54 protein-coding genes, 4 tRNA genes and 1 other RNA gene (2 of these 59 only partly in view) are annotated in these 57,671 nt (G+C 51.4%); 19 read left to right on the top strand and 40 right to left on the bottom strand.

Translation table 11 applies throughout. The annotated features are described in order from the left end of the window. From tatC to udp, 8 genes are all read right to left on the bottom strand, one after another. Positions 1–191, bottom strand: partial view of a Sec-independent protein translocase subunit TatC gene (tatC, locus tag HA49_RS16845; protein ID WP_038015356.1) — the 5' end (the start) only. The gene continues 568 nt to the left of window position 1, outside the view; the window shows 191 of its 759 coding nt (coding positions 1–191); it begins with the start codon at positions 189–191; its stop codon lies beyond the left edge, outside the window. A 2-nt stretch (positions 192–193) separates the two neighbouring features. Further along, complete coding sequence (gene tatB, locus HA49_RS22090) at positions 194–796, bottom strand: Sec-independent protein translocase protein TatB (RefSeq protein WP_046791892.1); 603 nt, start codon at positions 794–796, stop codon at positions 194–196. Positions 797–799: 3 nt separating this feature from the next. Beyond that, complete coding sequence (gene tatA, locus HA49_RS16855; RefSeq protein WP_038015359.1) at positions 800–1,045, bottom strand: twin-arginine translocase TatA/TatE family subunit; 246 nt, start codon at positions 1,043–1,045, stop codon at positions 800–802. A gap of 94 nt (positions 1,046–1,139) precedes the next feature. Beyond that, positions 1,140–2,777, bottom strand: a complete 1,638-nt coding sequence (gene ubiB, locus HA49_RS16860; RefSeq protein ID WP_038015738.1) for a ubiquinone biosynthesis regulatory protein kinase UbiB — start codon at positions 2,775–2,777, stop codon at positions 1,140–1,142. Beyond that, on the bottom strand, positions 2,774–3,379 hold the full coding sequence (ubiJ, locus tag HA49_RS16865; RefSeq protein ID WP_038015740.1) for a ubiquinone biosynthesis protein UbiJ: 606 nt from the start codon (positions 3,377–3,379) through the stop codon (positions 2,774–2,776). The genes ubiB and ubiJ overlap by 4 nt, the downstream gene beginning before the upstream one ends. Before the next feature lie 11 nt (positions 3,380–3,390). Then, the gene (ubiE, locus tag HA49_RS16870; RefSeq protein ID WP_038015361.1) at positions 3,391–4,155 is read right to left on the bottom strand and encodes a bifunctional demethylmenaquinone methyltransferase/2-methoxy-6-polyprenyl-1,4-benzoquinol methylase UbiE; all 765 of its coding nucleotides are present in this window, start codon (positions 4,153–4,155) and stop codon (positions 3,391–3,393) included. A gap of 75 nt (positions 4,156–4,230) precedes the next feature. Continuing rightward, positions 4,231–5,754: a DNA recombination protein RmuC gene (gene rmuC / locus HA49_RS16875; protein WP_046791893.1), complete on the bottom strand. Its 1,524-nt coding sequence runs from the start codon at positions 5,752–5,754 to the stop codon at positions 4,231–4,233. Between the two features lie 131 nt (positions 5,755–5,885). After that, positions 5,886–6,647 (bottom strand): uridine phosphorylase, encoded by a 762-nt coding sequence (udp, locus tag HA49_RS16880; RefSeq protein WP_038015364.1) that lies wholly within the window; start codon positions 6,645–6,647, stop codon positions 5,886–5,888. Positions 6,648–6,928: 281 nt separating this feature from the next. Between udp and HA49_RS16885 the strand changes: the two genes are divergently transcribed. The 3 genes from HA49_RS16885 to rluF all read left to right on the top strand — a co-directional run bounded on the left by HA49_RS16885 (position 6,929) and on the right by rluF (position 9,459). Continuing rightward, positions 6,929–7,717, top strand: a complete 789-nt coding sequence (locus HA49_RS16885) for a dienelactone hydrolase family protein (RefSeq protein ID WP_046791894.1) — start codon at positions 6,929–6,931, stop codon at positions 7,715–7,717. A 163-nt stretch (positions 7,718–7,880) separates the two neighbouring features. Then, on the top strand, positions 7,881–8,423 hold the full coding sequence (locus tag HA49_RS16890) for a tetratricopeptide repeat protein (protein WP_038015367.1): 543 nt from the start codon (positions 7,881–7,883) through the stop codon (positions 8,421–8,423). Positions 8,424–8,589: 166 nt separating this feature from the next. Then, positions 8,590–9,459, top strand: a complete 870-nt coding sequence (rluF, locus tag HA49_RS16895; RefSeq protein WP_038015370.1) for a 23S rRNA pseudouridine(2604) synthase RluF — start codon at positions 8,590–8,592, stop codon at positions 9,457–9,459. A 72-nt stretch (positions 9,460–9,531) separates the two neighbouring features. On the opposite strand, the gene metE is transcribed toward rluF, so the two are convergent. Next, a complete protein-coding gene (metE, locus tag HA49_RS16900; RefSeq protein ID WP_038015373.1) occupies positions 9,532–11,802 on the bottom strand; it encodes a 5-methyltetrahydropteroyltriglutamate--homocysteine S-methyltransferase in 2,271 nt (756 codons plus the stop codon). Between the two features lie 212 nt (positions 11,803–12,014). Here metE and metR point away from each other — a divergent pair, with 212 nt between their 5' ends. Further along, positions 12,015–12,947, top strand: a complete 933-nt coding sequence (metR, locus tag HA49_RS16905) for an HTH-type transcriptional regulator MetR (RefSeq protein ID WP_038015376.1) — start codon at positions 12,015–12,017, stop codon at positions 12,945–12,947. Positions 12,948–13,226: 279 nt separating this feature from the next. After that, positions 13,227–14,576 (top strand): glycerol-3-phosphate transporter, encoded by a 1,350-nt coding sequence (gene glpT / locus HA49_RS16910; RefSeq protein ID WP_038015378.1) that lies wholly within the window; start codon positions 13,227–13,229, stop codon positions 14,574–14,576. 61 nt (positions 14,577–14,637) lie between these two features. On the opposite strand, the gene yigL is transcribed toward glpT, so the two are convergent. Both yigL and pldB read right to left on the bottom strand, forming a co-directional pair. Then, positions 14,638–15,435, bottom strand: coding sequence for a sugar/pyridoxal phosphate phosphatase YigL (yigL, locus tag HA49_RS16915; protein ID WP_038015381.1), 798 nt, complete (start codon positions 15,433–15,435; stop codon positions 14,638–14,640). 20 nt (positions 15,436–15,455) lie between these two features. Continuing rightward, positions 15,456–16,496 carry a lysophospholipase L2 gene (gene pldB, locus HA49_RS16920; protein WP_046791895.1) on the bottom strand — a complete coding sequence of 347 codons (1,041 nt, stop codon included), beginning with the start codon at positions 16,494–16,496 and terminating at the stop codon, positions 15,456–15,458. A 112-nt stretch (positions 16,497–16,608) separates the two neighbouring features. Between pldB and rhtB the strand changes: the two genes are divergently transcribed. Next, positions 16,609–17,232 (top strand): homoserine/homoserine lactone efflux protein, encoded by a 624-nt coding sequence (gene rhtB, locus HA49_RS16925; RefSeq protein WP_038015382.1) that lies wholly within the window; start codon positions 16,609–16,611, stop codon positions 17,230–17,232. 34 nt (positions 17,233–17,266) lie between these two features. Here rhtB and rhtC read toward each other — a convergent pair whose 3' ends face one another. Genes rhtC through pldA form a run of 3 tightly spaced genes read right to left on the bottom strand, consistent with a single transcriptional unit; the run spans position 17,267 to position 20,656 of the window. Beyond that, a complete protein-coding gene (gene rhtC / locus HA49_RS16930) occupies positions 17,267–17,896 on the bottom strand; it encodes a threonine export protein RhtC (RefSeq protein ID WP_038015385.1) in 630 nt (209 codons plus the stop codon). Between the two features lie 38 nt (positions 17,897–17,934). Further along, positions 17,935–19,758, bottom strand: coding sequence for an ATP-dependent DNA helicase RecQ (gene recQ, locus HA49_RS16935; protein WP_038015387.1), 1,824 nt, complete (start codon positions 19,756–19,758; stop codon positions 17,935–17,937). A gap of 19 nt (positions 19,759–19,777) precedes the next feature. After that, positions 19,778–20,656, bottom strand: coding sequence for a phospholipase A (gene pldA / locus HA49_RS16940; protein WP_038015390.1), 879 nt, complete (start codon positions 20,654–20,656; stop codon positions 19,778–19,780). Positions 20,657–20,818: 162 nt separating this feature from the next. Here pldA and HA49_RS16945 point away from each other — a divergent pair, with 162 nt between their 5' ends. The 7 genes from HA49_RS16945 to dsdA all read left to right on the top strand — a co-directional run bounded on the left by HA49_RS16945 (position 20,819) and on the right by dsdA (position 27,641). Beyond that, positions 20,819–21,289 (top strand): thioesterase family protein, encoded by a 471-nt coding sequence (locus HA49_RS16945; protein WP_038015393.1) that lies wholly within the window; start codon positions 20,819–20,821, stop codon positions 21,287–21,289. Positions 21,290–21,420: 131 nt separating this feature from the next. Next, positions 21,421–22,140: an acid phosphatase AphA gene (aphA, locus tag HA49_RS16950; protein WP_038015396.1), complete on the top strand. Its 720-nt coding sequence runs from the start codon at positions 21,421–21,423 to the stop codon at positions 22,138–22,140. 296 nt (positions 22,141–22,436) lie between these two features. Continuing rightward, positions 22,437–23,390 (top strand): MFS transporter, encoded by a 954-nt coding sequence (locus tag HA49_RS16955; protein ID WP_245610231.1) that lies wholly within the window; start codon positions 22,437–22,439, stop codon positions 23,388–23,390. 76 nt (positions 23,391–23,466) lie between these two features. Continuing rightward, positions 23,467–23,661, top strand: coding sequence for a hypothetical protein (locus tag HA49_RS21885; protein ID WP_245610232.1), 195 nt, complete (start codon positions 23,467–23,469; stop codon positions 23,659–23,661). A gap of 20 nt (positions 23,662–23,681) precedes the next feature. Next, complete coding sequence (locus HA49_RS16960) at positions 23,682–24,548, top strand: LysR family transcriptional regulator (RefSeq protein WP_211259082.1); 867 nt, start codon at positions 23,682–23,684, stop codon at positions 24,546–24,548. Between the two features lie 183 nt (positions 24,549–24,731). Further along, a complete protein-coding gene (locus tag HA49_RS16965) occupies positions 24,732–26,264 on the top strand; it encodes an amidase (protein WP_038015750.1) in 1,533 nt (510 codons plus the stop codon). Positions 26,265–26,285: 21 nt separating this feature from the next. Next, positions 26,286–27,641: a D-serine ammonia-lyase gene (dsdA, locus tag HA49_RS16970; protein ID WP_072055957.1), complete on the top strand. Its 1,356-nt coding sequence runs from the start codon at positions 26,286–26,288 to the stop codon at positions 27,639–27,641. 104 nt (positions 27,642–27,745) lie between these two features. Here dsdA and corA read toward each other — a convergent pair whose 3' ends face one another. From corA to lptM, 7 genes are all read right to left on the bottom strand, one after another. Then, positions 27,746–28,699 (bottom strand): magnesium/cobalt transporter CorA, encoded by a 954-nt coding sequence (corA, locus tag HA49_RS16975; protein WP_038015401.1) that lies wholly within the window; start codon positions 28,697–28,699, stop codon positions 27,746–27,748. A 319-nt stretch (positions 28,700–29,018) separates the two neighbouring features. Beyond that, positions 29,019–31,181 (bottom strand): DNA helicase II, encoded by a 2,163-nt coding sequence (gene uvrD / locus HA49_RS16980; protein ID WP_038015404.1) that lies wholly within the window; start codon positions 31,179–31,181, stop codon positions 29,019–29,021. A 45-nt stretch (positions 31,182–31,226) separates the two neighbouring features. Next, complete coding sequence (gene yigB, locus HA49_RS16985) at positions 31,227–31,943, bottom strand: 5-amino-6-(5-phospho-D-ribitylamino)uracil phosphatase YigB (RefSeq protein ID WP_038015407.1); 717 nt, start codon at positions 31,941–31,943, stop codon at positions 31,227–31,229. Continuing rightward, positions 31,943–32,845, bottom strand: a complete 903-nt coding sequence (gene xerC, locus HA49_RS16990; RefSeq protein ID WP_038015756.1) for a tyrosine recombinase XerC — start codon at positions 32,843–32,845, stop codon at positions 31,943–31,945. The genes yigB and xerC overlap by 1 nt, the downstream gene beginning before the upstream one ends. A gap of 8 nt (positions 32,846–32,853) precedes the next feature. Beyond that, positions 32,854–33,561, bottom strand: a complete 708-nt coding sequence (locus tag HA49_RS16995) for a DUF484 domain-containing protein (RefSeq protein WP_038015410.1) — start codon at positions 33,559–33,561, stop codon at positions 32,854–32,856. Further along, positions 33,558–34,382, bottom strand: a complete 825-nt coding sequence (gene dapF / locus HA49_RS17000) for a diaminopimelate epimerase (protein ID WP_038015413.1) — start codon at positions 34,380–34,382, stop codon at positions 33,558–33,560. Before dapF ends, HA49_RS16995 begins: the two co-directional genes overlap by 4 nt. Positions 34,383–34,408: 26 nt before the next feature. Continuing rightward, positions 34,409–34,591, bottom strand: coding sequence for an LPS translocon maturation chaperone LptM (lptM, locus tag HA49_RS17005; RefSeq protein ID WP_038015416.1), 183 nt, complete (start codon positions 34,589–34,591; stop codon positions 34,409–34,411). A gap of 179 nt (positions 34,592–34,770) precedes the next feature. On the opposite strand from lptM, the gene cyaY reads away from it, so the two are divergent. Further along, positions 34,771–35,088: an iron donor protein CyaY gene (gene cyaY, locus HA49_RS17010; RefSeq protein ID WP_038015418.1), complete on the top strand. Its 318-nt coding sequence runs from the start codon at positions 34,771–34,773 to the stop codon at positions 35,086–35,088. A 44-nt stretch (positions 35,089–35,132) separates the two neighbouring features. On the opposite strand, the gene HA49_RS17015 is transcribed toward cyaY, so the two are convergent. Continuing rightward, positions 35,133–37,697: a class I adenylate cyclase gene (locus tag HA49_RS17015; protein WP_046791896.1), complete on the bottom strand. Its 2,565-nt coding sequence runs from the start codon at positions 37,695–37,697 to the stop codon at positions 35,133–35,135. 308 nt (positions 37,698–38,005) lie between these two features. Here HA49_RS17015 and hemC point away from each other — a divergent pair, with 308 nt between their 5' ends. The 5 genes from hemC to HA49_RS17040 all read left to right on the top strand — a co-directional run bounded on the left by hemC (position 38,006) and on the right by HA49_RS17040 (position 43,160). Continuing rightward, on the top strand, positions 38,006–38,950 hold the full coding sequence (gene hemC / locus HA49_RS17020; RefSeq protein WP_038015421.1) for a hydroxymethylbilane synthase: 945 nt from the start codon (positions 38,006–38,008) through the stop codon (positions 38,948–38,950). Further along, positions 38,947–39,687 carry a uroporphyrinogen-III synthase gene (gene hemD, locus HA49_RS17025; RefSeq protein ID WP_038015424.1) on the top strand — a complete coding sequence of 247 codons (741 nt, stop codon included), beginning with the start codon at positions 38,947–38,949 and terminating at the stop codon, positions 39,685–39,687. The genes hemC and hemD overlap by 4 nt, the downstream gene beginning before the upstream one ends. A gap of 25 nt (positions 39,688–39,712) precedes the next feature. After that, a complete protein-coding gene (hemX, locus tag HA49_RS17030; protein ID WP_038015425.1) occupies positions 39,713–40,855 on the top strand; it encodes a uroporphyrinogen-III C-methyltransferase in 1,143 nt (380 codons plus the stop codon). Between the two features lie 2 nt (positions 40,856–40,857). Beyond that, positions 40,858–42,054 (top strand): protoheme IX biogenesis protein HemY, encoded by a 1,197-nt coding sequence (gene hemY / locus HA49_RS17035; protein WP_038015429.1) that lies wholly within the window; start codon positions 40,858–40,860, stop codon positions 42,052–42,054. A gap of 566 nt (positions 42,055–42,620) precedes the next feature. Continuing rightward, entirely contained in the window at positions 42,621–43,160 is a 540-nt protein-coding gene (locus HA49_RS17040) for an NADPH-dependent FMN reductase (RefSeq protein WP_038015432.1), read from the top strand. Here HA49_RS17040 and HA49_RS17045 read toward each other — a convergent pair. The 18 genes from HA49_RS17045 to rho form a co-directional block, all read right to left on the bottom strand. Then, positions 43,122–43,913, bottom strand: coding sequence for a nucleotidyltransferase domain-containing protein (locus tag HA49_RS17045; RefSeq protein ID WP_245610233.1), 792 nt, complete (start codon positions 43,911–43,913; stop codon positions 43,122–43,124). The genes HA49_RS17040 and HA49_RS17045 overlap by 39 nt on opposite strands. Before the next feature lie 184 nt (positions 43,914–44,097). Then, entirely contained in the window at positions 44,098–44,469 is a 372-nt protein-coding gene (locus HA49_RS17050) for a tRNA-binding protein (protein ID WP_038015435.1), read from the bottom strand. Positions 44,470–44,730: 261 nt separating this feature from the next. After that, positions 44,731–44,845: non-coding RNA, RtT sRNA (locus HA49_RS21045), on the bottom strand. Positions 44,846–44,878: 33 nt separating this feature from the next. Then, positions 44,879–44,955, bottom strand: a tRNA-Pro gene (locus HA49_RS17055). 29 nt (positions 44,956–44,984) lie between these two features. Beyond that, a tRNA-Leu gene (locus HA49_RS17060) sits at positions 44,985–45,071 on the bottom strand. A 15-nt stretch (positions 45,072–45,086) separates the two neighbouring features. Then, positions 45,087–45,162 (bottom strand) — tRNA-His (locus HA49_RS17065). An 87-nt stretch (positions 45,163–45,249) separates the two neighbouring features. After that, positions 45,250–45,326: transfer RNA gene (locus tag HA49_RS17070), tRNA-Arg, on the bottom strand. 149 nt (positions 45,327–45,475) lie between these two features. Next, a complete protein-coding gene (wecG, locus tag HA49_RS17075) occupies positions 45,476–46,216 on the bottom strand; it encodes a lipopolysaccharide N-acetylmannosaminouronosyltransferase (RefSeq protein ID WP_038015437.1) in 741 nt (246 codons plus the stop codon). Between the two features lie 20 nt (positions 46,217–46,236). Continuing rightward, positions 46,237–47,595, bottom strand: coding sequence for an ECA oligosaccharide polymerase (wzyE, locus tag HA49_RS17080; protein WP_038015439.1), 1,359 nt, complete (start codon positions 47,593–47,595; stop codon positions 46,237–46,239). After that, the gene (gene wecF / locus HA49_RS17085) at positions 47,592–48,674 is read right to left on the bottom strand and encodes a TDP-N-acetylfucosamine:lipid II N-acetylfucosaminyltransferase (RefSeq protein ID WP_038015442.1); all 1,083 of its coding nucleotides are present in this window, start codon (positions 48,672–48,674) and stop codon (positions 47,592–47,594) included. Before wecF ends, wzyE begins: the two co-directional genes overlap by 4 nt. Continuing rightward, positions 48,671–49,918, bottom strand: coding sequence for a lipid III flippase WzxE (gene wzxE, locus HA49_RS17090; RefSeq protein WP_038015445.1), 1,248 nt, complete (start codon positions 49,916–49,918; stop codon positions 48,671–48,673). Before wzxE ends, wecF begins: the two co-directional genes overlap by 4 nt. Next, on the bottom strand, positions 49,918–51,048 hold the full coding sequence (rffA, locus tag HA49_RS17095) for a dTDP-4-amino-4,6-dideoxygalactose transaminase (RefSeq protein ID WP_038015447.1): 1,131 nt from the start codon (positions 51,046–51,048) through the stop codon (positions 49,918–49,920). The genes wzxE and rffA overlap by 1 nt, the downstream gene beginning before the upstream one ends. Continuing rightward, positions 51,035–51,742, bottom strand: a complete 708-nt coding sequence (gene rffC, locus HA49_RS17100; protein ID WP_038015763.1) for a dTDP-4-amino-4,6-dideoxy-D-galactose acyltransferase — start codon at positions 51,740–51,742, stop codon at positions 51,035–51,037. Before rffC ends, rffA begins: the two co-directional genes overlap by 14 nt. A gap of 48 nt (positions 51,743–51,790) precedes the next feature. Next, on the bottom strand, positions 51,791–53,050 hold the full coding sequence (gene wecC / locus HA49_RS17105; protein ID WP_038015450.1) for a UDP-N-acetyl-D-mannosamine dehydrogenase: 1,260 nt from the start codon (positions 53,048–53,050) through the stop codon (positions 51,791–51,793). After that, entirely contained in the window at positions 53,047–54,177 is a 1,131-nt protein-coding gene (gene wecB, locus HA49_RS17110) for a non-hydrolyzing UDP-N-acetylglucosamine 2-epimerase (protein ID WP_038015766.1), read from the bottom strand. Before wecB ends, wecC begins: the two co-directional genes overlap by 4 nt. Positions 54,178–54,224: 47 nt before the next feature. Next, positions 54,225–55,115, bottom strand: coding sequence for a Wzz/FepE/Etk N-terminal domain-containing protein (locus HA49_RS17115; protein ID WP_038015453.1), 891 nt, complete (start codon positions 55,113–55,115; stop codon positions 54,225–54,227). Between the two features lie 34 nt (positions 55,116–55,149). Next, the gene (gene wecA, locus HA49_RS17120; protein WP_038015455.1) at positions 55,150–56,235 is read right to left on the bottom strand and encodes a UDP-N-acetylglucosamine--undecaprenyl-phosphate N-acetylglucosaminephosphotransferase; all 1,086 of its coding nucleotides are present in this window, start codon (positions 56,233–56,235) and stop codon (positions 55,150–55,152) included. A 260-nt stretch (positions 56,236–56,495) separates the two neighbouring features. Next, a protein-coding gene (gene rho / locus HA49_RS17125) for a transcription termination factor Rho (protein WP_038015767.1) crosses the window boundary here: on the bottom strand, positions 56,496–57,671 show its 3' portion. Its footprint extends 84 nt past the window's final position; the window shows 1,176 of its 1,260 coding nt (coding positions 85–1,260); its start codon lies beyond the right edge, outside the window — the gene reads right to left on this strand; the stop codon is at positions 56,496–56,498.

Raw genomic sequence — 57,671 nt, forward strand, 5'->3', positions numbered from 1 at the left:
ACATCCGTTGCAATCATGCTGGCACCCGTAGGCATCTGACGAATCAGCGGCGCAGCCACCAGTTGATAGATGTCATTGGAAAAATATACCAGGCAGAGAAATATCACCAGCACGGACACAATGCAATAAAGCAAGCGCTTACGTAGCTCAATCAGATGGCTGATCAGCGGTTGAGTATCTTGTACATCCATGATTATCTTTCTTCGCTTACCGGTGAGGCAGGTTTAGTATCGGACACGGGTTCCGTTTTAACACTGCTGGCTGTCTGATGATCTGCTTTCACTGATGTTTCTGCAGAAGAGTGTGTCGGGTGCTGAGGCACTTCTGCCGTAGTCCCGGTCTGTGCCGAAGCAGGCGGATTTACCGGTTCCGGAGCAGAAGTCGTTGCTGACTGCGGGCTCACCGGCTCCGGTGCAGAAGTCGTTGCTGGCTGATGAATGGTATGCGGATCACCGGAAGACGCCGTATTTGCCTTATCATCCTCGCCTTCAAGGTCTGTGGCCTCCCGGTAAGTACGTTTCATCGACTCGGCCGTTTTCCGCAGTTCATCCATTGACTCTTTCAGCTCTGGCGAAAGAGTGCCTTTACCAGCCTCTTCAACTTTTTTCAGGCTATCCTGTAACTCCTGCAGTTTTAACTCCTGAGCCAGTTCATTCTGTACATTGGCTGCCAGAGAACGCATGGCACGGATCCAGCCAACGACTGTTTTCACCGCCACAGGTAACCGTTGAGGCCCAAGCACAATCAGACCAATCACGAATATCAGTAAGAGCTCACTAAAACCTATATCGAACACGGGTTATACCTGATCGTTGTCTTTACGGGATTCTTCTTTCTTAGAAGAAGTAGGTAATTCGTCAGAGAGTGGTTTTGCGGGGAAATCCGCATCTTTACTCTTTTTATCATCTTCATCGCTCATGGCTTTTTTGAAACCTTTGATTGAAGATCCTAAATCTGAACCCAGTCCACGCAGTTTTTTGGTACCAAACAACAGCACCAGAATGACTACAATGATAAGTAACTTCCAGATACTAATGCCGCCCATTTCTTAACCTCTGAAGATCTATGATCCAACAAAACACAGCGTGTAAAAACACCTCAATCCCCTGACAGTAGCGCGTTTGGGATAAGGCTGACAATCAGTTTGTCTTACGCCAACCGATGATCCATGTTAACACACCAGCAACAATCAGTATTGCCGAAGTGACATCCCACTGCGGCCGGCCGATAGCAATCGCCGTACCACTTAACATAAATACTGCCCCCATCCCCAGCAGATAGCGGGCCTGGCTGTGCCGGACACGCTGAGCATTCATTTCAAGGGCCAGTTTATCTACACTATGTTTCAGTAATTTATGCTGTCGCATTCCGTCATAAAATAACTCCGGCAGCTCAGGTAATTTTTCAGCCCAGGAAGGCGCTTTTGATTTTACTGCCCGCCATATAGCGGGTAAGCCAACCTGATCTTTAATCCACTCTTCAAGAAAAGGTTTGGCCGTTTTCCACAGATCCAGTTGTGGGTAAAGTTGGCGGCCAATGCCTTCAACATACAATAATGTTTTCTGCAACAGAACCAATTGTGGCTGCACTTCCATATTGAACCGACGTGCGGTATTGAACAGATTGAGCAGCACATGGCCAAAGGAGATTTCGGCCAGCGGCTTTTCGAAAATTGGCTCACACACAGTGCGGATAGAAAATTCAAAATCTTCCACATTCGTATCCGGAGGAACCCAGCCAGAATCAACATGCAGCTCAGCGACCCGCCGGTAATCGCGATTAAAGAAAGCGATAAAATTTTCTGCCAGATAGCGTTTATCGTCTTTATTTAAAGAGCCAACAATTCCGCAATCGATACCAATATATTGTGGATCTTCCGGGTGTTCATAACTGACAAAGATGTTACCGGGGTGCATATCCGCATGGAAAAAACTGTCACGAAACACCTGGGTAAAAAATACCTGAACGCCACGTTCAGCCAGCAGTTGCATGTTAACGCCATGTGCTCTCAGGGTGGCAGTGTCAGAAATGGGAATTCCGTAGATACGCTCCATGACCAGCATGCTTTCACTACAATAGTCCGAATAAATCAGAGGGACATACAGCATCTTACTATTGTCGAAATTACGCCGCAGTTGAATGGCATTTGCGGCTTCACGTAACAAATTAAGCTCGTCAATCAACGTTTTTTCGTAATCCCTGACCACTTCGACCGGCCGTAATCGTCTGCCGTCTGGCAGCAGCCGTGGAACCCAGCGCGCCAGCCGGTAAATCAGCCGCATATCCGCTTTGATAACTGGCAGAATATCCGGACGAATGACCTTAATAACAATGTGCTGACCATTCTCTTTCAGGGTCGCAGTGTGAACCTGAGCAATCGAAGCCGATGCCAACGGGGTGATTTCAAAATCGTCAAACCATCGTTCCACCGGTCCGCCGAGGGACTTTTCAATTTGTGCTTTAGCTCTGATACCGTCAAAAGGAGGAACTTTGTCCTGCAACGCGGACAGTTGATCAGCTATCTCCGGTGGAAACAAATCTCGTCGTGTTGACAGCATCTGACCGAACTTAATCCAGACCGGTCCGAGTTGTTCAAGTGCCATCCTTAAACGCACACCCAACTCTTCCTGCGGGTGACGATTAGGGATCCAAAAGATACACCGCCGCCACAGACGTACCAGCAAAGTCAGACGGGTCCTTGGGATGAGTTCATCCAAACCATGAGACAAAAAAATACGAATAATGAAATAGAGTCGCCGAATTTCTCCAACAGTCATTTCTTCTCCCATTGCGCCAGCCGTGCATCCAGCGCAGCCAGCTTTTTGTCCAGTGCCGCAGTTTCTTCGCAAAACCACGCCACTTCGAGTGTGCCAGGTGCCGCCCGCCACTCCTCGGTCAGTATTTCTCCCAGTTGCCGTTGCCTGCTACTGATGTCTTGCCGGACAAAGGAAAACAATCGTTGTCCTGCCCGGCTGATTCCCTGAGCAGCAATATCTCCGACAAACGGCGCCAGATACTCCGCCGGATCCAGTTCGGCCAGATCCATCAGTGCTGAAAACTGCTGAATAACCTGCAGATCTCCCTGCACATCCAGTTTACCCTGACGAATCAGTGAAGTCAGATTCTGCCGGTCACGCAACTCTGGCAATACGCCTAATGCCAGTGAGACAGTACAATCGCTGCTGTCCTGCCAGTCACCCACCACATCCAGTTGCTGTTCACCGAAAACCAGCACCAGTGGCCGGGAAAACTCACTGAACTTCAGTGTCAGAACTTTCCCTTTCAGTCGCTGACGTGCCGGTTTCAGGCCGCGATCCTGATAAAGAACACGGTTAAGCACATTCTCTATCGTCGCTGTCAGCAGTGGCATCGCCGTCATTGCTGTGAACATCAGAATTTATACCCACGGTGGAGAGCAACAATGCCTCCGGTCAGATTGTAATAGGAAGTATTTTCGAACCCGACATCGTTCATCATCCCTTTCAACGTTTCCTGATCAGGATGCATACGAATAGATTCCGCCAGATACCGGTAGCTTTCGGCATCTCCGGCAACAACCTGACCGATACGGGGCAGAATGTGGAAAGAGTACGCATCATAGGCCTTACTGAGCGGTTCAAGCAGCGGTTTGGAAAATTCCAGCACCAGCAGGCGACCACCGGGTTTAAGTACCCGGAACATAGAGGCCAGCGCTTTTTCTTTCTCGGTCACGTTTCGCAGGCCAAAAGAGATAGTAATGCAGTCGAAATAATTATCAGGAAAGGGTAGTGCTTCGGCATTTGCCTGAACATAGCTGACGTTACCGGATATTCCCCGGTTACGTAACTTCTCGCGCCCCATCTTCAGCATTGAACTGTTGATATCTGCCAGCACGACCTGACCCGTTTCCCCTACCAGCCGGGAGAATTTAGCGGTCAGATCACCGGTGCCACCAGCCAGGTCGAGTACCCGCTGCCCGCGACGGACGCCACTGCAGTCAATGGTAAAACGTTTCCAGATGCGATGGATACCCATCGACATTAAATCGTTCATCAGGTCATATTTTGCTGCCACGGAATGGAAAACATCGGCAACTTTTTCAGCCTTTTCGTTTTTTGCTACGGTCTGAAAACCAAAATGCGTTGTTTCCTGAGTTTCCTGAGATTCATCTGCCATCGGTATTACCTGCTATGTAATCAATACTGTCTGAAGTGTACCAGACTCCCGAAGGTCAGGCACGTTACTGCACTACTATTCAGCATTTCCCCGGGGGTTTTCACTATTGTCCCACGGATTCCCGGAAGCGACCAGTGAGCTTTCTTTTTCACTGTCAGTTTCCGCGACTTCAGAGTCAAAAGAGAGCGCTTTTTCCGTGATTTTCGGATCAATCGGCCGACGAACCTCAACTCCCAGCCGACGAAACGCTTCCGTGCGGGCTATCATATTTCCGCGCCCTTCCGTCAGTTTTTTCATCGACTGTTGATAGCTGTCCCGTGCTTTATCCAGGTGACTACCCATCGCCTGCATATCGTCGACAAACAGTCGCATCTTGTCATATAAACGCCCGGCTTTATCGGCAATCTGCTGGGCATTCTGGCTTTGATGTTCATAACGCCAGAGATTACTGATAGTGCGTAGTGCCACCAACAGGGTGGTCGGGCTGACCAGCATTATATTTTGTGCTAACGCCTCATTGACCAGTTCAGGCTCTCTGTCGAGTGCCAGTAAAAAGGCCGGTTCTACCGGAATAAACATCAGCACATAATCCAGCGAACGTACACCGGGTAACTGCTGGTAATCTTTTCGGCTGAGTAAACGAAGGTGGCTACGTACAGCGCTGATATGTTCCCGGACCGCCTGTTCCCGCAGCAGATCATCTTCTTCTGCATTAAAATACCGTTCATAAGCGACCAACGTCATTTTTGCGTCAATGACCACATCTTTATTTTGCGGCAAATGTACAATCACATCCGGCTGAAAACGTCCGTCATTTCGGTGAATACTGACCTGGGTCTCGTATTCATACCCCTCCCGCAATCCTGAGGCTTCCAGCACCCGGCTGAGGATCACCTCGCCCCAGTTGCCCTGGGTCTTATTATCGCCTTTCAGGGCGCGGGTCAGGTTAACGGCTTCGCGGGCCATTTGACTATTCAGTTTTTGTAACTGACGAATTTCATGTGTAAGCGTATGCCGCTCACGGGCTTCACTACTGAAACTTTCGTTGATTTGCCGACGAAAACCTTCCAGCTGTTCCCGCAACGGTGTCAGTATTCCGTGCATACTTTGCCGATTTTGCTCGTCAAAACGCCGTCCACTGTTTTCAAAAATCCGCCCGGCCAGATTTTCAAATTGCGCTGCCAGCCGCTGTTCACTGTTGAGCAGTAAACGCTGCTTCTCTTCTGCCGCCAGACGGGTTTCTTCCAGCCGGGTGGTCACCTCACGCAGTTCTGATTCCTGCGCCCGGTGAATATCAGCCTGATGACGCAGTTCCTGGTTCAACTGCCCGGCCTGCTCACGCCAGTAGGTCAGTTGTTGGAGCTTCTCCTGCTGCGCAGCCAGCTCAGCATGCAAGTGGCGCAGTTCGGCCTCTTTTTGTCGCTCGCTATGCTGTCCGCTGCTCAATTCCTGCTGCAGCCGCTCAATCGTCTTCTGCCCCGCCTGTTGCTCTGCCTGATAACGCGCCAACTGATGACCGTTACGCAGTGCCGATATCAGCCAGCCCAGAACAGCACCGCCCAGTAACAGGCATCCTGAAATAATGAATTGCGTGTCCACCCGCTTCTCCACTTAACACTTTGTCAGAGGAAAGGTAGAGTGGCACTGTATAGATGTCCAGATATTTTTACAGTTGAGGATTTCCGGCTAAAGACAGCAACCAGGCCATCCTGCCGGAAGAGTGAGGAGGATTATAATAACGCTTTGGCCGCATCGACCACGATTTTTACTGCCTGACTTTCGGTCTGCTTCATGGTCGCGCTGTCCGGGATCTCTTTCTGGGTACGGTTGACTATCACTCCGGCTATCATACCTGCCCGTAGTCCCTGGCTGGCACACATCGTTAGCAGGGTGGCTGACTCCATTTCATAGTTCAGTACCCCCATCGACTGCCACTCCTCCATAGAGCCTCTGAACGCTTTCACCACTCTGCCAGAGAAAGTGTCATAACGTTCCTGCCCCGGATAGAAGGTATCTGAAGAAGCCGTGATGCCGATATGGGTGGTCGCTCCGGCGCGGCGGGCTGCCTCTGCCAGGGCAGTGGTACAGGTAAAATCGGCCACTGCCGGAAACTCAAGTGGCGCAAAATGCAAACTGGCCCCATCCAGCCTGACCGACGCCGTAGTCACCAGCACATCCCCGACATTAATATGCGGCTGTATCGCCCCTGTCGTTCCCACCCGCAAAAATGTCCGGACTCCCAACTGAGCCAGTTCCTCTACCGCAATCGAGGTAGAAGGTCCACCAATCCCGGTAGAACAGATAATGACAGGTTTACCCTCAATAAAGGCTATCCAGCTGCTAAACTCACGATGGGATGCGAGCTGGCGCGGATTATCCATCAGTTCCGCAATTTTTTTCACCCGATCCGGGTCACCGGGCACAATCGCCAGTGTGGCTCCCTGAAGATCGGCTTTAGTCAGTCCAAGATGAAAAACGTCGGATTGCGACATAAGTACCTCAATCAGCAGCTAGTGAATAATGATTCGATTGTACTTGAAGCACTGGTTTTTTATGTGACAGAAATCAACCTTAAAATGTGACATTACATACCTTGTCAGAAAAATATAGATGCAGATCTCAAATCTCTCGGTAAAGCCGATTATTTCCCGATCACCAGTGCAATCCTGAACCACATTTTGTAAACCACCAGAGGTAGACTGGGGCAACTGGAATAAAGTTTTTGGTATGGCGACGTTCTGTTCGGGAATTAACAACTTTACGGGAGTCCTTAATGAATAGTTCAATCGGCAATCAGGGCAGTACCGCAGACGCAGTTCACTGCACAGAAACTACGCTCCCGAGCCGTGGTGATTTATTACCGGCCTTTCTGGCAAAACCCTCTCAATCTGTGTCTGCCCCGTTTCCCGTTATCCTGGTGGTACACGAAATTTTTGGTATCAATGATTATATCCGCGATATCTGTCGCCGTCTGGCGGAGGCCGGTTATCTGGCGATCGCTCCTGATCTGTTTTTCCGTCATAGTGATCCCGCCAGTTTCAGCTCCCCGCAACAACTGAAAAATGAACTGGTCGGCAAAGTGGCCGACCGTGAGGTGCTGGCCGATCTTGATCACGCCGCTAACTGGGCAGCAACCCATGGTGGCGATCTGCGACGGCTCGGGTTAACCGGTTTTTGTTGGGGGGGAAGAATAGCCTGGTTATATGCTACCCATAATCCGCAATTACAGGCTGCCGTGGCCTGGTATGGTCATCTGCATCCACAAATCACTCTGCGTCAACCGGTGACCCCGGTCGATGCTGCTGCCAGTCTGACGGCCCCGGTTCTCGGCCTGTACGGCGCTCTGGACCCGATGATTACCGCAGAAAACGTCGCACTGATGCAGCAGGCATTACGCGCGGCCAATTCTGATTCTGAAATTATCACTTACCCTGATGCTGGACATGCCTTTCATGCTGATTACCGGCCAAACTATCATGCAGAGTCAGCACAGGATGGATGGCAACGAATGCTGGAATGGTTTGGCCGCTACGGGGTGGCTCCCGCTCATCCGGGCTCTTAACCTGCTTCAGCCTCTTTTGTCCTGTGGCGGTGAAAATTCAGACGGACTCCGAAGGCACGAAAAATTATCCGGGATAGAATCAGGCTTTACTGAGCACAGACCCGGCCCCTGTGACACAGTTGTCAGGGGGCTGTTTGTTTTGGTCATGGACAGGAAAAGCCTTATGAAAAAAACGCTCTCTGTGAGTATTGTGGTCATCTCACTGACCCTAAGCGGTTGTAGCACCATAAACAATTTCTTCGGTGGGATGTTCTCCGGAAATGATCACACGCCAGTACGCGGTGATGAAAAAGTCTTGCAGGCCCATGTGCAACAGTGCGATACCGGTAAGGTCGCTGAGGATTGTATTACCGCAGGTTCAATGTATGAACTTCGTGGCGGTGACAACTATCGCCTGGCAATGGACTTCTACCAGAAAGGTCTGGCACTGCATTCACCCGACGCTTACCAGGCAATTGGTCATCTGTTTGAAAATGGCTACGGTGTGACACAAAGTTACGCTGATGCCCGTAAATGGTATCAGCAAGGGGCGGATGCCGGAGATGGTAACGCGATGCTGTATCTGTCGAATATGTATCGCTACGGCTATGGTGTCAGCAAAGACCGACGCAAGGCCTTTGAGTATGCCCGCATGGGATGTAAAAAAGGGAATATTCTGGCCTGTGCCGCACAAAAACAGCTGTTGAGACCTGCCGCCAAAAAATAAAATTCAATCCCACCCGCCAGTATCAGGGCGTATGTTTATGCGGTACATTGCTGAGCTATTGCTGTTGTAACAGCCCCTGAAATATTCAGGGAGCATTGCAATACACCAACAGACAGTTTTAAGCATCGCCCCGCTGAGGTATAGTCCGCTTTTTTCCGGAGAATTCATGCTGACCAACTCATCGACCCGCCTGAACAAATACATCAGTGAGAGCGGTATTTGCTCCCGTCGTGATGCCGACCGTTTTATTGAGCAAGGCAATGTATTTATTAACGGTAAACGTGCAACTGTCGGTGATCAGGTGTATGCCGGTGATGTGGTGAAGGTTAATGGTCAGCTGATTGAGCCAAGGAATGAAGAAGACTTAGTGCTTATTGCCCTGAATAAGCCGGTAGGCATTATCAGCACCACTGAAGGCAGCGAAAAAGACAATATTGTTGATTTCGTCAATCACAGCAAACGCGTGTTCCCGATTGGTCGTCTGGATAAAGATTCCCAGGGACTAATTTTTCTGACCAACCATGGTGATCTGGTGAATAAGATCCTGCGGGCTGGTAATGACCACGAAAAAGAGTATGTGGTGACCGTGAATAAACCGATCACCGACGAGTTCATCAAGGGCATGGCTGCCGGGGTGCCCATGCTGGGTACGGTGACAAAGAAATGTAAGGTGAAGAAAGAAGCACCCCAGGTGTTTCGCATTACTCTGGTACAGGGGCTTAACCGTCAAATCCGTCGCATGTGCCAGCACTTTGGATTCGAAGTCACCAAACTCGAACGGGTACGTATCATGAATGTCAGCCTGAAGGGGTTACCTCCCGGGGAGTGGCGTGATTTTACCGACGATGAGTTGATCGAATTATTCCGGCTGTTGGAAAACTCAACCTCACTGGATCCAGCCGAGAAAAAAAATAAGCCTAAAACCACAGCGGCGAAGAAAAGCCCGTCCGGAAAAAGACCCACAGACAAGCCGGCGACTCCCCCACCGGCACGTAAGCGCTTTACGCAGCCAGGCAGAAAGAAAAAGGGTCGCTGATTGCCCGATTCAGACGGCCAACCCGCTGCCGGGCGGGGCGTATCACCCTCCCCGCCCGGCGTTATCCCCGGTCTACACGGCCTCTGCCCGTAGTTTTTTAGCCGCTTCCACCATATTCGCCAGTGCCTGGCGGGTTTCACTCCAGCCACGGGTTTTCAGGCCACAATCCGGGTTGACCCATAGCCGGCCAGCGGGGATATGTTGAGCCGCTTTACGTAGCAGGTTTTCTATCTCAGCTACCGCGGGGACATTCGGGGAGTGGATATCGTACACCCCCGGGCCTATCTCGTTCGGATATTCAAACTGTTCAAAGGATTCCAGTAACTCCATATCTGAGCGTGAAGTCTCGATAGTAATGACGTCAGCGTCCAGTGCTGCGATAGAGTCCATAATGTCATTGAATTCGCAGTAACACATATGGGTATGGATCTGGGTGTTATCGCCGGCAACAGCGGCATTCAGGCGGAATGCTTCTACCGCCCAGGCCAGATAGTCAGCCCATTCCGACTGATGGAGTGGTAGCCCTTCACGCAAGGCAGGTTCATCAATCTGGATAATACCAATGCCGGCATTTTCCAGATCAGCCACTTCATCGCGCAGTGCCAGCGCAATCTGTCGGGCAATGGTCTCGCGGTTCACATCTTCGCGCGGGAATGACCAACAAAGAATGGTTACAGGGCCGGTCAGCATGCCTTTTACTGGTTTGTCGGTCAGCGACTGAGCGTATTTAGCCCATTCGACCGTAATGGGCTGCGGACGACTAATGTCTCCGATGATGACCGGGGGTTTCACACACCTCGAACCGTAACTCTGTACCCAGCCGTTCTGAGTGAAAACAAACCCGTCCAGATGTTCACCAAAATATTCCACCATATCGTTACGTTCAGCCTCGCCATGCACCAGCACATCCAGCCCCAGCCGTTCCTGCTCGGCAATCGCCTGCCGGATATGGCCAGCGATGCCAGTGCGATAGCTGGCCCGGTCCAGTCGCCCCTGCTTAAAGTTAAGGCGCAGTCCACGAATTTCACTGGTTTGTGGGAAGGAGCCAATCGTTGTAGTTGGCCAGGCCGGGAGTGAAAATCGTTGCTGTTGTGCCTTTGCCCGGATGAGGTAGCCATGTTGCCGCTGGCTGTCGCTGGCGGTAATCGCCCGTAGTCTGGCGGAAACCGCATGATTATGTACCCGGGAGGAGTGTTCACGGGCACGGACTGGCGCACTCCAGGCTTCCAGAGGGGCCGGATCTTTATGATTCAGGGCGTTACGCAGCAAGGACAGTTCCCCACACTTCTGCAGTGCAAACGAAAACCAGCTTTTTACTTCGTCATCCAGCCGGGTTTCACTGCACAAATCTATCGGGCTATGCAGTAAAGAGCAGGATGTCCCAATCCATAGTTGTTGACGCTGCGCCACCAGCGGCTGCAACCGCTGATACCAACGGCTAAGATCCGCCCGCCAGACATTCCGGCCATTAATCACCCCGACTGACAGCACCCAGTCTGCAGGTAATTGCTCATTCAGAGACAGAATATCATCATTGCCATGAACCAGATCGACATGTAACCCCTGGACAGGTAACTCCCTGATCACCGGTAAATTCTGACCGATACTGTCGAAATAGCTGGTTAGCAACAGGCGCGTAGCCCCCTGCAGTGCCTGATAAGCGGGTTTAAAGGCATTCAGCCATTCCGCCGGCAGTTCCAGAGATAAGATGGGTTCGTCAATCTGGACCCATTCAATATCCCGTTTTGCCAGCTCTGCCAGCAGTTGCTGATATACCGGCAGGATCGCGGGCAGTAGGGATAACCGGTCAAAGATGTTTCCTTTGACTTTCCCCAGCCACAGGTAGGTGACCGGCCCCGTCAACACCGGTTTTACCCGATGGCCAAGTGCCAGAGCTTCATCCACTTCATCCAGCAACTGTGTCCATGCCAGAGTGAAGGTCTGGCCCTGACTGAATTCAGGCACGATATAGTGATAATTGGTATTAAACCACTTGGTCATTTCCGCTGCAGCAGCCGGCTTTCCGGTGGGCGCACGTCCCCGGCCAATCCGAAACAGAGTATCCAGATCCAGCCCTCCCCCGGCGTTCCGGTGCCTTGCAGGGATATTTCCAAGCATCAGGCTGGTTGTCAGTATATGGTCATACCATGCGAAATCGCCGACCGGCAACAGATCGACTCCCGCTTCTTTCTGCTGTTGCCAGTGCCTGGCACGTAACTGGCGACCCGTCTCCAGCAGTTCCTGCACCCCGCACTCACCCGCCCAGTAACTTTCCAGGGCTTTCTTCAGTTCACGCTGCAGCCCGACGCGCGGAAATCCTAATGTATGATTCAGAATGGTCATGGCACTCAATTCCTTTCAGTAAAAAGACCTCAGGGACATCTGCCTAATCCTGGCGCGCTACGGGGAAAATCATCATGTGGCCTGCCAGCACTTACGGCCTTCTGAAAGATTTTTTCAGATGTTTAGCCGTCCAGATGTTTACACATCTATATTCAGCAGGTAGTGTACTATCCACAAGCGCAAATTATTCAATATCACTATGAAGGTCTCTCATGATCGAGATTAAGCACCTGAAGACGCTACAGGCTCTCAGGACCACGGGATCACTGGCAGGAGCAGCAGCACAATTACATCAGACGCAATCTGCGCTCTCTCACCAGTTCAGTGATCTCGAGCAGCGCCTCGGTTTCCGATTATTTGTCCGTAAAAGCCAGCCGTTGCAATTTACTCCACAGGGTGAAATTTTGTTGCAACTGGCCGAACAGATCCTCCCGCAGATCCAACAGGCCTTACAATCCTGCCATGAACCTCATCAGACCAACCTGCGGATTGCGATTGAATGTCATAGTTGTATTCAGTGGCTGACACCGGCGCTGGATATTTTTCGCAGCAACTGGCCTCAGGTGTCAGTCGATTTTAAATCCGGGGTGACGTTTGATCCTCAGCCAGGCTTGCAGCAAGGCGAACTGGATATTGTGTTAACTTCCGATATCCTGCCTCGTAGCGGTTTACATTACTCACCGCTGTTTGATTTTGAAGTACGTCTGGTCATGGCACCTGATCATCCGTTGGCAAAAAAAACGCTCATCACTCCGGAAGACCTGACCGGTGAAACACTGTTAATTTATCCGGTTCAGAGACAGCGTCTTGATATCTGGAGACATTTTTTACAACCGGCCGGGATTAATCCGGAGCTGAAAAGTGTGGATAATACACTGCTGTTAATTCAGATGGTGGCCGCAAAAATGGGGATCGCTGCGCTGCCGCACTGGGTGGTGGAAAGTTTTGAGCGCCAGCAACTCATTGTGACCAAAACACCCGGCGAAGGTTTATGGTCCCGCCTGTATGCTGCGGTACGCGACGGAGAACAGCGTCAGCCGGTGATTGATGCCTTTATCCGTTCGGCACGCCAGCATGCCTGTGATCAACTGCCTTTTGTCCGCGATGCTTCACGACCTGCGGTTCAGAAAAATATTTCCGCTTAACACCCTGCTCATACTGCGACATGCTCCTCCCTGACAGCGACGGATTTACTGCTTCCTCTGGTCTGTCGCAGAGCCTGCTGACGGCCCTGGACTGGCCACGCACTGGCTAAAAATTCATAAATAAACACATCTTGTCATAAATTTGTAACAATTGTGCACTCAGTCAAGGTAATTACTGACATGATGGCTACTCTATGCCCGGTATCCAGCCACCGGACCTGATCCGGCAGTCAGCCCCGGTGGCGTTTTCAAGGAAAATCTTCCCCCGGAGGGACATTCATGCTGAGTCTGTTTAAACCCGCACCCCATATCTCCCCTGCCGATCCGGCAAAGGCAGATGCATTATATCGCCGCCTGCGCTGGCAGATCTTTATCGGGATTTTCGTCGGCTACGCTGCTTACTATCTGGTTCGTAAAAACTTTACCCTGGCCATGCCTTACCTGATTGAACAGGGATTTTCCCGCGGAGACCTTGGGTTTGCCTTATCCGGAATATCCATTGCTTACGGATTTTCTAAATTTATTATGGGATCGGTCTCTGACCGCTCTAACCCTCGTGTATTTCTGCCCGCAGGGCTGATTATGGCGGCGCTGGTGATGCTGGTGATGGGTTTTGTTCCTCAGGCAACCTCCGGCATTATGGTGATGTTTGTACTGCTGTTTATCTGTGGCTGGTTCCAGGGAATGGGCTGGCCACCGTGTGGCAGGACCATGGTCCACTGGTGGTCACAGAAAGAGCGCGGCGGAATTGTATCGGTCTGGAACTGCGCACATAACGTCGGCGGAGGAATCCCACCATTACTATTTTTACTCGGCATGGCCTGGTTTAATGACTGGAAAGCTGCACTCTATATGCCAGCCATTGTGGCCATTCTGGTCGCATTGCTGGCCTACGGATTAATGCGTGATACTCCCCAGTCCTGCGGTTTGCCGCCGATTGAGGCCTGGAAAAATGACTATCCGGTAGATTACGATGAGCAGCATGAGGTCGAGTTAACTGCACGACAAATTTTTATGCAGTACATCCTGCCCAATCGCTTACTTTGGTATATCGCACTGGCCAATGTGTTCGTCTATTTACTGCGTTACGGCATTCTCGACTGGTCACCGACCTACCTGAAAGAAGTGAAGCACTTTGCGCTGGATAAATCCTCCTGGGCCTATTTTCTGTATGAATATGCAGGAATTCCTGGCACCTTATTATGCGGCTGGATGTCCGACAAAGTGTTCCGCGGCAACCGCGGACTGACCGGGGTATTTTTCATGGCGCTAGTCACCGTAGCCACCCTGATTTACTGGATAAACCCGCCAGGCCATCCCGCCATTGATATGGCCTGTATGGTGGTGATTGGTTTTCTTATCTATGGTCCGGTAATGCTGATAGGGTTACATGCATTGGAACTGGCCCCCAAGAAAGCCGCCGGAACTGCCGCGGGCTTTACCGGGTTGTTTGGTTATCTGGGGGGATCTGTAGCAGCCAGCGCCATTGTCGGATACACCGTTGACTTCTTCGGTTGGGATGGCGGATTTATTGTGATGCTAGCCGGTTGCGTACTGGCGGTCTTGTTACTGCTGCTAACAACCCTCAGTGAGAAGAAACATAAGCAGAAACTCAACCTGCAGCTTTAATCTGCTTCTCCCTGCCCTACGGCACCAGCACAGCAATACTCTGTGCTGGGTGTCTTCACCTTCAGCCAAACAGTTTCTGCAGGTAATGCGGAACCGCATCCTCTGCATTACTACCAATCACTTCCAGTTCCGGCAGTAATGCGGTCAGGCGCTGATGTGCATTTTTCATGATACAGCCTTTCCCGGCCATACTGAGCATCTCTTTATCATTCATCCCGTCACCAAAAGCAATACAGTCCTGCAGTGTATAGCCCAGTCGGCGGGCAACTTCATCCAGTGCATGTCCCTTAGAAACTCCCCCTGCCATCACTTCGAGACACGTCGGTAATGAGAAACTGACATTCACCCGGTCACCCCAGCGGGCGACTATAGCCAGTTCCAGTTCGGCCAGCACCTGATGGTCGTCACAGGTGAAAAATACCTTACTGATACCATCCGTTGCCAACCCACCCGGCTGAAAAACCTGATACTGAAAATCAGACTCACGGAAGAACTCCGCCTCTCTTTCACTATGGCGACTGATATACCAGTCATCATTGCGGTATACCTGCGTCAGAATCTGTTGCGAGGTATATTTCATCTCGTACAGATCCGCTGCGATGTCCGAATCAAGATTGTGTTCGAAAATCAGCTTACCCGAGAAGTCATGTACCCTGGCCCCGTTAGAGGTAATCATATAGGCTTCGATACCCAGAGACTGCCGCATTTGCGCCACATCGATATGGTGACGACCGGTCGCAAATACGAAACGTATCCCTTTCCGGGTAAGATTCTGCAAGATTTCGCGGGTATAGGCAGACAAAGAGTGGTCGGGTAAAAGTAACGTTCCATCCAGGTCGGAGGCGACGATATGATACATGAAAACCTCTTTAATTAACGTCAGGCCGGAGTTTCCGGAGGTAAGATAAATGTCGATGCATGTTCATGAGTTTCAAAGCGGCCAAAATAGCTGACCACTAAATTAAGTGCCTGCGCCCGAATTTCGTCTTTTTCGAATAATATTTCGTGGCGAGCCCCCTGAATAACCCGGGGTTTTCCTCCTTCACAAGCATGTCCTGCCTGTTGGCGTAATTCACAAAACTGGTTCTGGGCCTGATTTTCAACGACCTGATCTTCTTCCGCCTGCAGGATAAGCATAGGGGTGGTAATCTGAGCCGCATCCCGCAGGATCTCGTGCCCTGCGTTAAGGCTCTCTCGCACCCAATGGGCGGTGGGCCCTCCAACCTGTAATGCCGGCTCATCGGCATAGAACCTCAGGTTACGCTGGTAGCGTACACGACTGTGAGTTAATGTATTTATTGCAAATGGCGGCGCATGCCAGCGGCCGGTCCCCAGAGCAAATCCTTCCCGCAGTCCGGAACGGGTTTCTGTCCAGTTAAGTATCCGCTCGGCCATCCACTCAGGCATTGGCAGAACAATCCCAAACATTGGGGCCAGTAATGCCGCAGCGTCCACCAGGTCAGGCTCACGCCGCAATAACAATGTCAGAATTGCGCCCCCCATGGAATGCGCTAACGCAAATTTTCGCTGATAACGATCACCGGATAACGTGATCTGCCAAAAGCGATAAAGATCATCCACATAGTCAGAAAAATGCTCAACATGACCGAGATGGGTATCTTCCAGCATCCGATCAGATAACCCCTGTCCGCGATGATCAATGATAAAAACATCATATCCACACTGAAACAGATCGTAGGCGACTTCCGGATATTTCACGTAACTTTCGATACGCCCGGGAGCAATCAGAACAGCCTTCGTGTGCTGCGATGAGGTGAAACTGACATAACGTATCCTGAGTCCGTCAGTACCGGTAAATGATTTTTCCTGGCGTCTCCGCCAAAAATGGAGCAGAGGCCCGGTAACAAACGCCGAAAATTCTTTTTCACGGTGCAACCAACGTTGCGTAAACTGTTTCATCACTCTTCCTTCGGCATTCGTTGTCACCCGAAAAACGACTAAAATCCCGGTATCGTCAGCCAGAATTATAACGTATTCTGTCGCTCATCTGATGATAACCGGAGCAACATCAATGACCTTTGAATGGTGGATCACTTACCTGCTGACCACTACCCTGCTGAGCCTTTCTCCCGGCTCTGGCGCTATTAATACCATGAGTACCGGAATCAGCCATGGCTTCCGCGGCACTCAGATTTCAATCGCCGGACTACAGGTGGGCCTGGCCACACATATCGTGTTAGTGGGTATCGGACTGGGCGCCTTATTCTCTCATTCACTCATGGCCTTTGAAATCTTAAAATGGGCAGGTGCCGCTTATCTTATCTGGTTAGGGATCCAGCAATGGAGAACCAAAGGTGCTATCGACCTTAACGCTGTCGCGAAAGCCACCTCTCGCGGCAGAGTATTTAAACGTGCCGTACTGGTAAATCTGACCAATCCGAAAAGCATCGTATTTCTCGCTGCCCTGTTCCCGCAATTCGTCATCCCGCATCAACCTCAGATGGCACAATATCTGGTGTTAGGCCTGACGACCATCACAGTTGATATTCTGGTGATGCAGGGTTATGCCTTGCTGTCGACCCGGATTGCCCGCTGGATCCGCGGTCCGCACCAAATGCAGCTACTGAACCGTGTTTTTGGTGGCGTGTTTATGGCTATCGGCGTGGTATTAGCCAGCGCCCGACACAGCCACTGACGCACAGCTCCGGCCATAACGACGGACCTTCAGTTTAGCGCGACAGGATAAGGTGCAGGCCAAAGGCGGTAAACAGCACGCCACCTGCACCATCCAGCCATTTTGCCAGCCGCTGATATTTCCTGCGCATCCAGGGTAATGCAAACACCGTAGCCACCAGGATAAACCACCCCAGGGTTTCCAGCAGGATTAACAGGTAAATTCCTCCGCGTTCCAGACTACTGACATCATTACCTACAAACAGCGAAAACACGCTCCCAAAATAAATAACCACTTTCGGATTCGACAGATTGGTCAGTAATCCTTTCAGGAAAGTCCGCCCCGGCTTTGCCAGCGCAGGTTCAGGCTGAACCTGCTGCCCTTGCGGCTGCAAATACTGACGCCTTGCTGAACGCAGTAACTGGTAACCCATCCAAATCAGGTATAGTCCCCCGCCCATCATAATCAGCTGATGCAGCCAGGCCATTTTTTCCAGTAGCAGATTCAGCCCAAGCAGCGCCACGCCAGCCCACACAGCAACCCCTAGTGTGACTCCCAGTACGCCCATAAAGGCTTCACGGGAAGAACGGCTGATGGCCGTCTGAGAAATAAAAAAGAAATCGGGACCCGGGCTCATCAGTGCCAGTAATTGGACCAATGCCAGGGTCAGGAATGACATTAACATGCCGGTAACTCCTCAAAAACTAAAAATATTAGGGGTAATCAGAGGTCACTCAGGTGCTCTTTTATCATCAGCATAAAGGGTTGACCAAAACGCTCAAGTTTTCGCTGTCCAACACCGTTAACACTGAGCATTTCTGAAGCAGTCAACGGCAACAGCTCAGCCATCTCAATCAGAGTGGCATCATTAAACACCACGTAAGGAGGAATGCTCTCATCGTCAGCAATCGTTTTTCGCAACTTCCTGAGTTTGGCGAATAATTTCCGATCATAATTTCCGCCGGGTAAACGGCTCATTGCCTGGCGGGGTTTCAAAGCCACCACACGCGGTACTGCCAGCATTAACGGGTGCTCACTGCGTAATATCGGTCTCGCTGCTTCTGTCAACTGCAAAGCCGAATGCTGGCTGATATTCTGGGTAACCAGCCCAAGATGAATTAACTGGCGTAATACACTTACCCAGTGTTCATGCGAATGATCACGGCCAATACCGTATACCGGTAATTTATCGTGGCCCAGATCTTTGATACGCTGATTTGCAGCTCCGCGGATCACCTCGACGATATATCCCATACCGAAACGCTGGCCGACGCGGTAGATGGCTGACAATGCTTTTTGAGCATCTACCAGTCCGTCATAACGCCGTGGCGGGTCCAGACAAATATCACAGTTGCCACACGGCTGTTGCCGACCCTCATCAAAATAATTCAGTAAGACCAACCGACGGCAGGTTTGCGCTTCAGCAAATGCTCCCATGGCATTCAGTTTATGCCGCTCGATATCGAGCATCGCCCCGGGGGATTTTTCTTCCAGACAACGTCGTAGCCAGGCCATATCCGCCGGGTCATACAGCATCATGGCCTCGGCGGGTAAACCGTCACGCCCCGCCCGGCCGGTTTCCTGATAATAGGATTCGATATTGCGAGGGATATCAAAATGCACCACAAAGCGGACATTAGGTTTATTAATGCCCATGCCGAAAGCTACTGTCGCCACGACCAGTTGCAGATCATCGCGCTGAAAGGCTTCCTGAACATGGGCGCGCTGCTGTACATCCAGCCCCGCATGGTAGGCACCGGCACTGATACCGCGGCTCTGCAGGCGGGCGGCGGTGTCTTCCACTTTGGCCCGACTGTTACAATAAATGATGCCGCTTTTTCCGCGTTGATCCTGCACATAACGCAGCAATTGTTCGGTAGGCTTATATTTTTCCAGCAGGGTATAGCGAATATTCGGCCGGTCAAAACTACTGATCTGGACTAACGGATCCTGCAATTGCAACTGCTGCAAAATATCATGGCGGGTCGCATTATCTGCCGTTGCGGTCAGAGCCATGATTTTCAGTTCAGGAAAACGTTGACGCAATCCGCCCAGAGCACCATATTCCGGCCGAAAATCATGGCCCCATTGAGAAATACAATGGGCCTCGTCAACCGCCAACATTGCCGGTTGCCACTGACCCAGCGCATCCAGGAAACTTTCCATCATCAGGCGTTCTGGTGCAACATACAGCAACTTAACTCGTCCTTGCCGACAGTCACTGTAAATCTGTTGTTGCTGTTCCCTGGTCTGTGAAGAATTCAGGCTGGCGGCCGCCACACCATTCGCCAGCAGTTGATCCACCTGATCTTTCATCAGTGAGATCAACGGAGAGACCACCAGCGTCAGCCCGTCACTCAGCAGTGCCGGGATTTGATAGCACAGCGATTTGCCTCCGCCGGTAGGCATCACGACCAAACAGTCACGTCCATCCAGCGCGGCCTGAATAATGGCCTGCTGACCGGGGCGAAACTGCTGATAACCAAAAATATCCCGCAGGATCTGTTGAGCCAGCTCCTGCTGCGGAATCACTGCCGATATTGTCACAAATGTCCTGCGCTCTTAATCACAATAAATCATTTAAAGTAAAGCCGACGCCGATTCTGGTCTGGCGATGGTTATAATCGATCAACGATTCACCATATCCGCTAAACAACTGGGTGTAGAAACGTACATGTTCTGTGACCGGATAACTCCAGCCTAATGTTGCGCCGCCATAACCGGTATTCCAGTTATAGTTCCACTCCACACTGAACACATTGTCATCCAGCATATACCCGAGTTTCGCCCGGTAATAGCCCATGTACTTAGTAATATCCGGATTGTCGTCACTGCCCGCACTTTCCGGGATACGATACCAGGGTTTGATCTCAGCCAGCATATTACCATTTTTTGCCATTAGCCGGGCATACACCCTGTTCCAGCTTCGGGATGTCGGATCACTGCGTCCGTTTGACTGGTGATTAAAACCGGCCTCTACATCACGTAATGTCCAGCCTCCCAGGCTGTAATCAGTGGCCCAGCCGATAAATAACTGGGGTTCATAGTTGGTTTCGCGAAAGGGTGAGGAAGCTCTGGTATTGGAAATCTGCCACCAGGAACGCTGGGTATAAGACATAGCCAACACAGAGTTATCGCCGGCAATTCCACGCCAGAGAGGGAAAGCCAGGCTCAACTGAAATTTAAGTTCATCTTTTTTAGCTTTATCAGCCCAGCTGTAACTGGAGATCGCCGAGGTGTTCATATTACTGGTATCGGTATAAAGCACATAATTGCTTTCATAGGGATACAGCAGAAATGCATTATCGTGTTTTTCCAGCAGGTTAGCGATAATACTCCCCCGAACCGCAGGATTATCGTGCACATCACTTATCTTCGCTTCATCAGCCTGTGCCAGTGCAGGTAACAGCAGGGCCGTCAGTGCCCCATAGCCAAACAAACGCATAACTTTCACCCCAAATTAGCAAAACACCATAAAAAACTCTGTATTCACACAGTAAAACGCCAAAAAAGGCCGCCAATCTTCACCTGGAAAGCCGGTTAAGAACAGCATAATATTAGATTATTATCCAGCCAGCCTTACTGAATTAACTGACACAGGGAAATTATGAGTCTCCGTTATCTGACACAACACCAGGCGCGAGCTCTGGTCAGCGATATTTTCGTGAATAGTATGCCGTTCAATCAGGCTTTGGGCCTTGAACTTGAACACCTGGACGATCAGCAAGCTATTCTGACGCTGGCCAATAAACCGGCACTGGTGGGTAATGCTTTGCAAAAAATTCTGCACGGCGGAGTCATAGCTTCCGTATTGGATGTTGCCGCCGGATTAGTGTGCGTCAATCATGCTCTGACACGTCAGGATATGATCAGTGAAGAAGAGTTACGTCAGCGTATCTCAAGGATGGGCACCATTGATATGCGGGTGGATTATCTGCGTCCCGGCCGCGGTGATAAATTTATTGCCACTGCCAGGCTACTACGTGCAGGTAATAAAGTCGCGGTAGGCCGGGTGGAATTGCATAATCTGCAACAGGATTATATTGCTACGGCGACTGCCACCTATCTGATTGGCTAATCCGGACTATTCGGACTGCCGCTCATGCGCCAGGTCATAAAAATTAAAGATTTATTTTACAGCAGGTTACATTAATGATATCAGGTATTTTATTCTTTCAACGGACGAAACCAAATACCAGGATCTCTTTAATGAAACTACGTATCTTAGTGTTATCGCTTTGTGCGGCATCGACAGTCGTTCTTCAGCCTCTGGCACAAGCTAAAGACACAACTCCCACGACTCCATTATACCAGGGAGTCACTGCCGCTGAATTATCCCATCAGCAACCTGTCCACTGGGTCTCAGTTGCCCAGATTAAAAACAGTCTGCAAGGCCGGCCACCGATGGCTGTGGGGTTTGATATTGATGATACTGTGCTCTATTCCACTCCGGGATTTTACCGCGGCCAGAAGATGTTCTCTCCGGCTAATGACGATTACCTGAACAACCCGCAATTTTGGGAAAAAATGAATAATGGCTGGGACGAGTTCAGCATACCGAAACAGGTGGCGCGGCAACTGATTGCTATGCATTTGCAGCGAGGAGACCAGGTGTACTTTATTACTGCCCGAACCCCGACCAAAACCGAAACAGTCAGCCGAATCCTGCAACAGGATTTTAAGATTCCACAGGATAAAATGAATCCGGTGATTTTTAGTGGCTTCCGTCCGGGACAAAATACCAAGATCACCTGGATTAAGCAGAAAAACATCCGGATTTACTACGGAGATGCAGACAGTGATATTACTGCCGCCCGGGAAGCTGGTGCGAGGGGAATCCGCGTGTTACGCGCCACTAACTCTTCATATTTACCGCTCCCCAAAGCCGGAGATCTCGGTGAAGAAGTGATCACCGACTCTGAATACTGATCCTGGTGGGTGATCTGCGTCGCAAACGACGTTGATCACCTTACTAACGTCGGTAATAAGAAAAATGTCTTAACCTGACGGTTGCAATCAATACCCACCACTCATTACCCCTTTTGCACCAATCCACGACAAAACCACCGTGTCGACTGGGATGCGCTCCGCCCCGTCTCAGCGCATCCGCACTACCTTAGTGCTGTGATTTTGCGGCAAATCAGCAGTCTGAATTAATCACTTGTTGCCCCGGACTGTACCGCACAGGATGTCCTGAAACGGTCAATCACCCGGAGACTAAACAGATGAAGCACAGAACATTACTGAGTCACCCGCTGTTCGCATTTATTCTGCTCTACCTTGGTTTTATGATCTCCTATGTTGATCGTAGCGCCATCTCTTTATCACTGGCGCATATCGGCAAAGATTTTCATATGGGTCCGGCCGAACTGGGGGTGGTACTTAGCGCATTTTACCTGGGCTATGCGGCCATGCAGATTCCGGGAGGCTGGCTGGCTGATCGCTTCGGCAGCAAAGCCGTCATTATTATCTCGATTGGTTTATGGTCACTGTTTACCGTAATGACGGGCTTTGCCTGGTCACTCACCTCACTGCTGTTGATTCGTTTTCTGTTTGGCCTGGGAGAAGGTGGTTATCCCTCGTCGGCAATGAAAGGGATCGCAGAGCTGTTTCCGCGCGACGGCAGGCCGAAAATGTCCGGTTTTCTGATGTCGTCGAATTACGTGGGAAGTTTTGTTGCTCCTCTGATTATCGCGCCTCTGATTATTGGCCTGGGGTGGCGTAATGCGTTTTTTTCCATCGGTATCACAGGAATTGTATTTGCTGTCATTTATCTGTTCACCGTCCCACGCGGCACCGCATCAAATCAACCCACTCCCCCCCGGCAGCGGGTCGGTGCTGCAGAACTACTACGTATGCCGCTGTTATGGAAAATTGTGATTGTCTGGTTCTGTCTGAGCCTGGTGAATAAGGGGCTGGATGCCTGGATGCCAATGTATCTGCTGACCGCTCGCGGGCTTGATTTAAAGACCGTCGGTTTTCTGTTACCCCTGCCGTTTATCTCTGCCAGTATTGCCACCGCGATGGGAGGCTGGCTGATGACCCGCTGGTTCGACGGGCGGGAAAAGGTGCTGATGACATTGAGCTGTATACTTACCGGCGTGTTTATTTTCGGTATGTACCAGGCTCACACGACGACAGAAGTCATTGTTTTCCAGACCATTGCTTACGTTTTTTAAATCTTTTGTTTTCTCAGTGGCCTTTGCTCTGCCAGCAAAAATTCTTTCACAGCGCTTAATAGGTACCGGTATCGGAATGGTCAATTTTGGCGGACAGGCCGCTGGATTCGTCTCTCCGTTGGTCATTGGGTTCATAGTCTCGGCCACCCACAGCTATCAGAATGTGTTCCTGTTTCTACTGGGTGCGATTGCTGTCGCCATTGCTACTGGTATGACGCTGAGCGGAAGCAAAATCCGTGAAGTACAGCTGGCAAATGCCCATGAAGCCTGAGGCTTTAAGGCAATGTTGAAATGAATATTACACCGTCCGTTCCGCTACACTGTCGTTTTCCTCATCAGGAGAGCCAGTTACTTATGAATGCCAGAATTCTTAGCGACACTGCCGTACTGTACTTTATGCAGGTAGTGAACAGCGGATCGATCAGCGAGGCTGCCGCGCGGATGCACGTAGTTCCTTCTGCGGTCAGCCGGCAAATCAGCCGGCTGGAGAATCAGCTGGCAACACCGTTATTTGATCGCCAACCACGTGGCGTCACCCTGACCGCCGCCGGAGAATTACTGGCCGGATATGCCCGCCGGACATTACTGGATGCCGCCCAGGTGACCAATGAGATACAGTCACTGCGCCAGGCCTCTGAACTTCGGATAAAACTGGCCTGCACCCAGGGATTCGCCTCACATTTTCTGCCCAATGCCATTGCCGGATTTCGCCAGACTGAGCCACAAAGCACCTTCCTGTTGCAGGTAGCTTCTGCACGCGAAGTGACTCGCCAGGTGCGCGAAGGCGAAGTCGATATAGGGTTCAGCTTCAGCCTGGGCGCCACCAGGGATATCAATGTGGTTTACAGCCAGCCAGCGCCTTTGCTGGCACTGGTCGCCCCGGATCATGCCTTGGCGGGATGCTCTGAAATCTCGTTACGTGAACTGGTTAACTATCCGCTGGCATTACCCGGTTTTAATGCCACGCTGCGCCAGTTGCTGGACATTTATTGCAGCCGCCAGGGACTGAGTTACCACAGTGTCCTGGACTCCGATAACCTCGATACTCTGGCGCAGTTCGCTATCTCCGGGGCGGCCGTGACCTTTGGGGGAGAATTGTTTGTTCGCCATTTTTTTAAAAAGCGGCGCTCTTTCAGAACTCAACGTCCCGGAACTTAAAGAAAATCACCGAACTATAGAAATTCAGACACTGGCCAGCAGGCCGTTGTCGGAGGCGATCAGCCGGTTTATACAGCATATCAGCAAAGTCATTATTGCCGGATGAACTGCATTTTTAACGCTCAGGATGGCATCTATCACATGCCTGTGAGCTTCAACACTATGTATCAGGGAGAATCATTCATGTCCGATTTTGACGAACTGGCGGATAAAAGCGCCACCGAACTGAAACACCTGATGGAAACACGTCAGGTCACACCGACAGAGGTCCTCGACTCCTGTATCCGGCGCATAGAAATGCTAAATCCTAAGGTGAATGCATTTTGCGCGACCTCTTTCTGCCAGGCCCGCGAAGAGGCTCGCCGGGCAGAAAGAGCTATCATGCAAGGTGAACCCGGCGGGCTGCTACGTGGCTTACCTATCGGAATCAAAGATCTGGAAGAAACCGGCGGGTTACTGACGACCTATGGTTCTCCCCTGTTCCGCCATAATCTGCCTGAAAGGGATAATGAACTGGTTCGTCGTTTACGGGGTGCCGGAGCCATTATGGTCGGAAAAACTAATGTGCCTGAAATGGGAGCCGGTGCGAATACCCGTAACCCGGTCTGGGGAGCCACCGGAAACCCATTTAATCCCCGACTCAACGCTGGCGGCTCTTCCGGAGGCTCCGCAGCAGCGTTGGCAGCCAACATGGTTCCGCTATGCAGTGGATCCGATACCGGTGGGTCGTTACGTATTCCTGCCGCAAAATGTGGGGTTGTCGGGCTAAGAACCTCTCCCGGACTGGTACCCAGTGAACGCAAACTTCTGGGCTGGACCCCGATTTCGGTGGTGGGTCCCATGGGCAGAACCGTCGCCGACACCTGGTTGCAACTGGCGGCCACCACCGGGCTTGCCACTAATGATCCGCTAAGCTACAACACGTCCTTTCCTGCCAGTCTTACAGAACAGTCGCCGGTCTGTTTATCTTCCCTGCGGGTTGGCTATACCGAAGATTTTGGGGTCTGTGAAGTGGACGACAATATCCGCCAGGTCTTCAGAAGCAAAATTGACAAGCTGAAAGGTGTGTTTGGCAGTTGCGAAGAGGTAGAAGTAAATATGGAAAAAGCGCACCACTGCTTTGATGTGTTGCGTGCCGAAGCATTTGTCGCCAGCCTGCAATCTGCCTACGACAAAGATCCGGAATTACTGGGGCCGAATCCACGAGCCAATTACGAAATGGGCATCAAAATGACCCTGAAGGATTGTGTGCAGGGCAATGCTGAGCAAACCCGGATTTTTCGGGACTTCCAGAAACTGTTCAGCCGCTATGACCTGATTCTGTCGCCGGTGACACCTGTGTCCGCCTTTCCCTGGGAGCAACCTTATCTGGAATCGGTGAATGGTGTGCCACTGGATAATTATTATCGCTGGTTGGCCCTGACTTATGTCGTCACCCTGGCAACCAATCCGGCGCTGTCACTGCCAATGGGTGTGGATCATCTGGGAATGCCTTTCGGGATGCAGGTGATTGGCCGGTTCCGTGGTGACCTGGAACTGATGCTGGCAGCGCAGGAAATTGAGAATTACTGCGAGACCACCCCGGAGCTTAAACGTCCTCGTGCGGATTTGCAGGCATTGTTATTAAGCCAGGTCAATTTACTCAGTCCGGTGACACATCCACCACTGAGTGATGCCCGTTATGATACAGTCACGGACAGTGCCCCGGCAGTATAACCCCGGGAAAAGGAGAGTGTTGTGGAAAAAACGCTGTACGGTAAAACCCTGGCTGGCTGGCAGCAAAGCCTGCCGTTACTTACCCCACTGATGGCCGGTGAACCCGTAGTATGGGCTAACCCTGCCCTGGCCCCACTCCATGAGGCTCTGGCAGATATACCGCTGACGGCGGGTGATGTGGAAGCTGCCAGCGCCAGACTGAAACGTTTTGCTCCCCTGCTGGCGCAACTGTTTCCTGAAGTTGCCCCTGCGCAAGGAATTATTGAGTCTGAACTGGTCAGGGTTCCGGAGTTCGCCGCGGCGTTGACCCACCGCTATTCACTGGGGGAGACCCCGCAGTTGTGGCTGAAGAAAGACAGCCACTTGCCAATTTCCGGCTCAGTTAAGGCCCGTGGTGGTATCTATGAGGTGTTATTCAACGCCGAACAGTTGGCCATCCGCTATGGCTTGCTGACCGTGACAGATGACTACCGGCGTCTGGCCGATGAGACATGCCGTCAACTGTTCAGCCAGCATAAAATTGCCGTTGGCAGTACAGGTAATCTTGGGCTATCGATTGGTATTGCAGCAGCAAGACTGGGGTTTGCCACCACCGTACATATGTCGGCGGATGCCCGGCAGTGGAAGAAAGACAAACTTCGCAGTCATGGCGTCACCGTGATTGAGTATGCGGGAGATTACGGTCTGGCCGTTGAGGAAGGACGCCGGCAGGCAGAAACCGACCCTCGCTGCCATTTTATTGACGATGAAAACTCGTCCACCCTGTTCCTCGGATATGCTGTCGCCGGAGAGCGGCTGAAAGCACAGCTGGATGCTTTGCAAATCACCATCGACGCACAACATCCGTTATGTGTCTATCTGCCTTGCGGTGTGGGTGGAGGTCCCGGAGGTATCGCTTTCGGGCTAAAACTGGCCTTTGGCGATCACGTTCATTGTCTCTTTGCAGAACCCACCCAGTCACCTTGTATGCTGCTGGGAATGGCCAGCGGCCTGCATGAGGCAGTCTCAGTGACCGACTTTGGTATCAGCAACCACACTGCGGCGGATGGTCTGGCGGTAGGACGCCCCTCCGGGTTTGTTGGCCGATCAATGCAAAGAATGATTTCCGGTTGTTATACCGTGCCGGATGAAGAACTGTTTAGCCTGTTGCGCCTGCTGGACAGTACCGAGCATCTGCAACTGGAACCTTCCGCCCTGGCGGGTGCCCCCGGCGTGGCGCGTATCACAAGTGCTCGCTTCCCGAATATTCAGCTGGAAAATGCCATACATCTGATCTGGGCGACCGGCGGTGGCATGGTACCGGCCGAAGAAATGCAACACTATCTGGCTGTCGCAGACAATGGGGAGTCACAATCTGGTCTGAACCGCCCGGCTTAAGTTGTGGAAAAAACACCGCCCTGAGACAGCGATATCTCAGGGCGGTGATAACAGAGTAAAAACCAGGGGCTGCCACAACATACTGCGTTGCCCGGGTTTACTTTTTACAGCCAGTTGCGTCGTTTAAAGTACAGATATGGCGCCAGTGCTGCCAGAATCATCAGTACAATCGCTCCGGGGTAACCAAAGCTCCATTTCAGCTCCGGCATAAACTCAAAGTTCATTCCGTAGCTCGAGGCCACCAGCGTTGGCGGCAGGAACACCACCGAAACCACCGAGAAAATCTTAATGATGCGGTTTTGTTCAATGCTGATAAAGCCCATCGCCGCCTGCATCAGGAAGTTAACCTTCTGAAACAGCGACTCGTTGTGCGGTAACAGCGATTCGATATCGCGTAATACTTCGCGGGCCTGTTCCAACTGATTGGCGGGCAGGCGGGCTTTCCTGACCAGAAAATTCAGTGCCCTCTGGGTATCCATCAGACACAGGCGCACTTTCCAGCCGATATCTTCCAGTTCCGCCAGTCGCGACAGGGCTTCGTCATACTCTTCACCCTGCTGGCCTTCCATAATGACACGACTCAGCTTCTCCAACGCGGTGTAGATATTTTCAATTTCATCGGCCAGCTGTTCAATTTTGGTTTCGAACAGATCCAGCAACAGCTCGAAAGCATTACCGTCAATCAGCGTCTGATTACGCGCCCGCATACGGTAAAGCCGGAATGCGGGAAGTTCACGTTCACGCAGGGTGAACAAACGACCGTCACGAATGGTAAATGCGACGGTGGCGTTGCCTGCATGGTCATCTGCATCTTCGAAAAAGAAGAACGAGTGAATATGCAGTCCGTCTTCATCTTCAAAAAAACGTGCAGAGGCTTCGATATCCTCCAGTTCAGGACGGGTCGCCAGGCTTTGCCCTAACTGTTCCTGAACATATTCACGTTCCTGTTCTTCAGGTTCAATCAGGTCAATCCAGACTGAGGAAGTGAGCGTATTGTCATCGCTTTCCATCTCCAGCCGGGTTAACCGATTCTCTTCCAGTTTAAATGCACTCAGCATAGCAGTAGGTACTCCCCATTTCTGACAGGATGGGACAAGGCTGTACACCGCAGGAAAAACCGATGATTGGCACAGCAGGCGCCCGAACACAATAAATCACAGATGTGACAGATCAGTGCTGGCTAAATGACGATGATTTACAGAGAGTCACCGATAACCGCCAGGGCTACCGGTAAAAGAGGTTGCCTTAGCGGGGTTACCTGTTGTTCAGGTCTGTGTGCCAGCAGCGACTGGGCGTGTCCAAGGCATTGTCCTCTGATAATAATAGTGCGCGCATGTTACGCCGAGACGAAAAAATCGTCAAGAAAACTCCCCGCAATCATGCGCTTTCCAACCGGGCATAGGCCGCTACCAGCCATTTGATCCCCTGCCCCTGAAACGCAACCTGTACCCGGGAATGCTCACCGCTACCTTCCAGATTGATAATGGTCCCTTCGCCAAATTTGGCATGTCGGACCCGCTGCCCCAGCGCAAAACCACTGTCATTGTTGGTGACCGGTGCTCCCATTCGTTGATGGCTGACCGGTCGGCTGACGCTGGCCCGCAGCCGTACCTCTTCGATACACTCTTCAGGAATTTCACCTATAAATCGTGAAGGACGGTGATAAACCTCTTTTCCATACAAGCGCCGGCTTTCCGCATAGGTCAGAGTCAGTTTCTGCATGGCCCGGGTGACACCGACATAAGCTAACCGCCGCTCTTCTTCCAGACGACCACCCTCTTCCAGCGACATCTGGCTCGGGAACATCCCCTCCTCCATGCCCACAATAAAGACCTGGCTGAATTCCAGACCTTTGGCCGCATGCATTGTCATCAACTGTACCGCGTCCTGCCATTTATCGGCCTGCCCTTCACCGGCTTCCAGCGCGGCATGCGACAGAAAAGCCTGCAACGGCATTAAATCCTGATCTTCCTCCTGATAACTGAACTGTCGGGTCGCAGTGACCAGTTCTTCAAGGTTCTCAATACGCGCCTGGCCTTTCTCACCGTTTTCCTGCTCATACATCATCCACAGACCGGAATCTTTGACCACCCTGTCGGTCTGGACATGCAGGGGCAGGTCACTGGTTTCGCGGGATAATGAGTCTATCAGCTCGATAAAACGTAATAACGCCGACGCTGCTCTGCCGGCCAGTACTTTTTCCGACAGCAACTCACGGGAAGACTGCCAAAGAGTCAGTTGCCGGTCACGGGCAGCCTGGCGAACAACATCCAGCGTCCGGTCACCAATCCCCCTGGTGGGTGTATTCACCACCCGTTCAAAGGCCGCGTCATCATTGCGGTTAGAGATCAGTCGTAAATAGGCCAGCGCATCTTTAATTTCCTGACGTTCGAAGAAGCGCATACCGCCATAGATACGGTAAGGAAGACTACTCTGCAGCAAGGCTTCTTCCAGCACACGCGACTGAGCATTACTGCGATAGAGGATGGCGCAGTCGGCCAGCGCCCCCCCCTGTTCATGCCAGTGTTTAATACGTCCGACAACAAACCGGGCTTCATCCAGTTCATTGAACGCGCAATACAGTGAAATGGGTTCACCTTCACCGTCTTCGGTCCACAATTCTTTGCCTAATCTTCCCTGGTTATTAGCAATCAGGGTATTGGCCGCTTTCAGTATATTGCTGGTTGAGCGGTAGTTTTGTTCAAGACGAATAGTCTGAGCACCGTTGAAGTCGGTGAGAAAGCGTTGAATATTCTCGACCTGAGCGCCACGCCATCCGTAAATCGACTGGTCATCATCGCCGACAATCATCACCTTACCGGTATCACCCGCCAGCATTCGTATCCAGGCATACTGAATATTGTTAGTATCCTGAAATTCGTCCACCAGCAGATTAGTAAAACGCTCACGGTAATGATTCAGAATATGCGGCTTATTCAGCCACAATTCATGAGCGCGTAATAATAGCTCAGCAAAATCCACCAGCCCGGCGCGGTCACAGGCTTCCTGATAGGCCTGATAAATTTTCAGCCAGGTTTGTTCAACCGGATTGCCGTAACTTTCGATATGCTTCGGCCGCAGACCCTCGTCTTTCTTCCCGTTGATATACCACATTGCCTGTCGGGCAGGCCATTGTTTATCATCCAGATTAAGGGCTTTGATCAGACGTTTTAGCAGTCGCAGCTGGTCTTCACTGTCCAGAATCTGAAAGTCCTGAGGTAATCCGGCATCCAGCGGATGGGCCCGCAACAGACGATGTGCCAGGCCATGGAAGGTGCCAATCCACATCCCGCCCTGGCTGGTCCCCAACACCTGTTCAATACGGTGACGCATCTCAGCAGCCGCTTTATTGGTGAAGGTCACTGCCATGATGGAATACGGGGAACAGTTCTCAACAGTCAGTAACCAGGCGATGCGGTGTACCAGTACCCGCGTCTTGCCACTGCCTGCCCCGGCCAGCACCAGCAGGTTACTGCGCGGTGCCGCAACGGCTTCACGCTGGTTATCATTTAAACTGTTGAGCAGATCAGAAACGTCCATAAGCACCGCGTATCAGGAAAATTTAGCTGTATATTTTTACAGCCATTATAGCAGCGTGGTCAGCGAATCCAACCGTGAAATTTCCAGGTGAGGTAACAAACGCGCATCGCTGGCAGTCATCAGGTTCTGCTGATAAGGGTTAATCCAGCATGACTGGAATCCGCTGCGCAACGAACCGACCACATCGGTAGTTAAATCATCGCCGACATGCAGAATCTCAGCAGCCGGTATTTGCAGTTTTTCTTCTGCCAGCCGGTACATGTCTTCCGCTGGCTTAGATCTGCCATCGGGACCAGCCCGCAGAATAAAGCGAAAATAACCCGCGATCCCCATCAGATCAGGGTCCGCATTACCATTAGTAATGGCGGCCAGCGGGATACGTTGCGCCAGATACTTAAGGGTATCGTGGGTGCTTTGTGGCATCGTGACCTCGCTTCGCCAGGCAGAGAATACCGACATCACATGAGTCGCTCCCTGACGGCATAATGTCTCCGGCAACCCCGCTTTCTGCATCACCCTGAAGACCGCTTTTTCCCGCCAGGCGGTGACATCATGAACCGTTTCAGGCTGATGATGCTTAATTTCTTCGCGGGCTGTCTCATACTCTTTCAGCGAAATATCGCGTAAATCAGGATGAAACTCCTGAAGCGCCTGATGAGTCTTCCTGACGGTGGTCAGGATAACCTCGCGGTTATCATATAACGTATCGTCCAGGTCAAACGTCATCGCCCGGACTTTGCCGGTGGGGCGGTAAAAACGCATTATTTTTTTCCTCGTTTTGCACGGGGATGTGCAGCATCATAAACGTTAGCCAGATGCTGAAAATCCAGGTGGGTATAAATCTGGGTGGTGGACAGGTTGGCATGACCCAGTAACTCCTGTACTGCCCGCAAATCACCACTGGATTCCAGCATATGGGTAGCAAAAGAGTGGCGTAATTTATGTGGGTGAATGTGGCTGTTCAGGCCCTGACGGACTCCCCATTCAGCAAACCGTTTCTGGACATTACGTGCAGAGATTCGTTTACCTTGCATGGAGAGAAATATCGCATCATCCTGCGGAGCGAACAGTTCCCGCATCTCCAGCCAGCGCAGTAACCATTCACAGGCAATTCTGCCAACGGGTAACCGCCGCTCTTTGCTACCCTTACCCATCACCCAGACTTCAGCCTGTTCAGCATCAAAATGGCGACAATCCAGGTTAACTAATTCCGACAGACGCAGACCTGCTCCGTACATCACTTCCAACATTGTCCGGTCACGCACTGACAACGGGTCATTGAGGTCAATTTCCAGCAACTGCCCCATCTGATCGACATCAATATTTTTAGGTAAGTGACGGGGGGCTTTTGGGGTTGCCACGCCTTTCGCCGGATTCGCCGGCAGTAACCCTTGACCCACCTGCCAGTCCAGAAAACTACGCAGGGCTGACAACCGCAACGCCAGACTGGTCGCCTGTAATCCCGCCCGGCGGCTTTTAGCCGCCAGCATCCTGACATGTGCTGGCTCAAGCTGCCCCCACTGGGACAGCCCCATGTCATCCATCATCTCTGTGAGTACCGCTAACTGTCGCTGGTAACTGGTGATGGTCAGCGCGCTGAGCTGTCGCTCGACTTTCAGAAAGCGCAGAAAGCTATCGACGGGTGCCTGTAACGATAAAGGCATCTCCCTGTTCATCTGCGGCTAATCCAGCGCGAGAGCAGAGCTGGTAACATCCCTGCCAGATATTGCAGTAATTCGGTGCCCATCCCCGGATGATAATGCTGCTTATCGCGGCTGCTGAAAATCAGCACCCCGACATCCTCAGTATCCCCCATAAGAGACATGGCCACCGAACCAATCGCTTTTGCCTCCGGCAGCAATAACAGCAACTCCGGACCATTCAGGGGGCCGAGATAATGTTGCCGCCGACCGAGCCGCTGAATACGCAGCGCATCAAATGCCTGCCGGGACAGCCCCAGCCGGGTAAAGTCTGAAGGCGCACCAATTTGCCACTGTTCGTTAAACAGCCTGACGGTCGCTCCGGCCAGCCCCAGATCTCTGGCCCAGCGGTGCAGCCGGTTGAGCATCTCCTGCAGGCTATCAGCACAGGCCAGATGAGACTGCAACGAAAGCAATTGCCCAAACAATTGCTGATTAGCCGTGGCCTGCTCCATCAATAAGGTGATTTCTTCTTCCAGCCGTTGAATATGGTTACGCTGGCGAGCCATATGCCATTCCACCAGTGAGGTAGTCCCTCGTACCGGGTGCGGAACCTGCATTTGTTCAACCTGTCTGGCATTACGGATAAAAAAATCAGGGTTCTGCCGCAGATAATCACTGACCGACTGATCATCAGGAGCCACAAGATTCAGTAATTCCGGGTCTTCGTCTGGTTTCATAAATGAATAAATCCGTCGTAAACATGAGTCGCAGGACCGGTCATATACAGTGGTGTTCCCGGGCCGCCCCAGGCAATCTGCAGGCTGCCGCCCGGTAAATCTACCCGCACTTTGTCACCGAGTAACCCTTGCTGAATTCCGCTGGCAACTGCTGCACAGGCTCCGCTACCACAGGCCTGGGTTTCACCGGCACCGCGTTCGTAGACCCGCAGACGGATATGCGATTCTGATACCACTTCCATAAAACCAACATTCACCCGTTCAGGAAATCGCTCATGGCTTTCCATCTGCGGCCCTACCAGTTCCACGGCGGCAGTTTTCACACTCTCCACCTGAATGACACAATGGGGATTACCCATGGATACCACCCCAAACATTACCGTTTGTTCAGCAAGGCGCATCAGATAGAGATTCTCAGCTTTATTGGCGCGGAACGGTACATTGCCAGGTTCAAAGTCTGGCTCCCCCATATTGACCCGTACCAGCTCATCATTCGTGACACTGAGCGTCATTCTGCCGGTTTGGGTACTGACGCGAATATCGCTTTTATTCGTCAGCCCTTTCAGGCGAACGAAACGCGCAAAACAACGGGCCCCATTGCCGCACTGTGCAACTTCGCTGCCATCCGCATTAAAAATACGGTAGTGAAAATCCAGCTCCGGATCATAGGGCGGCTCAACTATCAATAGTTGATCGAACCCGACGCCAAGATGTCTGTCTGACAGCCTGCGAATGAGCTCCGACGAGAAGAAAACATTCTGAGTCACCGCGTCAACGACCATAAAATCATTGCCGAGACCGTGCATTTTAGAAAACTGCATTTTTTGCTCCGCCGGTAACCGGTTAATTACGGTGACACAGTGCCTGCTGGTGCTGTGGTGTCATCTTTCCAGGGTTTAGTCGCAGTTTCTTGCTGCCGCTCTTTCTTGGTAGTTTCACTATTAGGAAAGTAAAGCGGCCCCTTCAGCCCGCATCCCGTTAACGCTGCCGGAATTACAATTATCGCCAGCCAGCCGACCATTTTCTTCATTTAGGTTACACTCATTCTGTGCTTTATCTCATTCACTTATCATCGCAGTTGAACAAGGAAAAGCAACAGAAAATCCCTGAATTCGCATAACCGGTTCAATATCTCAGGTCAGACCGCTCAGACAAAGATTGGCAAACAATATCAGCGCGCTATACTTTGCCAAAAACATGGGAGCTATGATGAACGACAGTGAATTCCACCAACTGGCTGACCAATTGCTACGGGCGGTAGAAGAACGCCTGGATGAGCATGACGGTGATGCCGATATCGATTATGAAACTCATGGCAGCGTGATGACCCTGAGCTTTGAAAACGGCAGCAAAATTGTGATTAACCGTCAGGAACCGATGCATCAGGTCTGGCTGGCGACCAAAGCCGGCGGCTATCATTTCAGTTATCAGGCACCACGCTGGGTGTGTGATCGCACCGGCGGTGATTTCTGGGTGTTGCTGGCAGAAGCCTGTACCACTCAGTCTGGCGAGAAATTCAGTTTCTGACCGACCCTGTCCGGCTGCGGAGCTTGTTCCGCAACCGGAATATATCAGAACAGGCTGCGGGAACGCGGCAGCACATCGCGGCTGAGTTGCGGCGACACGTCTTCTGCCACTTCATCATGTGAAACAGAACGGAAAGGCAACACCTTACTTTTCCCGTGTTCGGTCACCAACTGATAAAACTGTGGCAGGTTAAAGTTGACGAAACTGGAACCGTAGGTAAAGCGGTCATGTGAAGAGGAGTAAAAACGGCTGACATCCCGGACCAGCTCTTCCCTGCTACCTTCACAATGACGGTAAACTTCCACCCGATTATTCTCATCCAGAATATAAATACTGAAATCATCAGATTCAGATGAGGGATTATTCTCGAAGAAGAACTGAATGATACCTTCACTGGCGTAGCTGTTAACCACTGGCGGGAGATCGACCTGTTGTGAATCGACTTTAATCGACAGACCGTGCAGTTTGTTATTAGAAATTGCGCCATAAAATTCCACCGCATTTTCCAGTTTCTGCACCGAAACACTCATCCGTTCGAAGAACACCCCCCAGGTATCTCCGGCCAGACGCAGAGCTTTAAAACGGCCCGGTTCCTGCCGGGTACTGGATAAACGTATATCGATACATTCCGAAACCAGCTGCTGAACACGGGTACGTATCAGTCCACGTAAATGCTGGCTATAGCAGAATACTTCGACGGCATCCGGGGGCAAAGCATCCTGATGCATCTTACCCAGGATGGTTTTCAGCGCTTCAATCATCGATTGCTCACCACTGAAATGCAGGGTTCGTACTTCGTTCCATGAATTACGGTACAGCAAATCGATACTGCCGATCAGACAACGTTGCTGTTGCCCGAAACTAAACACATCCAGTTTACGGAAATCAAAGTGTACGACCTGATTACGGAACTCAGCCGTTGGGTCATCTTCCAGATTCACCAGGATTGCCAGGTGGCGGATTTCGCATGGGCTGTAGAGAGCTTTCGGTGTCGGAGCCGGGACCCGCAGAGGAAAGTGATGAGACACATCGTTGACCACTTCCTGCAACCGTTGGGCATCACAACCCCCATTGCCTTTGATATGCAGCAGTGTTTTATCGGTCAGTAAACCGTTAAACCAGGCCCACGCCACCAACTTGATCAGGTAGCGGTTATATTCCAGTGGCTGGTTGCTGATAATGGAATCCATATCCGGAGACTTATTGTACAGGTACCAACCCGGACGATTGGCCCTGCCTTCCGGGACATGAATAAACGTCAGATGTTCTTCGGACAGATCGGGCGAAATCTGCGGATTAACCAGAATAACTTTCCCTGGCAACGCTTCAAAAGCCGCATACAGCTTACGGGTCAATACCCCGATATCCTGCGGGCTGGCACTGACACTTAAATTATTCCGGCGCGCAAAACGGATCAGGTTACGATAGCTTTGCATCATCGCGTCCAGTAACTCGTTATGCGCTTCACGAACCTGTTCAATCTTCCAGCTGGCGCGACTGTCCAGCATTTCCAGTCGCTGAGCGTCCCAGCCCCACTCTTTGACCAGTTGGCTCAAAATCTCCCTCCGCCATTGTGAACGGACCTGAGGGCGTTCTTCGGTCAGTTTTTCACAGGCTTTCAGATAGAAGCAACGCCGGACAAGGTCCAGCCGGGCCGGGTCATCAATGTCCTGCAAGTAGTGGGTCACTTTTTCGAGCATCATGCAGTAGGGATCCAGCCCAAAGCTGACAATCTCACCATCATGCAAACGCTGCTTAATATCCATCGCTAACAGCCGGGTATTCGGATACTCGCGGGTATAGGCTTCAAGCAGCAGAGTTTTCAGCACGGCTTTATACGGAGAATCGATACTCTTATACAACTGCCACAGACTGGCACCGAAATACTCTTCAGCAGACAGGGTACCAAGTCCCCCCAGGTCCAGCCATTCGTTCGGCGTCAAAGCACCACCGGCATACAGAGACATCACATAATCGTCGTAATGTCCTTCTTCTTCACCCGGCACCATATTCCACAGAATACGCTTACCCGCCATCCTTACGGCCGAGCGATAAAATTCATCCAGCAACAAAATATGCTGGGTACTTCCGCAATCTTCAGTGCCCAGATTGCCGCTTTCATTATGCCGGAAACGGTTTTCATCGATCAGGAAGAAACTGACTTCAATCCCCAGGGACAAACACCACTGCCGCAACAAATGACATTTTTGCTGCAATTTTTGCCGTTCGTCGTTATCCAGCCACGACTGATGACAGACCCAGATATCCAGGTCTGAAACACTGTTTTGTCCAACGGAAGAGGTACTGCCCATAGAATAGACCCCGGTAATCGGGGCTTCGCCGGGAGAAACCGCCGGCAGTTTCACAGGGGAATGACAGAGTTTATCCAGCATTTCCTGCTGGTTTTCGACAGGCGTGAAAAAACTAATGCCGTGGGGCACATTACCGTCAAGATAACCTGGCAGCATGGGATGATGATACTGTAGAAATACCGGCAGCAGGCTGTACACCTGCCTGAAGGCAGGCCCCATCGCCGCCATTGCCCGATCAACCCGTAGTTGATTAATGGCATCCAGTCTCTGTTTCAGAGTCTCAATATAAAGGTACAAGACGTTTTGCCTGTTTTTTCCGGTAATTAAGCACTGTCGCTCCCACGGCTCCCTTGATGTTCCCGTGCCTGGTGTTGACCCGGCCAGGGAGATGCGGGTGGTTAGCCTCTCTTCCTGTACTGGCTAAACACAATGACTCCGGCGATTATTTTATCACCTTTCAAACTGAAATCTTAATATTCGGTGCGGAGAACCCCTCTGCATAAGGAGCAATCCCATAACCGTTGCATGGATTTCATCGCCGAAGCCTGCCACATTTGCTGTTTAAATGATAGGATGATTAACAAACGATTAAAACGGTTAAACACATGTCTGATAAAATTATCCGCATCGCCACCCGACAAAGCCCACTTGCTCTCTGGCAGGCGCATTATGTTCAGGAACAATTAATGTCAGCCCATCCCGGGGTACAGGTTGAACTGGTCCCGATGGTGACTAAAGGTGATGTACTGCTGGATACTCCGCTGTCAAAAGTGGGCGGCAAGGGATTGTTTGTCAAAGAGCTGGAACTGGCCATGCTGGAAAATCGGGCCGATCTTGCTGTGCATTCAATGAAAGATGTGCCGGTGGCCTTCCCTGAAGGGCTGGGCCTGGTGACTATTTGCCAGCGTGCCGATCCCCTGGATGCATTTGTTTCCGGGAAGTACGCGTCCCTGGACGAATTACCGGAAGGTGCTGTCGTAGGCACATCCAGCCTGCGCCGGCAGTGTCAGATTAGCGCCCGTCGTCCTGACCTGGTCATTCGTTCTTTACGGGGGAATGTCGGAACCCGCCTCTCCAAACTCGATGCCGGTGAATATGATGCCATTATCCTGGCTGCCGCCGGACTGAAGCGCCTGGGCCTGGAATCCCGTATCCGTAGCACCCTTCCTGCCGAAGTGTCGCTGCCTGCTGTAGGACAGGGAGCGGTCGGTATCGAATGCCGTACCGATGATACGGCACTGATAACCCTGTTACAGGCACTGAATCATCACGATACCGAAAGCTGCGTCCGTGCTGAACGCGCGATGAATACTCGTCTGGAAGGCGGCTGTCAGGTACCGATTGGCAGTTACGCATTACTGCAGGGGGATGACCAGTTATGGTTGCGCGGCCTGGTGGGCACACCGGATGGTTCGCAAATGATCAGTGCTGAACGCCGCGGTCATCGCGATCAGGCCGAGCAACTGGGTATTGCTCTGGCAGAAGAACTTCTGGAAAAAGGTGCCGGCGACATTCTGCGTGAAGTCTATCAGGGGCAGCCTCCGGTATGACCATTCTGGTCACCAGGCCGGAGCCCTCAGCGTCAGAGCTGGTTGCCAGACTACGCCAGACAGGCAAACATGCCTGGAGTTTTCCGCTGATTGAATATACGCCAGGTAAAGACCTGGCGTCACTGGCTCAGCGCCTGTCAGCTTTGCAACCCAAAGATATGGTATTTGCCGTATCACATCAGGCAGTCCATTTTGCGATTCCGGCATTGATGCAAACCAATACTGCATGGCCGGCCAGTGTCGACTATTATGCTATAGGGCGCCGGACAGCATTAGATTTACATATGGCTTGTCAGCAAACTGTGAACTACCCTGAACACTGTGCCACCAGTGAAACATTGCTTAATCTGCCTTCGCTCAAAGATGTGAGTGGTAAACAGATATTAATATTACGTGGTAATGGTGGCCGGGAACTATTGGCCGAAACATTGCAGCAACGTGGTGCCCGGGTAGAATTATGTGAGTGTTATCAGCGCATTCCCTGTCAGTATCAGGGTGCAGAACAAGCTGTTCGCTGGCGCAGGCAAGGTATCACTACCCTGGTCGTGACCAGTGGCGAAATGCTAAAACTTTTATATTCGCTGTTTCCGGCAATTGACCGCAGGGAATGGCTATTGCACTGCCGGCTGGTTGTCGTCAGTGAACGTTTAGCTACTCTGGCCAGTGAATTAGGCTGGCATTCAGTGACAGTAGCTGATGGTGCGGATAACGATGCGTTGTTACGTGCGTTACACTGAACTTACTAAAATGGGATGAGCCAACATGACGGAACACAAAGACCCCTCCGCCATACCTGAAGTGACTCCGCCGGAAGAGCAACTGACTCCCGGCACGGAGGATAAAACTTCAACAGCAAGGAATAGCGGAACCCCTTTAGCCATTGTGGCCATTATCATTGCTCTGGCGACCGGTGCCGGAAGCTATTGGTATATTAAACAGCAACAGAGTGCTGATGCGCAGTCGCTGTCGGCACTGAATGACAAACTGAATACATTACAGCAGCAGTCCGGGAATGCTCAGCAACAGCTGACAGAACAGCTGTCAGCTGCCAACCAGGCGCTTCAGGATGCGAAATTGCGGCAGGAAACGACCAGCAAAGCACTGGATACCCTGCAGGAAAAAGTAACTGCGCTGACCGGTAACGACAGCAACAACTGGCTGATCGCTCAGGCCGATTACCTGGTAAAACTGGCCGGGCGTAAACTGTGGAGTGATCAGGATGCCACCACTGCGGCGGCATTGCTGAAAAGCGCCGATGGCAGCCTGGCAGAGATGAATGATCCCAGTGTCCTGAATGTCCGGCGGGCACTGACTCAGGATATCAGTTCGTTAGCTGCCGTCAGTCAGGTGGACTACGATGGTATTATTCTGCAGCTTAACCAGCTGGCTAACGGTGTCGATAATCTGCGTCTGGCAGATAATGAAGACCACAGCAATCCGATGGACGAGGACAGCAATGAACTCTCCGGCTCGCTGGCCCACTGGCGCGAAAACCTGGTTAAAAGCTGGCATGATTTCATGGATAACTTTATTACTATCCGTCGTCGTGATAATACCGCACAGCCACTGCTGGCACCGAATCAGGATATTTATCTGCGGGAAAATATCCGTTCTTCATTGTTGATTGCCGCGCAGGCCGTTCCCCGTCATCAGCAGGAAATTTATAAACAATCGCTGGAATCCGTCTCCACCTGGGTACGTGCCTGGTATGACACCAGCGATCCGGCTACCAAAGCCTTTCTGGCTCAGATTGATACTCTGGAACAGCAAACCATTGCCATGGATGTCCCGGACTCTCTTTCCAGCCAGCCATTGCTGGATAAGCTAATGCAAACCCGGGTGCGTGGTCTGCTCAGTCAGCCGTCACCAGCCCCTGAGCCGGCCTCCGGCAAGCAGGGAGGCTGATAATGCTAAAAGTCCTGATTGTTTTTTTGCTGCTGCTGGCAGGGATCGTTCTGGGCCCTATGCTCGCCGGCCATCAGGGATATGTCCTGATTCAGACTGATAACTGGAATATTGAAACCAGCGTTACCGGGCTTGTGATCATCCTTATTGTCGCATTGCTGGTGATTCTGGCTGTGGAATGGTTACTGCGCCGGGTGCTGCGTACCGGAATCCGGACCCGCGGTTGGTTCAGTGGTCGTAAACGTCGCCGTGCACAGCGCCATACACGTGATGCGCTGATCAAACTGGCGGAAGGTGATCATAAACAGGTTGAGAAACTGCTGTCCCGTGATGCTGATCATGCAACAGACCCGCTGGCGAATTATCTGCTGGCCGCCGAAGCCGCCCAGCAACGCGGTGATGAGGTCAGAGCTAACCAGCATCTGGAACGTGCAGCCGAAGTGAGCACCGATAACCAGATTCCGGTAGAAATAACCCGTGCCCGTATCCTGCTGGCTCGCCATGAAGATCATGCAGCCCGACACTGCCTCGACCGGCTGTTGGAGGTCGCACCGCGCCATCCTGAAGTCCTGCGTCTGGCTGAACAGGCTTATCTCAATACCGGAGCCTGGCGAGCATTACTGGATATTCTGCCATCCATGGAGAAGGCACAAACCGGTAACGAACAGCATTTACAGGATTTACGTGAGCGGGCCTGGCTTGGCATGATGAATCAGGCAATGGCAGAACAAGGCAGCGAAGGGCTTAAACAGTGGTGGAAGAACCAGAGCCGTAAAACCCGCCAGGATATTTCCCTGCAGGTGGCGATGGCAAACCATCTGATCGAGTGTAATGACCCAATGATGGCCCAGGAAATTGTGCTGACCGGACTGAAGCGTCAGTATGACGAACGCCTGATTCTGCTACTGCCCAGGATTAATAGTCCGCAGCCTGAGCCTTTGGAAAAAGCATTACGTCAGCAGATTAAACAACATGGTGCCACTCCGTTGCTGAACAGTACCCTGGGACAGATGCTGATGCGTCAGGCCGAATGGCAGCAGGCTGCCGATGCCTTCTCCCAGGCCCTGAAACAGCGTCCGGATGGTTTTGACTATGCCTGGCTGGCCGATTGTTATGACAAAATTGGCCGCCCGGAAGAAGCTGCCCGCATGCGACGTGAGGGCCTGTTGTTGACACTAAAACAAAATCCGGAACAGTAGCTCTTACAAAAGAAAGCGCCTTTGACAGGCGCTTTTCTTTGCAAAAAAAACACCTGCAACCAGGCAGGTGTAAAATCAGGTCGACAGACAACAGCTGATACCAGACTCAACGTAATATCTGAAGCTCTCATCAATAATTTGTGAGATGGCAGATAACAGGTATCGGTAAAGGGCTCTGCATCATTCCAGGGATTATGTTGCCAGCGGCAGACATAAAAAAGCAGAATGAGCATCTACAACTTCACTATTGCATGATCAGTGCCAGAATATCTTTTAAAAAAATAAAAAATGTATCTCACTGAATTTAATCATATAAATAAACATTCAGCGCAAAGCTGAGCGTATTCAAAATACCAGAACTGTCGAAGATTCGTCACCCCCTGGCGACAACCTCCCCCCTCATTTGAATAGCTTATAAGTTTCAAAAGGATAAATGTCTTCATTTGGCGACAATCCGCTATGAGAACTGTGCCTTTACAGCGACAGTTATAGATCAGTATGCTGTTGGCTGACTTTCCTTCGGGCCCGCGCGGTGAGCTGGAGCCCTGTTTTGCAGAGACTACTGCATGTTTAAAGTTATCGGTATTTCCGGAAGTTTACGCAACAGTTCACTTAACAGCCTTTTCCTGCGTGCTATGGCCTTGATCTGTCCGCAAGGTATCTGTTTTGAAATCAGTTCATTGCCTGGAAAACTTCCGCTGTTTAATCCTGATCTGGAAGATGCCCCACCGGAAATAGTCACCCGGTGGCGACAGGAATTACGGCAGGCAGATTTATTTTTAATCGTCAGCCCTGAATACGCACACGGGATTAGTGGGGCGTTCAAAAACTCCCTCGACTGGCTGGTGAGCAGTGGGGAATTTCTCGACAAACCCGTTGCCCTGCCAAACCTCTCGCCTCGTACTGACCTTGCGCAGGGACATTTACAGGAAATTATCACCGTGATGGGGGGAGTGGTTTCAGAGAACTGTAGCCCTTCGGCATCACTGGATTGCCGTTATGTATTACCTGATATCACAGAACAACAGTTAATCGATCATCCACACATCAGCCCACGGTTACAGCAGCTATGGCTGAATATTTCCGGAGTGCTCCACTCTGCCTGAGGGTATTTTAGGAGCATGGTTTTCTTTATCAGAACAGCGGGATATCCTGCCAGCGGACTCCTGCTCCAGCCAGCGGGCGAATGCCAGGACAGTTTCACAGTCCTGGCGGATATCTCCGTCAAAGACGGTACAGAGATCCAGTAACCTCAGGATAGTTGCGGAGTGTTGTGGATAACGAGTCATAAACTTTTCTGCATGTTGCTGCAGAGTATCCGGCCAGTCAGTATCTTCCGGACCGCGGAGAATGCTGGTCGACCGGATGGCTTTTCTGGCCGCAGCTCTCAGCCATTGCCTCTGACGAACTGGCTGGTCCGTTTCCTGAATCTGACAAGTCAGTCTGTGTATGACGGCCATAAAGTCACCATTAACCGCCTGAGCAATGGCCGGAGAAGGCCTAAACAGCCCGAAACGCAGACTTAAATTGTCACCGTACACGCAGACACAATGGTGTTTCAGCCAGTATCCCCAGCTCAGACGGTTTGCGTATTTCAGTACCTCAACCAGTGCACCGCAATCAAAATCGATTTTACTCACCTCGGGATGAGTACTTTCCAGAGTGACCTGAAGCGCCTCAAGCTGCTGCAACGCGGCTGCATCCGGCTGAGTTCTGAAAATCACCGTTAAGTCGAGATCTGACCGGCCTGGTAATGCTTTTCCCTGCGCAACGCTGCCATAAACATAGATACTATGGATAAGCGTTGGGAATTGACTGCTCAGCCGGCTAATCACATCAGACACTATCGTAGTAAACATCGGCTGTATTCTGCCTGGCGGCGGGATACTAATAAACCCATTGAGATCCACGGACATCATCGCTCCGTCATTTTACTTATCGGTATTTCAGATCCTGAATATATTCAGGTAATACCCACGGTGCCTCAAGCAGATAACAAACTCTGACTTAACGGAGAAGTCCCCAAAATGAGTGACTCATTATTCAGAAAAGCCGGCTTCCGTCAGGGACATATTTATCAGGTGCAAACAATACCACTTCGCCTTCTGCATCAGAAAATCCTAAGGTCAGGACCTCGGACATAAACTTGCCTATCTGCCGCGGTGGAAAATTGACCACCGCTGCGACACGTCGGCCAGCCAGTTCCTGTAACTGATAATGTTTTGTGATTTGTGCACTCGAGCGCTTTACCCCGACCCCGGGGCCAAAGTCGATAGTCAGTTTGTAGGCCGGTTTGCGCGCTTCGGGAAAGGCTTCAGCAGAAAGGATAGTGCCGATGCGGATATCCACCGCTAAAAACTGGCTAAAATCTATAGTATCGGCAGGCACAGCATCGTGCGGGTGATTCAGGTGCATAACTATATCATCCTGTTATCTGGTGAATAAAAACCTTGCCAGGCCTCGTTAGCAGACCGAAATCAGGGGAGAGGTTCGGAAAATAATGACTACAGCCCCGTTCACTGGCAGTAGTTTTGCTGTGTTTAGGTATTCACACTTATAACAAGAATAGCGTCAAAAAACACCCGCTTGTGCGGTTTCAGGCAGTATCTGAATATTATGTTTTTTTCTGATGGCTAACTTTATGAGGTCAGTCCATTTAGCGGGTTTCTTCAAAATTGGTCGGCGGGAGAGGATGATGCCCCTGCGGACCGTTGCTGAAGCAACGTTGTCTCGCTGACGCCCGGCTCAAACCTCCTTCGGAGGTTCTCATCCTCTTTAAACTCCGGACGTAAAAAAACCCGCTAAAAGCGGGTTTCTTCAAAATTGGTCGGCGAGAGAGGATTCGAACCTCCGACCCACTGGTCCCAAACCAGTTGCGCTACCAAGCTGCGCTACTCGCCGAAATACTGCTTACCTCTGCATCTTTTACCTGGTGCGAAGAGAGGGACTTGAACCCTCACGTCCGTTAAGACACTAACACCTGAAGCTAGCGCGTCTACCAATTCCGCCACCTTCGCATATCCGGCAAAAAATGGGGTGGCTAATGGGACTCGAACCCACGACAACTGGAATCACAATCCAGGGCTCTACCAACTGAGCTATAGCCACCATATTTTTCTTACTGCTTACAACGTAGCTAAAAACACCTTTACTACTCTCGCGGTAAATCACCGCAGCTCTTACGCTAACCAAAAATGGTGCGCCCGACAGGATTCGAACCTGAGACCTCTGCCTCCGGAGGGCAGCGCTCTATCCAGCTGAGCTACGGGCGCTTAGCGCCGTTGCGGATGCGGATATTACGGGGTTGAGCTAATCCTGTCTAGTGCTTTTTTAATAAAATTATTCATTTGCTTATCGTTTGCGCAGTTTGACTGAAGATCCAGCATACTGAGCAACTTTTGCACCGGAATAATCTCCGTCACTACAAATCGCCACGCCAGTGGTACTTTTGATAACGCAGCAATTGCCACTGCCGTCGCCAGCGCGAGGGTTGTTTTATCAGGCGATATAGCCACTCCAGACCCAGTTGCTGCCAGATTGCCGGAGCCCGCTTTACGACACCACAGAAAACATCGTAAGTCCCTCCCACTCCCATATACAAGGCATCGGGATATACTGCCCGGCAACGGCGAATAAAGAGCTCCTGCCGCGGTGACCCCATCGCTACCGTAACAATTTTAGCGCCACTGTCAGCAATATTCTGAATAACAGCCTCTGTCTGCTGCTCAGAAAAATAACCGTCCTGGCTGCCAGCGATGTTAAGCGGCCACAGCCGGTGTAATTTATCGCAGGTTTGTCGTAACACTTCCGGCTTTCCACCGAGCAGATACACCGGTATCTGCCGTTCTGCAGCCTGCTGCATGAGTTCCTGCCACAAATCGACCCCGGCAACTCTCTGGATATCACTGCCAGGATACTTTTTTCTGACTGAACGGACGATACTGATCCCGTCAGCATAGTTAAATTCGGCCTCAGACAGAATGTCCTGCAGTAACGGATCTTTTTCGGCCGAGAGTATCTTTTCCGCATTTATCGCCACCAGCATCCCTCTGCGGGGCTTATCCGGTGGCAACAGGAAATCAGCAAACTGTTTCACTGAACGGAATCCATAAAGCGACACCCCCCGAATCCGGTACGGAGGGGAACCAGGGTATTTATTCATCACTTTCCACAATCCAGCGGTTATTGATTTTTAAAGGTTAATAATGTGTCTTTCACTGAGGGTTCACGTTGCCGAATCACACCCACACTGTCCAGCAACCAGAACAGCACTTTAGCCATCACCAGGCAGAACAGAAAAATAACACTAAAGAACACAATTCTGGACCCGAAGGCATCCAGCCCTTCCCGTGCCAGAACTATCAGGTTGAAAATAGCGCCAAAACAAAAACTGTTAAGTACTGCCGCGGTGTAACGATTGGACTCCTGCATCGCACGGCGATAAATATAATCGAAGCCCCGGATGATGAATCCCACCAGCACCGCCCCGGGTATCAGCAGCCATACCCCCCCCATCACCACCAGCGAACCAATCAGTGTCGGTGAAATCGCCAGTCCGGAATGGTTATGCAACACATCCCAGGTAAAGTAATTGGCACTGTTCAACACCTCAGAAGGGCGTCCAGGCCACAGCCAGGAGGGAATAAATACATAGAAATCCCGCCACATGGGCGCCAGCCCCTGGAACTCAATGCGGTGATAATGGCTCAACAGCAGGGCAAGGTTTTCCCAAGGCGAAAAGGTATCGCGCGTGAGATACAAAAAAGTATGGAACGCCTCATCGCCGGAGACCTGCAGGTTATAACGGCGCAATGCCAGCCAGAACATCCCGACCACCGAAAGCACACCCGCTGATACCAGCATGGTCAGATTAATCCAGCCGCGGGTAATACCAATAAACAAAAACAGCGCAAACGCGATAATAATATTAGCCCGGGTACCGCCAACGATCAGATAAGTCAGCAATCCAAAACTGACCGTATAACCCAGGAAAATTAACCAGTTTTTACGGGTCGGTTTGAGGAAATAGACAATTAACATTGCCGGGATAAAAAAGTAGAAAAACCGCTTCAGTGCCACTCCGGAAACCTGGCTGGAGAATATCTGACTATAGGAACTCAACCGAAACAACAGGAACCCGTTATGCATAAAAAATACACCGACGGTCCCAATAGCAATCAGCGCCAGCAGACTGCAAAAAATCAGAGTTTCAACCCTGTTCATACTGAATAACGGGGGTGCGGTGGCGACTGCCGGGCGGCGAAATTTAAGCTTATAACTCAGATAATAAACCCCGTAGAAACCGGTCGCCGACAACAGCGCAGCCAGTAAATATTCGGGGGCAACGACCGGAGTATCAAAACAGAATACCAACAGACAGGTCAGCGGAAAGCCGAAATAAAACGTCAGTAAAAAAAGCAGGGTAAAGAAAAGATGGAAATTAAACCGTTCCCGGCGGAACTCTTTCCCTGCCAGTACCAGCACAAAGACCAGGCAGCAGAGATAGACGACCGAGAGACCGGACAGCTGTAATAAATTCATGATGCAACCTCCTGTTCCAGCTGTGCCAGCATCTGCTGCCATCCTTCCAGATAGCCCGGTGCAAGAAACGCGATGGCTGTTTTATCGCAACCGGTCAGCTGACGCCGGGCTTCGTTAATTGCCGCCAGCGTCAGGTCATCTCCGCGAAATAGTACCGGCAGTTGCTGTTCGGTCAAATCCTGCCAGAACGGATTGTCACGGCTGACCACAAATGGAATATTTTTCTCAATCAACAGACATAGCGTGCCAATCCCCTGCTGGCGTTTAAAAATAAAATAGCCTAACCGACAGCTATCCAGTAACGCCAGATAAGCCGGAAAATCCAGGGTGTCGGTGAGCAATGTCACCTGGCCATCAGGAAAATAGTGTTCCGCCACGGACCTGACCCGGGCAATATAGGCTTCATTACCCGTCGGATACCCCATCGGCACGATAACCCGTATCTGCTGACCGAACTGCTGCCGGATATCGGCCAGTGCTTCTGTATGACGGTTGGTCGGGTCTCCCGAATTTCCCAGCAAGATAGTCAGAGGTGGATCATTCGTCGTCATGGCGACAGGCGGGGAAGACGTTGGCATACGGGTCGGAAAATAGAGCAATGAAGCCGGTACCGAAGTCACACGCTGACGGAAATGACTGATATCTCCCCGGGTCGCCCAGACACTGGCTATCCGCTTGTGGGCCATACGGCGTAACAGATAAAACAGACGAAAACGTAGCTGCCGGGAATCCTCATACAAATCAGCCCCCCAGATATGCCAGTGTAACTGATGGCGGGCAATTCTCCGCCTGACTAACGCCAGCCACAGCCAGGGATTAAACTGACCATGGCAGAAAAATTGTTGTTGCCGGTTGCTCGCCAGCCTCACCACCGCCTTTGCCAGGCTTTTTTTATCGGGGAATACCTGCACATCCAGTGCAGTGAACTCCTCAACTGACTGAGCATCCTCAGCGACCACCATAAATTTTCGGCGACTCGCGGTGGGTATCTGCACCGACAACTGCTGGTCAAAGAAACGCAGTACCGTCAGGTTATGATGCGGAATATCCGATCCGAGCAGATGAATTAAGCTTGTCATTTTCGGTACCAATACATAAACACCGCCCCACAGAGGGCAAAATAGAGCATATAAGTCAGACAATAGGCCTGCACTGCCCCGCTAACACCGTGCACTGGAATCAGCCAACTGGCACTGGCAAGCAGCAACACAAACTGGCTCAGCTCGGTGAGCAAATAAAAACGTAAAGAGGCTTTGGCAATCACCAGGTAACCAAATACGTAAGCACCTACCTTAAAAAAGTCACCGGTCAGTTGCCAGACAAACAGATCGCGCATTGCGGCGAACTTCGCAGTAAATAACAGCCAGATAGCAACATCCCGCAACAACCAGACCAGTAATGCCACTCCGGCAACCACTGGCATGACAAATCGTAACGCGCGAAAAATCACGCGTCCGGTCGCCTGCTTATCACTTTGTTTAGCCAGAGTCGGCAACAGCCAGACACTAAAGGTCGCGGTAATAAATTGCAGCCAGGCATCTGAGATGCTAGTTACCCCCTGCCACAATCCTACCTGTTGCCAGCCGGCATGTGCTGCCAGCAGGTTACGCATAATAATCCACGCCACCGGAAGAGTGATGGCAGTCATCAATGCCATCAGTGTATACCTGAACAACAAAGCGGCCAGCCCGGGATCCCACTGCGGAATAAACCAGCGCCATTGCAGGGTCGTACCTGACTTAAGCAGAGCAATTGCAGGTAACAGGCTGATAGCCGGCACCAGAGCGATTCCGGCCAGTGCCCCGGAGTAGCCCCCCGCCAGCCAACAGAGCAGATACCCTGCCACACCGAGCAGGCTGCCTCCGGCGACGACCAGAGCATTGGCCCGCGCGTTTCGGTACCCCTTAAGCTGTGCCTGCAGCAAATTAGCCCACGCAATACCCGCTTGCAGAAAAGCCACTATCCGAATCACCTGCCGGTAGTGGTCGCTGCCAAACAGTAGCTCGCTGATCGGTGCCGCCGCCAGACTGAATACCATGCACAACAGAAGTGAAGAACCCATAATAATGGACGATGATGTCGCGGTCAGAGCCTGCAGTCTGGCGGGCTGCTCCTGATATTCAGCCACATAACGTGTCACTCCGTTAAATATCCCGGCGCCGGCCAGCACGCCCAGCACCGTCACCATTTGGCGAAAGTTACCCGCCAGACCTATCCCCTCCGGGCCATAACTGACAGCCAGCAGCTTAACGACCAGCAGCCCGGCCAGGATTTTGATAAGCGTAGAAAATGAGGTCCAGACGGAGGCTTTTGCCAGCGACATTAGTGCAGAAAGCTCATCAGTGAGCCGATAACCGTTTTCTGATTATTATCAGACAGATTATAAAACAGCGGTAAACGCAGCAGTCGTTCACTTTCTACGGTGGTAAAACGGTCCGAACCATGAAAACGCCCGTACTGTTGCCCGGCAGGGGAACTGTGCAGCGGAATATAATGGAATACCGCTAAAATATCGGCTTCTTTCATCCAGTCAATTAAACGGGAACGGACGGAGTTATTCGCCAGCCGGATATAAAACATATGAGCATTGTGGGTACAGTTTTCAGGCACCGACGGCAGTAGCAGTCGTCCCTGTTGTTCAAGCGGTAATAATGCCTGGTAATACTGATTCCAGAGTGTCAGACGCCGCTGATTTATCTGTTCAGCAGCCTCCAGTTGGGCCCACAGGTAAGCCGCCTGTAAATCAGACATCAGATAGCTGGAACCCATATCACGCCAGGTATATTTATCGGTCTGTCCGCGGAAAAACTGGCTACGGTTAGTGCCCTTCTCACGGATAATTTCCGCTCTGGCAACCAGCGATGCATCATTGATCAGAGTCGCACCACCTTCCCCGCCGGCAGTATAGTTTTTAGTTTCATGAAAGCTGAAACAACCGATATGGCCAATGGTCCCCAATGGCCTGCCTTTGTAGGAAGACATCACTGCCTGTGCTGCGTCCTCTATCAGATACAGATGGTGCTTTTCACACAGGCTGACAATACTGTCCATCTCACAGGCGACCCCGGCATAATGCACCACCACCACCGCACGGGTCTTAGCAGTTATCGCCGCTTCAATCAGACTCTCATCAATATTCAGGGTATCCGGACGAATATCAACAAAGACAACTTTCGCCCCGCGCAACACGAAAGCATTGGCTGTGGAGACAAAGGTGTAACTTGGCATAATCACTTCATCGCCGGGCACAATATCAATCAGTAATGCGGCCATCTCCAGCGATGCGGTGCAGGATGGGGTCAACAGCACCTTATGGCTGCCAAAACGCTGTTCCATCCATTGCTGGCAGCGGCGAGTGAAACCACCGTCGCCACTGAGCTTGCCGCTGGACATCGCCGACTGCATATATTCTATTTCGCTGCCGGTGACCGGAGGTGAATTAAAGGGAATCATCTGTTTTCCTGTATAGCCAATAGGCAGTATTTTCCAGCCGTGCACCACTACGCAGATAGAGACGCATTGCCACCACGTTACTTAACTGAGTGGTAATATGCAGATGCCGGAGACGTCTGACTCTGCCCCAGTCGGCAGCGGCATACAACAGTCGCTGACCAATACCTTTCCCCCTGGCTTCCGGGACCACTGCCAGCAATCCGATACGAGCATCTTCGCCTGCTTCGCGGACCGAAACAAATCCCTGCAACTCTCCGCCGGCCCCAAAAGCCACCAGGCACTGGTCATCAAATCGTCCGGTAACGGCATTCTCTATCCATTGAGCATAAAAACGCTGGCAATCGGCACTACTGAACCACGGTGTACGGAAACGGCTTTGAGTAAACGCTTGTGATGCTGCCTGGCGTAATTCCGGGATCTGGCTTTCACGGGCAATACGGATACCGGGTTGACGCTCTGTTTGCAGAATAGCCAGAACCAGACCCGCTTCACCCTCTGCCAACTGGAAACCCAATTGATTAGCAATCGTCAGCCCGGAATGGTCTTCGGCTGCGATTCTGGCCTGCAACAGAGGATAGCGATTCAACTCTTCGACCTGTAAGGGCCGGGTACCGCCCGGAATCAGGCGGCCGATGGGATAACCAAAAAACTCTGATTCCCATTCGAGCGGCACAACACTGCCATTTATTTGCATTTCAGCCCCCGATAACTGCCCGTCAGCCTTCACTGCCCCGTTCCCGTATTATTCCCACAGACCGCGGGTATCTACGACCCGGTGCCCGGCCAAACGTTGCAGGTCAATCGTTTTGAATTGCCGGTGATCAACCAGCAAGACGAGGATATCTGCCTGTTGCAGGGCAGTTTCACTGTCCGCCAGTGTCACCTCACCTGCCAGTGAAGATGGCAACTGCGTAATATTCGGTTCTACGGCTAATACCTGACCCTGGTGCCACCGGCTAATCATCTGTACCACATTCAGCGCCGGACTTTCGCGTAAATCATCAATATCTGCTTTAAAAGCCAGTCCGAAACAGGCAATAGTAATCTCAGAGGCACGTTGTGATGTTGCGTTGAGGCAATCAGCCAGTTGCTGCTTCACCTGATCCATCACCCAGCCAGGCTTACTGTCATTGACCTCGCGCGCCGTGCGTATTAACCGGCTCTGCTGTGGATTCTGAGCCACAATAAACCAGGGATCGACAGCAATACAATGACCACCGACGCCAGGGCCTGGCTGCAGGATATTCACCCGTGGATGACGGTTTGCCAGGGCAATCAGTTGCCATACATTGATCTGCTGTTCATGACAAATCATCGACAGTTCGTTAGCAAAAGCAATATTGACATCCCGAAAGCTATTCTCAGTCAGTTTACACATTTCGGCGGTACGGTCATCGGTGACGATGCATTCCCCACGAACAAACAGCTGATATAGCTGACGAGCCCTGGCGGAACATGCGGGAGTCATACCTCCAATAACACGATCATTGTTGACCAGTTCACTCATTATTTTGCCGGGCAATACCCGTTCAGGGCAGTAAGCAATATGAATATCTGGCTGCTCGCTATGCTGCGGGAACATCAGGTCCGGGCGAAGTGCCGCCAGCCAACCCGCCATCTGTCCGGTTGTACCCACCGGACAGGTAGACTCGAGTATGATCAGGTCTCCTTTCTTCAGGACCCCGGCAACAGACTCTGCCGCAGCACGAACATAACTTAACTCGGGCTGATATTCAGAGCGAAATGGCGTAGGCACAGCAATCAGGAACGCATCGGCCGGTTGTGGGGTAGTCGATGCCCGTAAATATCCTCCGGCCACCGCTTCTGCCACTTTCTGAGCCAGACAGGGTTCCACAATATGTATTTCGCCGCGGTTGATAATATCCACAGTCTGTGGATTAACATCGACGCCAACGACATTCGTTTTCTCAGAGGCAAGCACTGCTGCTGTTGGCAAGCCGATATAGCCCAGACCGACAACAGAAATTGTCTTAAAACTCATAAATGTACTCTGTGCTGTTTTAATATCTTTATAATTTCCCGACAGGCCTGCCCGTCACCGTAAGGGTTATGGGCCCGGCTCATCTGCCGCCAGGCATCGGAGTGCTGTAATAATCGCGAAGCTTCCGCGATGATTTTTTCGCTGTCCGTTCCGACTAACCGTACGGTTCCGGCATCTACCGCCTCCGGACGCTCAGTGGTGTCACGCATCACCAGCACCGGAATCCCTAATGCCGGAGCTTCCTCCTGTATTCCGCCGGAATCCGTCAGAATCAGGTGGGCTTTATTCATCAGCCAGACAAAGGGCAGGTATTCCTGGGGTTCAATAAGATAAATATTGCTAACCCCGCTGAGTATCCGTTTTACCGGGGTACTGACATTCGGATTAAGATGTACCGGATAGACGATTTGCACCTGAGGGTGGCGAACGGCAAGTTCTGCCAGAGCACCGCAGATACGTTCAAATCCTCCGCCAAAGCTTTCACGCCGATGCCCGGTGACCAGGATCATCGGCCGGCCGGTTTCAAGAAACGGATACCCCGCCGCCAGTTGCTGGCTGAGCACTTTATCCTGGCAGATTTTATCCCTGACCCACAGCAATGCATCAATCACCGTATTCCCGGTCACAAAGATCTGTTGCGCGGTGATATTTTCCCGCAACAAATTTTGTCGCGAGCGTTCCGTAGGCGCAAAATGGAAGTGGGCAAGATGCCCGGCAACCTTCCGGTTCCCCTCTTCCGGCCATGGCGACAGCAGATTGCCGGTTCGCAAACCTGCTTCCACATGTCCGATAGTGATTCGCTGATAGTAGGCCGCCAGACTGACCGCCATCGTAGTGGTAGTATCACCATGCACCAGCACAATATCCGGGCGAAAGTCTGACAAAACCTGTTGCATCCCTTCCAGTATACGGCAGGTCAGCGCCGTCAGATCCTGGCCGGGCCGCATAATATCTAAATCATAATCGGGTTGCAGACTAAATAATCTCAGGACCTGATCGAGCATTTCCCGGTGTTGTGCTGTTACACACAACCGCGCATTAATCTCGTTATCCGCGGCCAGCGCACGGACCAGAGGAGCCATTTTTATCGCTTCAGGGCGCGTGCCAAAGACCGTTAATACTTTCACACAGGATTCCTTATTTTCCGGATATCTGTCTGCTGACATATGATTATTTACCGGCGGGCAATGGCGATAACCGCCCCGATAAATACTCCTGTCATTCCCCACAGTGCCATTAATAGTAGCAAACGCGGACTTTCCGGGCTCACCGGGGGTTCCGGTGAACGCAGGTAGCGCCATGTCTGAATATCATCAGACAACACCGGTGCCGGTTTCAGGCTTTCCAGTAACGCTTTATTTTGCAGATAACCTGAAGCAAGAGCAGCCTCTCCCTTATCAGAAGCCCCGTGGCTGTCAGCAGCCTGGCTCTGTAAAGCATCCACGGCGACCTTCTGCCTGATAAGTTCAGTCTGATGCAACTGCCAGGCATTCCGCCACTCTTCACTGAGGTTACTGTTCAGACTACGGATAGCCCGCTGGCTGGCAAACTGTACATACTGGCTGAGTAACTGTGCCGAATCCGCAGCATTATCTGCCAGCAAAATGAGTGTGTCGCGGGTACCGCGGACCGGCTCAGCGGCCTGGAAGCGAATATTGCCGATAAGCCTGTTAAGGATTACCGCACGCTGAGCTTCATGACCATTAAGTTGCCGACGAAAATACTGTGACTGTAACCAGAAGTCCCGGCGACTGTCCCAGGAAGAAATCTGTAATAAAAACTCCTGATAAGCTTCATCAGTCACGGCTGAGGCCGCAGGGGGAGGTGCATTACTGTCTTCCAGAGTCGCGAGTAGCTGACGCTGAGTGTAATAAGGCGCTATCTGGCTAACCGAAGGATGATCGACAATCGCTGTGGCACTCCACACCTGAGTCGCCCATTGTGCATAGCCATAGGCTAACAATAATCCGGCTGCCGCCAGACCAATGATCCATCCTTTTCCCCGCCACAACCGACTGACCAGGAGTGGAACGTTTAATTCATTTTCCACAGAGGGAGACACCATAACGGGTAGATCCTTATCGCAATAGAAACCGGGGTTAAATCTGATTTTCGCGGGCATGGCGGAAATTATGCCAGCGGCGTTTAATTCTGCGGACCAGACGGACTACCCGCCACGCATGTTTAAGGCAATAACCATAGACCGAGAATGCCACCAGAAACAGCAGCATCATGACCCATTCTGGTATCCAGGACACACACTCGCCAATGACCCCGATAGCAGCCAGCAATGCAGCGGCAAGGGTAATCAGTACGAAGGCCTGACGGGAAGTAAAACCGGCCCGCATGATCAAATGATGAATATGCTGGCGATCGGCAGAAAACGGGCTCATGCCCTTATGCAACCGCCGGTACATAATCGCCACCATATCCATCAGTGGGATAGCAATAATCCATAGCGCCGTCACCGGGCGAAGGTCATGATTCTCTCCCTGGGTAGTTTCCAGTAACAACCAGATGACCGTAAAACCGATCATGGTACTGCCGGCATCGCCCATAAACACTTTATAGCGGCGGCCCAGGATACCCAGATTGAGTAAAATATAGGGAAGAGTGGCGGCTATCATCGCAAAGCACCAGAACGCCAGGCTCAGTTGCCCTTTCAGATAAAGAAGAATACCTAAAGCACAGAAGCTGACAGAAGACAGCCCACCGAGTAAACCGTCGATGCCATCCACCATGTTGAAAGCATTAATAGCAGCCCAGACCGCAAACAAGGTCAAAAGATAGCCAAAAGGACCGACATTCAGTTCAACGGGCCCGAGTATATAGCCAAAACTGACCAGATAATGGTGGGCGCCGGACATCATCACAATGGCGACAAACGCCTGAACGACCGCGCGCAACTTTACACTGATATCAAAGCGATCATCCAGTGCCCCCACCAGAACCAGGACTCCGGAGCAACACAGGTACAGAACCACATGCGGCTGATAGCTGCTGGTCAGAATCAGTGCAAAACAAATACCGGCAAATACCGAAATACCACCGACCAGAGGCACTGCACCCTGATGACGCTTTCGGGAGTCCGGTTTATCCACCAAACCAACTTTTTGGGCTATTTTGCGGGCGAAGAACAAAAAGACCAGCGAAAACAGGAAAGTTAGTCCAAGTTCAGTACTCATATTGAGTAAATTCACATTCCACGCTCTCAGTCAGAAAACTCACTAAGGAAAATCGGTTCTTAAGTTTTTATCCTGATTCAGGTGGTGAGTTCTGTGCTGTCCGCGTGATTCCGTGTTAATAGTATTATCTGCATGTGTAACTCCTTCACAAAGTCCCTTGTCCCTGATAATGCTATAGCCTGAACAACAAAAACGCCACGTAATCACGTGGCGTTTTGCTACTTTCAAAAAATTCCTAATTCGCGGTGAGGCACTCGTGGTTACGAGCGTTTCATCATATCGAAGAATTCTTCGTTAGTTTTCGTCATCGCCAGCTTGTTAATCAGGAATTCCATAGCATCAATCTCACCCATCGGGTGGATAATTTTACGCAGAATCCACATTTTCTGCAGTTCTTCCGGCGTTGTCAGCAACTCTTCTTTACGTGTTCCTGAACGATTATAGTCGATGGCAGGGAAAACACGTTTTTCAGCGATTTTACGTGACAGATGCAATTCCATGTTGCCGGTACCTTTAAACTCTTCATAGATAACTTCATCCATTTTAGAGCCGGTATCCACCAGTGCAGTGGCGATAATGGTCAGGCTTCCGCCCTCTTCCACATTACGTGCCGCACCAAAGAAACGCTTAGGACGATGCAGGGCATTGGCATCCACACCCCCGGTCAGTACCTTACCTGAAGCCGGAACCACGGTGTTATAGGCACGTGCCAGACGGGTAATCGAGTCCAGCAGGATGATGACATCTTTTTTGTGTTCGACCAGACGCTTGGCCTTTTCGATCACCATTTCGGCAACCTGGACGTGACGTGAAGCAGGTTCGTCAAAGGTCGAAGCAACGACTTCACCTTTTACCAGACGCTGCATCTCGGTAACTTCTTCAGGACGTTCGTCAATCAGTAGTACCATCAGCTCACAATCAGGGTAGTTATACGCCAGGCTCTGAGCGATGTTCTGCAGCAGCATGGTTTTACCGGCTTTCGGTGGTGCAACAATCAGACCACGCTGACCACGACCGATGGGTGATGCCAGATCCAGAACACGGGCAGTAATATCTTCTGTTGATCCGTTACCACGTTCCATCCGCAGGCGGTTATTGGCATGCAGGGGGGTAAGGTTTTCAAACAGGATTTTATTACGGGCGTTTTCGGGCTTGTCGTAGTTGACTTCGTTGACTTTCAGCAGGGCAAAATAGCGTTCGCCTTCTTTTGGCGGACGAATTTTTCCGGCGATGGTGTCACCTGTACGCAGGTTAAACCGACGAATCTGGCTGGGAGAGACATAAATATCATCCGGGCCTGCCAGGTAGGAGCTGTCGGCAGAACGGAGGAAACCAAATCCATCCTGTAATATTTCCAGCACACCATCACCAAAGATGTCTTCGCCACTCTTTGCATGCTGCTTAAGGATGGCAAAAATAATGTCCTGTTTGCGCAT

It is taken from the genome of Tatumella morbirosei, assembly GCF_000757425.2.
GTDB lineage: Bacteria > Pseudomonadota > Gammaproteobacteria > Enterobacterales > Enterobacteriaceae > Tatumella > Tatumella morbirosei.

Excerpts from the sequence above, each read along its gene's own strand:
- HA49_RS16890 (WP_038015367.1), top strand. The coding sequence starts at position 7,881 with ATGAAAAAAACGCTCTCTGTGAGTATTGTGGTCATCTCACTGACCCTA.
- pldB (WP_046791895.1), bottom strand. The coding sequence starts at position 16,496 with ATGAAACAGTTTACGCAACGTTGGTTGCACCGTGAAAAAGAATTTTCG.
- lptM (WP_038015416.1), bottom strand. The coding sequence starts at position 34,591 with ATGAAGAAAATGGTCGGCTGGCTGGCGATAATTGTAATTCCGGCAGCG.
- wecF (WP_038015442.1), bottom strand. The coding sequence starts at position 48,674 with ATGACAAGCTTAATTCATCTGCTCGGATCGGATATTCCGCATCATAAC.
- glpT (WP_038015378.1), top strand. The coding sequence starts at position 13,227 with ATGCTGAGTCTGTTTAAACCCGCACCCCATATCTCCCCTGCCGATCCG.
- tatA (WP_038015359.1), bottom strand. The coding sequence starts at position 1,045 with ATGGGCGGCATTAGTATCTGGAAGTTACTTATCATTGTAGTCATTCTG.
- hemY (WP_038015429.1), top strand. The coding sequence starts at position 40,858 with ATGCTAAAAGTCCTGATTGTTTTTTTGCTGCTGCTGGCAGGGATCGTT.
- corA (WP_038015401.1), bottom strand. The coding sequence starts at position 28,699 with ATGCTGAGTGCATTTAAACTGGAAGAGAATCGGTTAACCCGGCTGGAG.
- wecC (WP_038015450.1), bottom strand. The coding sequence starts at position 53,050 with ATGAGTTTTAAGACAATTTCTGTTGTCGGTCTGGGCTATATCGGCTTG.
- rffA (WP_038015447.1), bottom strand. The coding sequence starts at position 51,048 with ATGATTCCCTTTAATTCACCTCCGGTCACCGGCAGCGAAATAGAATAT.
- wecA (WP_038015455.1), bottom strand. The coding sequence starts at position 56,235 with ATGAGTACTGAACTTGGACTAACTTTCCTGTTTTCGCTGGTCTTTTTG.
- yigB (WP_038015407.1), bottom strand. The coding sequence starts at position 31,943 with ATGCGTTTTTACCGCCCCACCGGCAAAGTCCGGGCGATGACGTTTGAC.
- xerC (WP_038015756.1), bottom strand. The coding sequence starts at position 32,845 with ATGCCTTTATCGTTACAGGCACCCGTCGATAGCTTTCTGCGCTTTCTG.
- uvrD (WP_038015404.1), bottom strand. The coding sequence starts at position 31,181 with ATGGACGTTTCTGATCTGCTCAACAGTTTAAATGATAACCAGCGTGAA.
- udp (WP_038015364.1), bottom strand. The coding sequence starts at position 6,647 with ATGTCGCAATCCGACGTTTTTCATCTTGGACTGACTAAAGCCGATCTT.
- pldA (WP_038015390.1), bottom strand. The coding sequence starts at position 20,656 with ATGCGTTTGTTTGGCTATGGGGCACTGACGGCCCTGCTGTTACCTGCA.
- hemX (WP_038015425.1), top strand. The coding sequence starts at position 39,713 with ATGACGGAACACAAAGACCCCTCCGCCATACCTGAAGTGACTCCGCCG.
- HA49_RS17050 (WP_038015435.1), bottom strand. The coding sequence starts at position 44,469 with ATGCACCTGAATCACCCGCACGATGCTGTGCCTGCCGATACTATAGAT.
- wecG (WP_038015437.1), bottom strand. The coding sequence starts at position 46,216 with ATGAATAAATACCCTGGTTCCCCTCCGTACCGGATTCGGGGGGTGTCG.
- metE (WP_038015373.1), bottom strand. The coding sequence starts at position 11,802 with ATGACCATTCTGAATCATACATTAGGATTTCCGCGCGTCGGGCTGCAG.
- ubiB (WP_038015738.1), bottom strand. The coding sequence starts at position 2,777 with ATGACTGTTGGAGAAATTCGGCGACTCTATTTCATTATTCGTATTTTT.
- rffC (WP_038015763.1), bottom strand. The coding sequence starts at position 51,742 with ATGCAAATAAATGGCAGTGTTGTGCCGCTCGAATGGGAATCAGAGTTT.
- yigL (WP_038015381.1), bottom strand. The coding sequence starts at position 15,435 with ATGTATCATATCGTCGCCTCCGACCTGGATGGAACGTTACTTTTACCC.
- ubiJ (WP_038015740.1), bottom strand. The coding sequence starts at position 3,379 with ATGACGGCGATGCCACTGCTGACAGCGACGATAGAGAATGTGCTTAAC.
- metR (WP_038015376.1), top strand. The coding sequence starts at position 12,015 with ATGATCGAGATTAAGCACCTGAAGACGCTACAGGCTCTCAGGACCACG.
- rluF (WP_038015370.1), top strand. The coding sequence starts at position 8,590 with ATGCTGACCAACTCATCGACCCGCCTGAACAAATACATCAGTGAGAGC.
- HA49_RS16955 (WP_245610231.1), top strand. The coding sequence starts at position 22,437 with ATGAAGCACAGAACATTACTGAGTCACCCGCTGTTCGCATTTATTCTG.
- HA49_RS17040 (WP_038015432.1), top strand. The coding sequence starts at position 42,621 with ATGTTTAAAGTTATCGGTATTTCCGGAAGTTTACGCAACAGTTCACTT.
- dapF (WP_038015413.1), bottom strand. The coding sequence starts at position 34,382 with ATGCAGTTTTCTAAAATGCACGGTCTCGGCAATGATTTTATGGTCGTT.
- hemC (WP_038015421.1), top strand. The coding sequence starts at position 38,006 with ATGTCTGATAAAATTATCCGCATCGCCACCCGACAAAGCCCACTTGCT.
- cyaY (WP_038015418.1), top strand. The coding sequence starts at position 34,771 with ATGAACGACAGTGAATTCCACCAACTGGCTGACCAATTGCTACGGGCG.
- wzxE (WP_038015445.1), bottom strand. The coding sequence starts at position 49,918 with ATGTCGCTGGCAAAAGCCTCCGTCTGGACCTCATTTTCTACGCTTATC.
- HA49_RS16885 (WP_046791894.1), top strand. The coding sequence starts at position 6,929 with ATGAATAGTTCAATCGGCAATCAGGGCAGTACCGCAGACGCAGTTCAC.
- HA49_RS16965 (WP_038015750.1), top strand. The coding sequence starts at position 24,732 with ATGTCCGATTTTGACGAACTGGCGGATAAAAGCGCCACCGAACTGAAA.
- aphA (WP_038015396.1), top strand. The coding sequence starts at position 21,421 with ATGAAACTACGTATCTTAGTGTTATCGCTTTGTGCGGCATCGACAGTC.
- HA49_RS21885 (WP_245610232.1), top strand. The coding sequence starts at position 23,467 with ATGGTCAATTTTGGCGGACAGGCCGCTGGATTCGTCTCTCCGTTGGTC.
- rhtB (WP_038015382.1), top strand. The coding sequence starts at position 16,609 with ATGACCTTTGAATGGTGGATCACTTACCTGCTGACCACTACCCTGCTG.
- HA49_RS17045 (WP_245610233.1), bottom strand. The coding sequence starts at position 43,913 with ATGTTTACTACGATAGTGTCTGATGTGATTAGCCGGCTGAGCAGTCAA.
- HA49_RS16945 (WP_038015393.1), top strand. The coding sequence starts at position 20,819 with ATGAGTCTCCGTTATCTGACACAACACCAGGCGCGAGCTCTGGTCAGC.
- wzyE (WP_038015439.1), bottom strand. The coding sequence starts at position 47,595 with ATGAATTTATTACAGCTGTCCGGTCTCTCGGTCGTCTATCTCTGCTGC.
- ubiE (WP_038015361.1), bottom strand. The coding sequence starts at position 4,155 with ATGGCAGATGAATCTCAGGAAACTCAGGAAACAACGCATTTTGGTTTT.
- rhtC (WP_038015385.1), bottom strand. The coding sequence starts at position 17,896 with ATGTTAATGTCATTCCTGACCCTGGCATTGGTCCAATTACTGGCACTG.
- hemD (WP_038015424.1), top strand. The coding sequence starts at position 38,947 with ATGACCATTCTGGTCACCAGGCCGGAGCCCTCAGCGTCAGAGCTGGTT.
- HA49_RS16960 (WP_211259082.1), top strand. The coding sequence starts at position 23,682 with ATGAATATTACACCGTCCGTTCCGCTACACTGTCGTTTTCCTCATCAG.
- HA49_RS17115 (WP_038015453.1), bottom strand. The coding sequence starts at position 55,115 with ATGGTGTCTCCCTCTGTGGAAAATGAATTAAACGTTCCACTCCTGGTC.
- HA49_RS16995 (WP_038015410.1), bottom strand. The coding sequence starts at position 33,561 with ATGAAACCAGACGAAGACCCGGAATTACTGAATCTTGTGGCTCCTGAT.